General features: G+C 71.6%; 58 protein-coding genes, 1 tRNA gene and 1 pseudogene (1 of these 60 running past the window's edge). 32 read left to right on the forward strand and 28 right to left on the reverse strand.

The features are described from left to right. Both C1J01_RS08415 and C1J01_RS08420 read right to left on the reverse strand, forming a co-directional pair. Positions 1 to 466: MFS transporter (locus C1J01_RS08415; RefSeq protein WP_146615499.1), on the reverse strand; the 466-nt coding region annotated here is incomplete at its 3' end. 274 nt (positions 467 to 740) lie between these two features. Further along, complete coding sequence (locus C1J01_RS08420; RefSeq protein ID WP_111177794.1) at positions 741 to 1397, reverse strand: class I SAM-dependent methyltransferase; 657 nt, start codon at positions 1395 to 1397, stop codon at positions 741 to 743. Positions 1398 to 1505: 108 nt separating this feature from the next. Here C1J01_RS08420 and C1J01_RS08425 point away from each other — a divergent pair, with 108 nt between their 5' ends. Beyond that, the gene (locus tag C1J01_RS08425; protein WP_111177796.1) at positions 1506 to 1931 is read left to right on the forward strand and encodes a VOC family protein; all 426 of its coding nucleotides are present in this window, start codon (positions 1506 to 1508) and stop codon (positions 1929 to 1931) included. Here C1J01_RS08425 and C1J01_RS08430 read toward each other — a convergent pair. Further along, positions 1928 to 2764: an SDR family oxidoreductase gene (locus tag C1J01_RS08430; protein WP_111177798.1), complete on the reverse strand. Its 837-nt coding sequence runs from the start codon at positions 2762 to 2764 to the stop codon at positions 1928 to 1930. The two genes, C1J01_RS08425 and C1J01_RS08430, sit on opposite strands and share 4 nt — an antisense overlap. Before the next feature lie 377 nt (positions 2765 to 3141). On the opposite strand from C1J01_RS08430, the gene C1J01_RS08435 reads away from it, so the two are divergent. After that, positions 3142 to 3777: an HAD family hydrolase gene (locus C1J01_RS08435; protein WP_181448632.1), complete on the forward strand. Its 636-nt coding sequence runs from the start codon at positions 3142 to 3144 to the stop codon at positions 3775 to 3777. 64 nt (positions 3778 to 3841) lie between these two features. Here the strand turns inward: C1J01_RS08435 and C1J01_RS08440 are convergent. Next, positions 3842 to 4039: pseudogene (locus tag C1J01_RS08440) on the reverse strand (RidA family protein); the annotation flags it as partial. An 89-nt stretch (positions 4040 to 4128) separates the two neighbouring features. Here C1J01_RS08440 and C1J01_RS49650 point away from each other — a divergent pair. Beyond that, the gene (locus C1J01_RS49650; RefSeq protein WP_181448633.1) at positions 4129 to 4944 is read left to right on the forward strand and encodes a hypothetical protein; all 816 of its coding nucleotides are present in this window, start codon (positions 4129 to 4131) and stop codon (positions 4942 to 4944) included. On the opposite strand, the gene C1J01_RS08450 is transcribed toward C1J01_RS49650, so the two are convergent. Further along, positions 4941 to 5357 carry a YbaB/EbfC family nucleoid-associated protein gene (locus C1J01_RS08450; RefSeq protein WP_111177804.1) on the reverse strand — a complete coding sequence of 139 codons (417 nt, stop codon included), beginning with the start codon at positions 5355 to 5357 and terminating at the stop codon, positions 4941 to 4943. The two genes, C1J01_RS49650 and C1J01_RS08450, sit on opposite strands and share 4 nt — an antisense overlap. A gap of 105 nt (positions 5358 to 5462) precedes the next feature. Between C1J01_RS08450 and C1J01_RS08455 the strand changes: the two genes are divergently transcribed. Then, positions 5463 to 5762, forward strand: a complete 300-nt coding sequence (locus tag C1J01_RS08455; RefSeq protein ID WP_111177806.1) for a hypothetical protein — start codon at positions 5463 to 5465, stop codon at positions 5760 to 5762. A 24-nt stretch (positions 5763 to 5786) separates the two neighbouring features. Continuing rightward, complete coding sequence (locus C1J01_RS08460; RefSeq protein WP_111177808.1) at positions 5787 to 6500, forward strand: hypothetical protein; 714 nt, start codon at positions 5787 to 5789, stop codon at positions 6498 to 6500. Positions 6501 to 6506: 6 nt separating this feature from the next. Here the strand turns inward: C1J01_RS08460 and C1J01_RS08465 are convergent, their stop codons facing one another. The 6 genes from C1J01_RS08465 to C1J01_RS08490 form a co-directional block, all read right to left on the reverse strand. Beyond that, the gene (locus tag C1J01_RS08465; RefSeq protein ID WP_111177810.1) at positions 6507 to 7841 is read right to left on the reverse strand and encodes a DUF4132 domain-containing protein; all 1335 of its coding nucleotides are present in this window, start codon (positions 7839 to 7841) and stop codon (positions 6507 to 6509) included. A 393-nt stretch (positions 7842 to 8234) separates the two neighbouring features. Next, entirely contained in the window at positions 8235 to 8627 is a 393-nt protein-coding gene (locus C1J01_RS08470; protein WP_111177812.1) for a hypothetical protein, read from the reverse strand. A gap of 326 nt (positions 8628 to 8953) precedes the next feature. Then, positions 8954 to 9307, reverse strand: a complete 354-nt coding sequence (locus tag C1J01_RS08475) for a PIN-like domain-containing protein (RefSeq protein ID WP_235854332.1) — start codon at positions 9305 to 9307, stop codon at positions 8954 to 8956. Next, entirely contained in the window at positions 9288 to 9938 is a 651-nt protein-coding gene (locus C1J01_RS08480; protein WP_111177814.1) for a DUF433 domain-containing protein, read from the reverse strand. Before C1J01_RS08480 ends, C1J01_RS08475 begins: the two co-directional genes overlap by 20 nt. Positions 9939 to 10257: 319 nt before the next feature. Next, the gene (locus C1J01_RS08485; protein ID WP_181448634.1) at positions 10258 to 12570 is read right to left on the reverse strand and encodes a polysaccharide deacetylase family protein; all 2313 of its coding nucleotides are present in this window, start codon (positions 12568 to 12570) and stop codon (positions 10258 to 10260) included. 167 nt (positions 12571 to 12737) lie between these two features. After that, positions 12738 to 13742: an ROK family protein gene (locus C1J01_RS08490; RefSeq protein WP_146615501.1), complete on the reverse strand. Its 1005-nt coding sequence runs from the start codon at positions 13740 to 13742 to the stop codon at positions 12738 to 12740. Between the two features lie 96 nt (positions 13743 to 13838). Between C1J01_RS08490 and C1J01_RS08495 the strand changes: the two genes are divergently transcribed. The 7 genes from C1J01_RS08495 to C1J01_RS08525 all read left to right on the forward strand — a co-directional run bounded on the left by C1J01_RS08495 (position 13839) and on the right by C1J01_RS08525 (position 22163). Beyond that, entirely contained in the window at positions 13839 to 15047 is a 1209-nt protein-coding gene (locus C1J01_RS08495) for an ROK family transcriptional regulator (RefSeq protein ID WP_111177820.1), read from the forward strand. Between the two features lie 221 nt (positions 15048 to 15268). Continuing rightward, positions 15269 to 16291: an ABC transporter substrate-binding protein gene (locus tag C1J01_RS08500; protein ID WP_235854338.1), complete on the forward strand. Its 1023-nt coding sequence runs from the start codon at positions 15269 to 15271 to the stop codon at positions 16289 to 16291. Then, positions 16288 to 17877, forward strand: a complete 1590-nt coding sequence (locus C1J01_RS08505) for a sugar ABC transporter ATP-binding protein (protein WP_111177822.1) — start codon at positions 16288 to 16290, stop codon at positions 17875 to 17877. The genes C1J01_RS08500 and C1J01_RS08505 overlap by 4 nt, the downstream gene beginning before the upstream one ends. Before the next feature lie 136 nt (positions 17878 to 18013). Further along, positions 18014 to 18982, forward strand: a complete 969-nt coding sequence (locus C1J01_RS08510; RefSeq protein WP_235854333.1) for an ABC transporter permease — start codon at positions 18014 to 18016, stop codon at positions 18980 to 18982. Beyond that, positions 18979 to 19959, forward strand: coding sequence for an ABC transporter permease (locus C1J01_RS08515; protein WP_111177824.1), 981 nt, complete (start codon positions 18979 to 18981; stop codon positions 19957 to 19959). Before C1J01_RS08510 ends, C1J01_RS08515 begins: the two co-directional genes overlap by 4 nt. A gap of 9 nt (positions 19960 to 19968) precedes the next feature. Further along, complete coding sequence (locus C1J01_RS08520; protein WP_111177826.1) at positions 19969 to 21225, forward strand: Gfo/Idh/MocA family protein; 1257 nt, start codon at positions 19969 to 19971, stop codon at positions 21223 to 21225. A gap of 26 nt (positions 21226 to 21251) precedes the next feature. After that, positions 21252 to 22163 carry a CehA/McbA family metallohydrolase gene (locus tag C1J01_RS08525; protein ID WP_111177828.1) on the forward strand — a complete coding sequence of 304 codons (912 nt, stop codon included), beginning with the start codon at positions 21252 to 21254 and terminating at the stop codon, positions 22161 to 22163. Positions 22164 to 22263: 100 nt separating this feature from the next. On the opposite strand, the gene C1J01_RS08530 is transcribed toward C1J01_RS08525, so the two are convergent. Further along, entirely contained in the window at positions 22264 to 22530 is a 267-nt protein-coding gene (locus C1J01_RS08530) for a hypothetical protein (protein ID WP_111177830.1), read from the reverse strand. A gap of 60 nt (positions 22531 to 22590) precedes the next feature. Here C1J01_RS08530 and C1J01_RS49015 point away from each other — a divergent pair, with 60 nt between their 5' ends. Together C1J01_RS49015 and C1J01_RS08535 are read left to right on the forward strand one after the other, a co-directional pair. Continuing rightward, positions 22591 to 23025 (forward strand): hypothetical protein, encoded by a 435-nt coding sequence (locus C1J01_RS49015; protein ID WP_146615502.1) that lies wholly within the window; start codon positions 22591 to 22593, stop codon positions 23023 to 23025. 345 nt (positions 23026 to 23370) lie between these two features. Continuing rightward, positions 23371 to 24663 carry a hypothetical protein gene (locus C1J01_RS08535; RefSeq protein WP_111177832.1) on the forward strand — a complete coding sequence of 431 codons (1293 nt, stop codon included), beginning with the start codon at positions 23371 to 23373 and terminating at the stop codon, positions 24661 to 24663. On the opposite strand, the gene C1J01_RS08540 is transcribed toward C1J01_RS08535, so the two are convergent. Then, positions 24629 to 24702 (reverse strand) — tRNA-Lys (locus C1J01_RS08540). The two genes, C1J01_RS08535 and C1J01_RS08540, sit on opposite strands and share 35 nt — an antisense overlap. Positions 24703 to 24803: 101 nt before the next feature. Here C1J01_RS08540 and C1J01_RS08545 point away from each other — a divergent pair. Both C1J01_RS08545 and C1J01_RS08550 read left to right on the forward strand, forming a co-directional pair. Beyond that, positions 24804 to 25643: an AAA family ATPase gene (locus tag C1J01_RS08545; RefSeq protein ID WP_111177834.1), complete on the forward strand. Its 840-nt coding sequence runs from the start codon at positions 24804 to 24806 to the stop codon at positions 25641 to 25643. Beyond that, complete coding sequence (locus C1J01_RS08550; protein ID WP_111177836.1) at positions 25636 to 27009, forward strand: vWA domain-containing protein; 1374 nt, start codon at positions 25636 to 25638, stop codon at positions 27007 to 27009. The genes C1J01_RS08545 and C1J01_RS08550 overlap by 8 nt, the downstream gene beginning before the upstream one ends. A gap of 3 nt (positions 27010 to 27012) precedes the next feature. Here the strand turns inward: C1J01_RS08550 and C1J01_RS08555 are convergent, their stop codons facing one another. After that, complete coding sequence (locus C1J01_RS08555; protein ID WP_111177838.1) at positions 27013 to 27783, reverse strand: nuclease-related domain-containing protein; 771 nt, start codon at positions 27781 to 27783, stop codon at positions 27013 to 27015. Positions 27784 to 27955: 172 nt separating this feature from the next. Between C1J01_RS08555 and C1J01_RS08560 the strand changes: the two genes are divergently transcribed. Continuing rightward, entirely contained in the window at positions 27956 to 28546 is a 591-nt protein-coding gene (locus C1J01_RS08560; RefSeq protein WP_111177840.1) for a TetR/AcrR family transcriptional regulator, read from the forward strand. Here C1J01_RS08560 and C1J01_RS08565 read toward each other — a convergent pair. The 3 genes from C1J01_RS08565 to C1J01_RS08575 are packed head-to-tail and all read right to left on the reverse strand — an operon-like array spanning position 28517 to position 31922. Next, entirely contained in the window at positions 28517 to 29560 is a 1044-nt protein-coding gene (locus tag C1J01_RS08565) for an acyl-CoA dehydrogenase family protein (RefSeq protein WP_111177842.1), read from the reverse strand. The two genes, C1J01_RS08560 and C1J01_RS08565, sit on opposite strands and share 30 nt — an antisense overlap. Continuing rightward, the gene (locus C1J01_RS08570; protein ID WP_111177844.1) at positions 29557 to 30723 is read right to left on the reverse strand and encodes an acyl-CoA dehydrogenase family protein; all 1167 of its coding nucleotides are present in this window, start codon (positions 30721 to 30723) and stop codon (positions 29557 to 29559) included. Before C1J01_RS08570 ends, C1J01_RS08565 begins: the two co-directional genes overlap by 4 nt. Next, complete coding sequence (locus C1J01_RS08575) at positions 30720 to 31922, reverse strand: acyl-CoA dehydrogenase family protein (protein ID WP_111177846.1); 1203 nt, start codon at positions 31920 to 31922, stop codon at positions 30720 to 30722. The genes C1J01_RS08570 and C1J01_RS08575 overlap by 4 nt, the downstream gene beginning before the upstream one ends. Positions 31923 to 32038: 116 nt before the next feature. On the opposite strand from C1J01_RS08575, the gene C1J01_RS08580 reads away from it, so the two are divergent. Then, positions 32039 to 32620 (forward strand): GNAT family N-acetyltransferase, encoded by a 582-nt coding sequence (locus tag C1J01_RS08580; protein WP_111177892.1) that lies wholly within the window; start codon positions 32039 to 32041, stop codon positions 32618 to 32620. 20 nt (positions 32621 to 32640) lie between these two features. Next, the gene (locus tag C1J01_RS08585) at positions 32641 to 33261 is read left to right on the forward strand and encodes a VOC family protein (protein ID WP_111177848.1); all 621 of its coding nucleotides are present in this window, start codon (positions 32641 to 32643) and stop codon (positions 33259 to 33261) included. 6 nt (positions 33262 to 33267) lie between these two features. On the opposite strand, the gene C1J01_RS08590 is transcribed toward C1J01_RS08585, so the two are convergent. After that, positions 33268 to 33825, reverse strand: coding sequence for a TetR/AcrR family transcriptional regulator (locus C1J01_RS08590; RefSeq protein ID WP_235854334.1), 558 nt, complete (start codon positions 33823 to 33825; stop codon positions 33268 to 33270). Between the two features lie 81 nt (positions 33826 to 33906). Between C1J01_RS08590 and C1J01_RS08595 the strand changes: the two genes are divergently transcribed. Continuing rightward, positions 33907 to 35037, forward strand: a complete 1131-nt coding sequence (locus tag C1J01_RS08595) for an FAD-dependent monooxygenase (protein WP_111177850.1) — start codon at positions 33907 to 33909, stop codon at positions 35035 to 35037. Here the strand turns inward: C1J01_RS08595 and C1J01_RS08600 are convergent. The 3 genes from C1J01_RS08600 to C1J01_RS08610 form a co-directional block, all read right to left on the reverse strand. After that, the gene (locus C1J01_RS08600) at positions 34970 to 35884 is read right to left on the reverse strand and encodes a DMT family transporter (RefSeq protein WP_235854335.1); all 915 of its coding nucleotides are present in this window, start codon (positions 35882 to 35884) and stop codon (positions 34970 to 34972) included. The two genes, C1J01_RS08595 and C1J01_RS08600, sit on opposite strands and share 68 nt — an antisense overlap. Positions 35885 to 36061: 177 nt before the next feature. Continuing rightward, entirely contained in the window at positions 36062 to 36436 is a 375-nt protein-coding gene (locus tag C1J01_RS08605) for a VOC family protein (protein WP_111177896.1), read from the reverse strand. Between the two features lie 93 nt (positions 36437 to 36529). After that, the gene (locus C1J01_RS08610) at positions 36530 to 36874 is read right to left on the reverse strand and encodes a PRC-barrel domain-containing protein (protein WP_111177852.1); all 345 of its coding nucleotides are present in this window, start codon (positions 36872 to 36874) and stop codon (positions 36530 to 36532) included. Positions 36875 to 36999: 125 nt separating this feature from the next. On the opposite strand from C1J01_RS08610, the gene C1J01_RS08615 reads away from it, so the two are divergent. The 3 genes from C1J01_RS08615 to secA2 all read left to right on the forward strand — a co-directional run bounded on the left by C1J01_RS08615 (position 37000) and on the right by secA2 (position 41480). Next, positions 37000 to 38076, forward strand: coding sequence for an acyltransferase family protein (locus tag C1J01_RS08615; protein ID WP_111177854.1), 1077 nt, complete (start codon positions 37000 to 37002; stop codon positions 38074 to 38076). Positions 38077 to 38264: 188 nt separating this feature from the next. Further along, a complete protein-coding gene (locus C1J01_RS08620) occupies positions 38265 to 39128 on the forward strand; it encodes a DMT family transporter (RefSeq protein ID WP_111177856.1) in 864 nt (287 codons plus the stop codon). Positions 39129 to 39299: 171 nt separating this feature from the next. Further along, positions 39300 to 41480 (forward strand): accessory Sec system translocase SecA2, encoded by a 2181-nt coding sequence (secA2, locus tag C1J01_RS08625; protein WP_235854336.1) that lies wholly within the window; start codon positions 39300 to 39302, stop codon positions 41478 to 41480. 12 nt (positions 41481 to 41492) lie between these two features. Here the strand turns inward: secA2 and C1J01_RS08630 are convergent, their stop codons facing one another. After that, on the reverse strand, positions 41493 to 42089 hold the full coding sequence (locus C1J01_RS08630) for a nucleotidyltransferase (RefSeq protein WP_111177860.1): 597 nt from the start codon (positions 42087 to 42089) through the stop codon (positions 41493 to 41495). 70 nt (positions 42090 to 42159) lie between these two features. Here C1J01_RS08630 and C1J01_RS08635 point away from each other — a divergent pair, with 70 nt between their 5' ends. After that, positions 42160 to 42648, forward strand: coding sequence for a DUF1360 domain-containing protein (locus C1J01_RS08635; protein WP_111177862.1), 489 nt, complete (start codon positions 42160 to 42162; stop codon positions 42646 to 42648). Between the two features lie 102 nt (positions 42649 to 42750). On the opposite strand, the gene C1J01_RS08640 is transcribed toward C1J01_RS08635, so the two are convergent. Continuing rightward, on the reverse strand, positions 42751 to 43704 hold the full coding sequence (locus C1J01_RS08640; RefSeq protein WP_111177864.1) for a TIGR03557 family F420-dependent LLM class oxidoreductase: 954 nt from the start codon (positions 43702 to 43704) through the stop codon (positions 42751 to 42753). A 70-nt stretch (positions 43705 to 43774) separates the two neighbouring features. On the opposite strand from C1J01_RS08640, the gene C1J01_RS49655 reads away from it, so the two are divergent. Together C1J01_RS49655 and C1J01_RS08645 are read left to right on the forward strand one after the other, a co-directional pair. Next, positions 43775 to 43924: a GPGG-motif small membrane protein gene (locus C1J01_RS49655; RefSeq protein ID WP_164903902.1), complete on the forward strand. Its 150-nt coding sequence runs from the start codon at positions 43775 to 43777 to the stop codon at positions 43922 to 43924. A 145-nt stretch (positions 43925 to 44069) separates the two neighbouring features. Continuing rightward, entirely contained in the window at positions 44070 to 45857 is a 1788-nt protein-coding gene (locus tag C1J01_RS08645) for a SpoIIE family protein phosphatase (protein WP_111177866.1), read from the forward strand. On the opposite strand, the gene C1J01_RS08650 is transcribed toward C1J01_RS08645, so the two are convergent. The 3 genes from C1J01_RS08650 to C1J01_RS08660 are packed head-to-tail and all read right to left on the reverse strand — an operon-like array spanning position 45854 to position 47934. After that, on the reverse strand, positions 45854 to 46615 hold the full coding sequence (locus tag C1J01_RS08650) for a metallophosphoesterase family protein (protein ID WP_181448636.1): 762 nt from the start codon (positions 46613 to 46615) through the stop codon (positions 45854 to 45856). The two genes, C1J01_RS08645 and C1J01_RS08650, sit on opposite strands and share 4 nt — an antisense overlap. Then, entirely contained in the window at positions 46599 to 46847 is a 249-nt protein-coding gene (locus tag C1J01_RS08655) for a BON domain-containing protein (protein ID WP_111177870.1), read from the reverse strand. The genes C1J01_RS08650 and C1J01_RS08655 overlap by 17 nt, the downstream gene beginning before the upstream one ends. A 55-nt stretch (positions 46848 to 46902) precedes the next feature. Beyond that, positions 46903 to 47934: a DNA topoisomerase IB gene (locus C1J01_RS08660; protein WP_235854337.1), complete on the reverse strand. Its 1032-nt coding sequence runs from the start codon at positions 47932 to 47934 to the stop codon at positions 46903 to 46905. A 55-nt stretch (positions 47935 to 47989) separates the two neighbouring features. Here C1J01_RS08660 and C1J01_RS08665 point away from each other — a divergent pair, with 55 nt between their 5' ends. The 3 genes from C1J01_RS08665 to C1J01_RS08675 all read left to right on the forward strand — a co-directional run bounded on the left by C1J01_RS08665 (position 47990) and on the right by C1J01_RS08675 (position 51184). Beyond that, positions 47990 to 48247 (forward strand): hypothetical protein, encoded by a 258-nt coding sequence (locus C1J01_RS08665; protein ID WP_146615503.1) that lies wholly within the window; start codon positions 47990 to 47992, stop codon positions 48245 to 48247. 6 nt (positions 48248 to 48253) lie between these two features. Continuing rightward, a complete protein-coding gene (locus tag C1J01_RS08670; protein ID WP_111177874.1) occupies positions 48254 to 49264 on the forward strand; it encodes an SDR family oxidoreductase in 1011 nt (336 codons plus the stop codon). Positions 49265 to 49357: 93 nt separating this feature from the next. Then, positions 49358 to 51184 carry a transketolase gene (locus tag C1J01_RS08675; RefSeq protein ID WP_111177876.1) on the forward strand — a complete coding sequence of 609 codons (1827 nt, stop codon included), beginning with the start codon at positions 49358 to 49360 and terminating at the stop codon, positions 51182 to 51184. 123 nt (positions 51185 to 51307) lie between these two features. On the opposite strand, the gene C1J01_RS08680 is transcribed toward C1J01_RS08675, so the two are convergent. Both C1J01_RS08680 and C1J01_RS08685 read right to left on the reverse strand, forming a co-directional pair. Beyond that, a complete protein-coding gene (locus tag C1J01_RS08680) occupies positions 51308 to 51691 on the reverse strand; it encodes a ChaB family protein (protein ID WP_111177878.1) in 384 nt (127 codons plus the stop codon). 13 nt (positions 51692 to 51704) lie between these two features. Beyond that, positions 51705 to 51986 carry a hypothetical protein gene (locus tag C1J01_RS08685; RefSeq protein ID WP_111177880.1) on the reverse strand — a complete coding sequence of 94 codons (282 nt, stop codon included), beginning with the start codon at positions 51984 to 51986 and terminating at the stop codon, positions 51705 to 51707. A 59-nt stretch (positions 51987 to 52045) separates the two neighbouring features. On the opposite strand from C1J01_RS08685, the gene C1J01_RS08690 reads away from it, so the two are divergent. From C1J01_RS08690 to C1J01_RS08700, 3 genes are all read left to right on the forward strand, one after another. Continuing rightward, positions 52046 to 52534 (forward strand): shikimate kinase, encoded by a 489-nt coding sequence (locus C1J01_RS08690; RefSeq protein WP_111177882.1) that lies wholly within the window; start codon positions 52046 to 52048, stop codon positions 52532 to 52534. A gap of 13 nt (positions 52535 to 52547) precedes the next feature. Beyond that, the gene (locus tag C1J01_RS08695) at positions 52548 to 53102 is read left to right on the forward strand and encodes a GNAT family N-acetyltransferase (protein ID WP_111177884.1); all 555 of its coding nucleotides are present in this window, start codon (positions 52548 to 52550) and stop codon (positions 53100 to 53102) included. Between the two features lie 106 nt (positions 53103 to 53208). Beyond that, the coding region annotated (locus C1J01_RS08700) for a protein kinase domain-containing protein (RefSeq protein ID WP_181448637.1) crosses the window boundary (this coding region is incomplete at its 3' end): on the forward strand, positions 53209 to 54455 show 1247 of its 2099 nt. The annotated region continues 852 nt past the right edge of the window.

Genomic DNA, 54455 nt, shown 5'->3' on the forward strand with positions numbered 1-54455 from the left:
AGATGTGCATAAGAGACAGCGCCATGATCGAGGCCGCGCTGCGGGAGATCGAGATGAGGGAGTTGGCCGCCTGCAGCTGCTCCTTGCCGGCCAGCGAGCCGACGAGCCCCACGGCAGCCGGGTTGAAGAACGCCGACCCCGCCCCCGCGACGAGCTGCAGCGCCACCAGCATCCAGATTTCGGCCGCACCGGCCAGCAACAACACCGCCGTGCCACCGTGCGCGACGAAGCGGACCAGATCGGCCACCAGCATCACCGTACGGCGCTGAAAACGGTCACCGGCCGCCCCGCCCAGCAACGTCAGCACGATGACCGGCAGCCGCGTGCTGAGCACCACCACGCCGAGATCCACCGCCGACCCGGTGAGGTGCAGCACCGCGAACGCCATCGCGAACGGCGTCAGCGAATCCCCGAACGCCGAAGCCGTCTGGCCGATGTAGTAGCGGCGAAAGTCACGGATCGCCAACGGCGCGAGAATGATGGTGCCCTTCCCCCGAACGCCCCCGCGGCAGGGGGATCGCAGGCCACCTTGCCACCCGTCACTGACAATCTCGCCGGGACATCCCTATGGACGCGGCAGCCCGGCCGAGTCTTGCTGATCGCTCCGCCGGGGTCGGACGGGCTGACGTCCCACAGCCGTACGGTCTCGTCGCGTCCGTCTGGAGGGGCCGGCCGGTGACGTGGTTGTCGTGAGGGCTGAACCGGATCATGGACAACCTCGAAGAAGGTCGCCGGCCGGTTCACGCGAGGGTGTAGTAGGAGTCGACGGCGGGCTGGCCGGTGTAGTCGGGGCCGGCCTGGTCGTCGGCGCCGAGGTAGCGATAGGGGAGGTCGAGCGTGCGGCGGCCCTCGCAGCGGATGCGCCTGGTGCGGGTGTCGTACTCCAGGCCCTGGGAGCGGAGCGCGGAGGTGAGGCGGCGGCCCGCCGGGGAGCCGTCCCGCAGGCGGACGCCGCGCACGTCGAAGTTCGCGGCGAACAGACCGTCGTCGGCCAGCCACCCGGCGGCCCGGGTCAGCAGGCGGAGTTTGTCGCCCACGTAGTGCAGGCCGTGAACGCACGTGATGAGGTCGAACGGCGCGTCCGGCCGCCAGGTGGACACCGAGGCGGTGACGAGGCTCAACCGGGGCGGATCGGGCGGGCAGGCGAAGAAATCGACCAGGTCCACGCCGACGATCTCGGCCTCGTCGCCCAGCAGGCCCGCCGCCTCGCCCAGGGCGTACGCCGCCCCGCAGCACAGGTCGAGCCAGCGCACCGGCCGGGCGGTCGCCGCCCGCAGCAGGCCCAGGATGTCGAGGCCGAGCTCGTGGTCGTACCCGCGCAGGCGGCGCTCACGGTTCATCCGGTTGTTGGCCACCACCGTGGACTGTTCCAGCTCGGCGTCCGCGCTCAGAGGCATGATCCCGCCACTCTACGGGCGCCGGGGTTCATCCGTGGATGAGGCGAGCACACTGATCTGGGACCCTCTGGCGGGTTCCGTGGCCTCTATCCGGAAAGGACCCCCCTCATGACCGAGTCGCCGCTTCCCCGCTTCCACCTCGCCGTCCCCGTCGACGATCTGGACGCCGCCCGCCACTTCTACGGCGAGCTGATCGGCTGCGCCCAGGGCCGCAGCTCCGACCGGTGGATCGACTGGAATCTGCACGGGCACCAGTTCGTCACCCATCTGGCGCCCGGGCGCAGGGAGCGGGTGCACAACCCGGTGGACGGTCACGACGTGCCGGTCCCGCATTTCGGCCTGATCCTGACAATTCCGGAATTTCACAAGCTGGCCGATCGGTTCCGCGAGGCCGGCACCGCCTTCGTCATCGAGCCGTACCTGAGGTTCGAGGGACAGCCCGGTGAGCAGTGGACGATGTTCCTGCTGGACCCCGCGGGCAACGCGCTGGAGTTCAAGGCGTTCGCGGACGACTCGCAGGTGTTCGCCGTCTAACCCGTACGGCGCGGGAACAGCCCTTCCAGGCTCGTGGCGGGGTGGCCGGTGAGAGCGGGAACGCCGTCGCCCACCTCTTCGAGCTCCCCCGCCGCGATCGCCAGATACGTCGACACCCACGCCTCGACCTGCCAGCCGGGGGCGCCGCTTCGGGACGCGTACGCCTCCTCGACCGTCTCCTCGTGGTAGGAGAAGACGCGTCCCGTCGCGCGGGTCAGCACGGCCGCGACCTCGTCGAGCGTCACCGCGCGCGGCCCGGTCAGGTCGTACGTCGCGCCCTCGTGATCCTCCGGCCGCAGCAGCACGGCGGCGGCGCCCTCCGCGATGTCGTCCTGGGCCACGACGGAGACCCGGCCCCGCCCGGCCGGTCCGCGGATGACGCCGTCGTCGCCGGCGAGGTACGGCAGGAAGTCGGCGTACAGGTTGTCGCGCAGGAACGTGAAGGGGATGCCGCTGTCGCGGATGTACTGCTCGGTCGCCCAGTGGTCGCGCGCCAGCGTGAACGTGGCGTCCGGCGCGGCGCCGTAGAAGGAGACGTAGACGAGGTGGGTCACTCCGGCGTCGCGGGCCGCGTCCACGAACGCGCGGTGCCGGTCGAGCCGTTCGGGCCCCTCCTTCGCCGACACGAACAACACGGTCGTGGCCCCGTCGAGCGCCCGCCGCACGGCCACGGGGTCGCCGTAGTCGGCGCTGACCGCGGTGGCGCCCTCCAGCGAGGCGGCCCGGTCGGCGTGGCGGGAGACGAGCCGCTGCTCGACGCCGGCGCCGGCGAGCCGCGCGGCCACCCGTGAGCCCAGCCGCCCGGTGGCGCCCGTGGTGACGATGAACGACATACCGGCACCCTAATCCGGCCCCGCCCCCTGCCCCGGGACGAACCACCGCCTCCGGAGGGACCAACACGATGGACCGACCCCACCGGGAGGAACCGAGAGAAAACCGTCGCCGCGCCCTACGGCAACCGCGTCGATCAGCCCGTCCCACCTGAAGGAACCGCCACGAACAGCAATCCGTCCCGCCCTTGAGGGACCGCCGCCGTCAACGCCCCAGCTCAAGGCCCCTGCCGCGATCACCGGTGTCCGGGCCTCAGGGTGCCGTTCGTGATCGGCTCGCGGCTGGGGCGTGTACAGGAAGTACGTGCGAGGGCCCGAACAGGGAGTCCGCATGGTGGTGACATCCTTGGCCGGTGTTCTCATCTGATCATGTGGGCGCTGTGTTCTTCGATGTCGATGGCACTCTCGTCCCAGGGACGAGTTCGTCGGTCTTCCTGGCCGGCTTCCTCGGCCATCGGGACGCGCTGACCAAGGCCGAGGACGATTACGCCGCCGGCGTCCTGGACAATCGGCAGGTCTGCGAGCTGGATGCGGCGGCCTGGGAAGGCGTACCCGAAGACCGGGTCTCCCGCTGGCTCGACGGGCTGCCCTTGGTCGCGGGCATCACGGAGACGGTGGCCTGGTGCCGGCAGAACGGGCTGGTGCCCGTGCTGGCCACGCTGGCCTGGTCGCCGGTCGGCAGCTACCTGGCCGACCGCTTCGGCTTCCACACGTTCAGCGGGCCTCGGCTGGAGAGCGCCGGCGGCCGGTTCACGGGCCGTGTCGCCCGCCACTTCGACGAGTACGACAAACGAGACTTCGCCCTCGCGCTGGCCCGGGAGCTGGGGGTGGCCCCCCACTCGTGCGGAGCCGTTGGAGACAGCCGCTCGGATCTGCCACTGTTCGCGTCCGTCGAGTTGAGCGTGGCGTTCAACGCCTCGGCAGGAGCCCGGGCGGCCGCGACCGTCACGGTGGACGACGACGACCTGCGCGGCGTGCTTCCCGCGTTGACCCGCTTGGTCACGGCCGCCCGTTGACGGCCGCGACGACGACGTGGCGGACGCGACTTCACAAGGGTGGCGACCGCCCGATGCCTCACTCGAGCGCGGTGACGAGGTTGCGCATCACCTGCTCGGCCTGACCGGCGTAGTCGCCCACGGCCACGGTCCTGCCGGCGGCGTCCAAGGGGCACGCGCCCGCGACCCAGATCGACCGCAGCGGCGCGTCGGCGGAGGCCGCGTACACGTACTCCACCGGCGCCAGCCGATCGTTGCGGATGAGCCGAACGCCTGTACTCATGGACGCCCCTCGTAGACATTTAGCTGGATGCAAACCGATCGTCCCGGATCGCCGTCTTGTCTTGTGCCACACCAGCCCAAGGAGCCTCAGTGCGCGTCCTCCCCCTCGCCACCGCCGCGATCTTCCTGTACGCCTCCGCCCCGGCGGCTCACGGGGCCGTCAGCGTCGTGGCGTACGAGTGCACCGTCACCGCCACCGGAGAGACCCAGGAGGTGAGCATCGACGTCGAGCTCACCGTGCCCGAGCAGGCTCCCGTGGACGAGCAGATGACGATCGGCTGGCAGGGCACCTACGTCCCGGGGGCCGAGCTGGTCGCCCCTGACACGGGACTGGAGGGCGAGATCAGCATGTACGCCTATGCGGGGATCAGCGGCATCGACGGCCTGACCTCGGCCACCGGCGTCGCCCGGCTCGGCACGATCGTCGCCGGAGATCCCGTTCCACTCCCGGAGACGGCGGTGAACCTGCTGACGACACCGGGCACGCCGGGCTCCGGCACGGTGCACGCGGCCTCCGTCAACTTCGGCACGAGCCCTCAGGAGCGGCTGATCGAGTGCGAGATCGCGGACACGGCCTCCCGGACGGAGTATCCGCTCACCGTCGTCGGCGCCGACGGCTCCCCCACTCCGGACACCTCGGACTCGGAGACGCCGGAGACCGACGACACGGAGGACACAGAGGACACAGGGGACACGGACGCCACCGACACCCCGGAGCCCGAGGATACCGAGGAGACGGAGGACACCGAGAGCCCGGAGCGCTCCGAGACCCCATCGGGCGGCGCCGCCACGGGAGCCGGCGGCAGCGCGGGACCCGACGGCCGGGTGCTCCTCGCCACCGGCCTCCTGATCACCACCGCCGCCGTCACCGGCCTGGCCCTGCGCCGGCCGCGCCCGCGTTCCTAGCCGTTCCGCCCGTACCTCTCCATCTCCTTGACGAACGAGGTGTGCGCCTCCTCCAGCCGGCGTTCCATCGCCGCGAAGGCGGCCTCGTCCACGACCTCGTCCACCCCCGCGCCCGCCAGCAGCTCACCGGCCTGCCGCGCGCAGTCGTCCTGGGCGGCGTTGACGGCGCGCAGCAGCTCGTCTGCCAGGTCCTGGCTGGCCAGGCGCATCACGCGCGGGTTCAGCTCGATCTTGTCGATGCGGCCGGAGCTGTCGGCGGTCACCACGATGTGGCCGTCGGCGGCCGTGCCGCTGCCCCGCACGGCGGCGAGCCGCTCCTGGACGTCGGCGAGCCGGGCCAGCGTCCGCTCGGCCTCCCGGCCGACGCGTTCGAGGTCGTCCGGGCCGATGGAGCCGGGATCGAGCAACATCATTCACCTCAAGCGTTCACTCTGGACTCGGACAAAATACGGGATACTCTCATCTCACGTTTATCACCAGTTTCACCGCTCGCCATCGGGTGGCCAAGGGGAGGGGCCATGGCCCAGGACATTCACGTCACTTCCAAAACCATCGCCGACATCCAGCGCAACCTCCGCGAGTACGTCATCCCGGGCCTCGAACGGCTCAAGACCTCCGTGGACAGCACCGCCGTCCCCTTTCCCGGGTTCGGCACCCTGGGCGTCGTCCTGATCGGCAAGTACGACGGCATCCGCGACGACGTGCGCGCCCACGCCACCGAGGCCATCGACACCATCGAGAAGTGGATCGACGCCCTCGAGACCATCAAGAAGAACTGGCGGGCCGCCGAGGACGCCAGCACCGTCGTCTACCAGTGACCGGCGACAGGAGGACCTGACCCGATGCCGTACGCCATGCTCCACGCCAAGGCCGCCCTCGACGAGCTCAAACTGGCCGCGAGGTCGGCCCCCGGCATCATGGTCGGCGTGACCATCGCGACGACCGCGCTGGCGAACGTCCAGGGCATGGGCGAGGCCAAGTCGAACTGGAACTCCCTGGCCAAGGCCCTGGAGGTGGAGTATCCCGGGCTCGTCGGCAACGCCGTCTTCCTGTCGCGGTCCGGCTGGATCGCCGACGACCGGGAGGCGTTCCTCGACGCCGCGTCGGTCTTCTCCGGCGACCTGCAGAAGCTCAGCGGCCTCTGCTACACCATGGAGGGCCAGGTCGACCAGGTGCGCGACGCCTACGCCGTCTACTGGATGGAGATCGGCGTGCTGGCCGCGACCGTGGTCGGCTACGTCGTGGCCTGCCAGGCGATGAGGATGACCCCCCACCTGCGGGCGCCCGGCGAGGTGCTGCTGCAGCGCCTCACCATGCTGACCAACGCGATGATCGCCAAGAAGACCCAGTTCCTGTACGGGTTCCTCGCGGTCGCGGGCGGCACGCTGGCGACCAGCGCCCAGTCGATGGGCCAGCTCTTCAGCGTCCAGCCCACGGGGAGCGCCGCCATCGATTTCGAACGCGCCGTCATCAACACCGCCCCGCCCTCCCTCTACATCGCTCCGAAGCGGGAGGAGCCGGCCACCCCCGCGCCCGAGGGTGCCTCCGCCGAGTGAGCCGGGTCACACGAGCTGCCGGGTGATCGACGGGTCGGTGATGGCGGTGTCGGCGGCCAGCAGGAACGCCTTCGACAGGATGACCGACAACATGCCGCCGCCCTCCTCGAAGGGCAGGAACACCTCCCCCGCCGCGTGGTCGCGGCCGGGCACGACGCACAGGTACGCGTCGTTCGGCTCCATGAGGATGTTGCCCGACCCCAGGTGGATCTTGTACGTGCGCAGCTCGCCGCACACACGCAGGAACCGCTCGGTCAGCGGCGCGCCCTCCCCGCCACGGAAGCCCGGCGTGTCCACCGGGTGGAAGCGGAGCTCCTCGGCGGCGCAGAACGAGGCCGTGCCCCAGCCGTCGGCGTGCGGGTCGGCGACGACGTACATGCCCCATCGGGCCCGCCAGCCGGACAACTCCTTGACCGCCTCGCCCTGGTCGCCGCCGCACTCGTAGTCCCAGTGGCCGATGGACAGGTCGGTCCAGCCGCGCTGGTTGAGCAGCGCCTTGGCCTGGCCGTAGCGCAGGACGTGACCGGCGAAGCGACGGGAGTGCGTACGCGTGCGCTCCTCGGCGGGCGTGAGCAGGTAGATCTCCCGGAAGGCCTGTTTGAACGGCTGCCGCACCCCCCGTTCGAGCAGGAAGTCGCGCCAGGCCCGCACGTCGCCGGCCGCCTCCCTGATCGGGTGCCACAGCCGCACGGGTGTGTCGGGGTGGGGCTGGATGCGCCGGCCGAGCGGATCGGTCAGCTCCCAGCCGGTCTCGGCCCTGACCGGCAGCCCGGCGGCCCCTTGCAGGATCTGCCAGACGAGGTCGCGTGCGTACAGCCCGGTGACCGGGTGGTCGAGGAAGAACTCGGTGACGTCGCGCCAGCGCCACAGGCGTTCCTCGATCAGCGCCCGCTCCAGCCGGAACCGCTCGGCGGGCAGCGCCTGGCGCAGCTCCTTGCGCGTGGCCTTCAGCCCGGCGAGGAAGACGGTCTTCGACCACTCCTGCCCGTCGTCGGTGACCTGCGCGACCGGGCCCTCCCGGTGGGCGGCCACCATGGCGAGCAGCTCGCGGACGAGCGCGGCGGCCTCGCCGGTGAGCAGCGCACGGGCGGTCTTGAGCCACCTCTCGCTGGGCTTGCTGGAGCGGGCGGTCGTCCAGTGGCGCAGCAGCGGCAGCACTTCGGGGGCGGCCAGCCGCACGGCGTGGTCGCCCGCCATGGCCCGCGCGACGGCGTCGCCCTCCCAGACGGCGGTGCGCACGACTCCGGCCGGTCCGTGCTCGGGCGGCTCGGTCAGCACCTGGTCGAGCTGCCCGTGCAGCGCGTCCCACACCGGCCGGTGGTAGGTCCTGTACCACCACATCCTGCTGTCGAGGAGGCGGCGGCGCTCGGAATGGCCGAGCCGCCGGATGGCCGCCAGCGGGATGCGGTAGAGCTCCTCGTGGTCGGACTGCTTCCAGCAGCATCAGGGAGTCGGCGACCGACCACAGGAAACGCACGTCCTCGATCGTCCACGGCGTGTCGTCCTCCGCGACCGCCCGCACGGTCGCGAGAAAGGTCTCGTCGTAGCGGTGGGCCCTGTCGGCCGGCTGGCCGAGCCGCATCTGCACCCACCGGCCGTAGACCCGCCGCTCCTGCGGATCCACGGCCGGCCGCCGCCCGGCGTCGAACCCGGCGAACAGCTCGCGGGCCGCTTCGTCCAGTTTGTGAACCGGGCTGTCGTACGTCTGCGGGAAGTCCTCGATGACGCCCATCGTCAGCCGCCGACCAGGGGCACGAGCTTGACGAACGACACGACCGGATCGACGGTGAGGTCGATCGTCTCCGACAGGTCGTCGATCTGCCGGTCGCCCACCAGCAGCAGAAACCCGTTGCGCCGGAACGCCGCCTCGGCCAGGTCGGCCTGCCGCTCCCAGTCGATCCGCCGCGCGGCCTTCATCCGGTAGCCGTTCAGCTCCACCTCGGCGTCGACCGGCCGCACCAGCCCACGGAACCGCGCGGCCGGCGCGGCGTTGTAGCGCGCCACCTCCTCCCGCACCCGCAGCCGCACGAGCTCCCGCGCCGAGATGCGCTCGGGTAACCCGGGCAGCGTGAACTCGTCGAGCGGCTTGCCGGTGGCGCTCTCATCCCTGAAGGTGACCGTGGTCATGGGGCTCCTACGTCCGTGGATCAACGTGTCGAGCCATGGATAACAGCCCGCGCCGACAGATTCACAGATCGCCGATCAGCGACGCGGAGCGTCCGGCGCAACCGGCCGTCGTCGATCATCACTGGCCGTCCTCGGGCCCTTCCTGTACGGCGGGGGCACGGCCGGTGTTCTCACGTCCGACCCGTTTCGCCCTGTGCGCCGTCCCATTCCAGGTGGTGACATGAGACACCGCTCCCGTCACCTCGGCCAGAATTTCGGCGGCGACACGGCGGGATCGACCACTTTCAATCGGCTGCTCATCATCGGATCCACCCCCCGCAATGCGATCAGCCGCTGGCCACTGCCTTCTCCAGCAACCCCAGCGCGCCCGGAAGCCCCGCAGCCACCGTCGCGATCATGATTCCCATGCCGGCCAACCCGGAATGCTTGTGCGGGTACTCGATCCGATGCAGACCGGATTCGGCGATCGCGGCGACCTCTCTGGGACGTTGCATCTGCCGACCATCGTTGGTGAGCATGGCGTCGAATCCCTTATCGGCGGCTCGCGGATAGAGCGACTCATCGCGGGTGCCGGACCACCCAGGAAGATCCAAGAGATGGACGATCTCGTGACATAACACGAAGCTTGTCAGGACCTGCTGCAGAGGGCGTGGGACGTTCTCATCCAGCAACAGTCGCACGCTGTTCCCTGGACGGTTCGTAGCTGTCAACGTAGTCGGCGAAATCCGCCGCATCGAGCGCAGCCGTGACGCTCACGCTCGGGTAATAGTCACCGATCCGCTCTGGCGGCACACCATCGCGCAGCAACGCGGCCACCTCGTCGTAGGGCACGCGGGTCCCGTCGATCACGGGAACACCGCCCCGCACCGCCGGATCGACCATCACGTGCTCACGAGGCTTGAGGAGATCCGGAATGTGCCTGCCATCCCGATAGAACGGACGTAGCACGTCCACCAGATCGTGGATGACCACATTGGCCCGTCGATGCACCAGGTCGGTCGCCTGACCGGGCTCCACCAGATAAATGGTCGAGCCATCGGCCACCAGCCGGTAGGCCGACAGGTGCGCACGTTCCTCCAGATCGTCGCGGAGAGTGTCGAGGGCGCGACGGATCCTCTGCAGCGAGGCGTCGTTACGGAGCTTCACGCACGTACGTAGCGCGATCAGGTCGCGAAAGGAGTAGAGCACCGGCCGGGTCACGGAGATTTCCGGAACCAGCACGGCACCGCGTTCAGTGGCCTTACGCCAATGGGCCAGCTGACGAAGCGTGGCTCCCGACAACGCCGCCGCCAGTTTGGGCGTGTAGGACACCCCGCTTCACCTCCTCTCATGCACCGAGAAGCTTCATCATCGCAAACGTCTCCGTCTTCCACTGGTCTTTCCCACGACGACCATGTCACTGGCACGTGCCCGCCACGGCGGCTACGGCGTTGTCAGCAGCGATCAGCGTGGTCATCGTGCCCCGCAGAGAACCTTCGGTCATGAGAGGAACAGAGCCGAAGATCGATCGTCGCTCGATGCCGGCGCCTCGTCACCGACTCCCCTCCGTACCGTCAATTGCCGGACCTGTGCGGCCCCGAGCACCTACTGGGCCGACGTAGACCGCCCCGGCGACCGGCGCGCGCCTGCCTCAGTCGAGGATCACGTACGGCTCCGGCGGCTCGCCCGGGAAGACCAGGGGTGCGTAGGGGACCGGGTTCTCGACCACCGGGATCGGCAGGTTCGACGGGATCAGGCGGTCCGCCACCACGTCGCCGTGGCGGTCGACGGTGCCGAAGCAGTAGCCCAGCTCGCGGGCGGCGTCGATGAGCAGGGCGAGGGCACCGTTCGTGCCGGGGCCGGCCGGGGTGTCGTACGGGCCGTCGTGCAGCGAGATGATCGCGCCCGGCCGCAGTTGCGCGACGAGCGCGTCGCTGATCTGCTGCGGCGTGCGCTCCGGCACCCAGTCGTCGGTGCCGATGCGGGTCATGTAGGCGGTGTAGCCCATGTCCGCGATGATCTGCAGGACCTGCGCGTTCGCGGCGCCGAACGGCGGGCGGATGCCCTGGAACGAGATCGGCGCTCCCGCGGCGGCGAACGCCGCCTCAGCGGCCAGGATCTCCCGGCGGACGCCGTCGGGGCCTTCGGCGGCCAGCACCTGGTTGAGGTTCGCGTGGCTGTGGGTGTGGTTGAGCAGTTCGTGCCCTTCGGCCAGCTGGAACCTGGCGAACTGCGGGTTGGCCGCGACCCTGGTGCCGGTGTCCATGAACACGCCGGTCACCTGCTTGTCGCGCAGGATCCGCAGCGTCTCCGTCCGGTAGTGCGACGGCCCGTCGTCGAACTGTATGGCCAGCCGGCGGTCGCAGGTGTTGGGGACGGACGTGTCGCGCGGGCCGCCGACGTGGGTGCGGGCGGCGGCCGCGACGACGCGGTCCCGGTCCGGGCCGCTGAGCAGGCCGGCCTCGGCGAACGCGTCGGCGGCGGCGCGGGCGGCCGACACGAAGGCGCCGTGGGTGGCGAACGGCTCCCGTTCCCAGATCCGGTCCAGCAGCGTGCAGCCGTCGGGGCCCTGCGGGTTGCGGATGCCGGTGTCCACGCGCGGCGGCCCGAACCAGACCGTCTCCTCAGGCGACCACCCGTTCGGGCAGGCGTCGGAGGCGGCTCCCGTGCCGAGGGACCTTGAGCTCACGCCCGTGGCTGCGGGGCTGTCGGACGCGGCATTGACGGCGGTCGCTGCTGTCGTGGTCGCGGCCGGGGTGACCGGCGTGGGGGTGATGATCCGGTACGGCTCCGGCGGTGTCCCGCCGCCGAACAGCAAAGGCAGGTACGGCACCGCGTTGACGACCGACGGGATCGGCTCACCGCTGGAGACGTACCGGTCGGCGACGATCGCGCCGGTGCTGTCGAACGTGCCGAAGCACAGCCCGGCCGCCCGGATGTCGTCGATGATCAGCGGCAGCGCCTTCATCAGCTCCGGACCGGCCACGGTGTCGATGGGGCCGTCGTGCAGGAAGATGTTCCGCCGCCCGTCGGCGATGCCCGCGGCCACGTCGGCCCGCAACTGCTCGGCCGGCCGGTCCGGCAGCCAGTCCGCCGCGTCGATGTCACCGCTGACGACCGTGAACCCCAGCCGCTCCAGCTCGGCCCTGACCTGCGCGTTCGCCGCCAGGAACGGCGGCCGCATGCCGGCGAACGGCCGTTCGACGCCCGCCCGGTCCAGCGCCTCCTCCGTGGTGCGCATCTCGGTCCGGAGCCTCGGCACGGTGACCTGGTTGAGGTTGGGATGCTCGTAGGTGTGGTTGAGCACGAGGTGCCCCTCGCGCCGCTCGAACGCCGGCAGTCGCGGGTTGGCGTCGATGCGCATGCCCACGTCGAAGAACGTCGCGGTGACCTGCTTCTCGCGCAGGATCTCCAGGGTCCGCGAACGGTAGAACGACGGCCCGTCGTCGAACGTCAGGGCCACCCGATCGGTGCAGGTGTTGGGGACCGAGTCGTCGGCCGGCCCGCCGACGTCCGACCGCGCCGCGGCCGATCGGATGGCAGCCGCCTCGCGCGCGTCGAGCAGGCCGAGGTCGCCGAACTCGCGCGTGGCACGGGCGACGGTGGCGACGAACTCGCCATGGGTGGCGAACGGCTCCTCCTGCCAGACGACGTCGAGCAGCGTGCAACCGTCGTCCCGCCCGGGGTTGGGGATGCCGGTGTCGATGCGCGGCGGCCCGAACCAGACCGTGGCCTCGGTGGACCACCCACCCGGACAGGCGTCCGCCGAGGCGCCCGCCGAATCCGAGCCACCTAAGGTGCCTGGCGACTCCGCTCCCGGTAAGCCACTCAACGGTCCCGCGCCGGACGCCACCGTGGGCGGGCCCGCGGCGGCGCCGGGTGCGGCCACCACGGTCCCGAGCAGCGCGGTCACCAGCGCCAGCGCTCCCGCCGTCACCGATCGTCCTGTCACCGTCCTGGCCATGGCCCCTCCTTCGGGGGTCGAGGGCATGCCGAACGAGAGATCCACTCACGGCGACGCGAAACGCCGAGCAGATCGCTGATCTCTGTGAACGTACCTGCGACCGGTGGTCACCGGAACCCTTGGGTGACAGACTTTTTCATCAAGGTGATTGAAAACTTCCCGATGGGTCACCCCGCGACGGCGGCGGCCAGCGCTCCGGCGACCGCCGCGCGTGGCCCGAACGTACTGGCCCTGACCTGCAGCGACTCCCCCTCGGTGACGGCCAGCCAGCGCCGGGTGGCGGCCAGCGTCTCCGGCCGCGACCCGATCCCCCCGCCCAGCACGAACGTCGCCGGATCGACGATCGCCCGCACCGCCCGCAGCGCCAGCGCCAGCATCCGGCCCAGCTCGTCCAGCACCTGCGCCGCCGCCCCGTCACCACTCGCCGCGGCCGCGAAGACCTCCGGCGCGGGGCGCCCGCTCCCGGCCAGCTGCTGGTAGCGGCGCTCGATGCCACGCCCGCTGACCTGCTGCTCCAGCGGCCCGTGCACGAGGTTGGCCGGGTCGAACGGGTCCGCGCCGAACGGCAGGTCGGCCACCTCGCCCGCCAGCCCGCGACTGCCCGCGTACATCCGGCCGCCGAGCACCAGGCCGAGCCCGACCCCCGTGCCGACCGCGACGAACGCGAGGTCGCCCTCCCCCGGCCGCCAGACGTGCTCGCCCCAGGCGGCGAGGTTGGCGTCGTTGTGCACGAGCGGCCGGACGCCGAGGCGGGCCTCGAGGTCGGCGAGCACGTTCATCCGGTCCCAACCCGGGATGTTGGGCGCGTGACCCACGGCGCCGCTGACCGGATCGGGGGCGCCGGGACAGCCGACGGCCACCCGCGGCGGCCGCTTCCCGCCGCCCGCGTCCGCCGTCAGCGACGTCACCAGGCGGGCGATCTGGCCGGTCACGGCGGTGCCGCCGCGCGGATCCGTGCGTTCGGCGCGATCCAGCAGCCGGTGCCCGGCGGGATCGTAGAGCACGGCGTGCAGCTTGGTCCCGCCCAGATCGACCCCGACGACCGGCTCGGCCGCGCCTGCCGCGACCGCCTCGCCGGCGGCCGTGCCGACGCCGCCCGACGGCAGCCAGCCGGCCTCGGCCAGCGCCCGGCGCAGGGGTCCGGCCGTGCCGGTACGGTCGGTTCCTGGCATCACCACGGGCTGCGTCTCCAGTCTTGAGCGGGATCCCGTTCGAGCGGGCCGGGACGAGTACAGTATCAGCCTGATAGAAAACTCCAGGGAGCACCAATGTCCGGTCCGACCTCCTCGACGGCCAACGCCGGCACCGTCTCGCGGGTGAACCAGACCGCGATCCTCGACGTGCTGCGCCGTCACGGGCCGCTGTCGCGGCAGGAGATCGGCGCCCGTACGGGGCTCAGCGCCGCGACCGTGAACCGGCTGGCCGGCCAGCTGCTGCGCAAGGGCCTGGTCGTGACCGACGGGCACCAGCCGTCCACCGGCGGGCGGCCCTCGATCCTGCTGCGCTACAGCGGCCGGGCGCACCTGGTGTCCGTCGTCCACGTGGGCGCCACCCGCACCGAGGGCGCGCTGGTCGACTTCGACGGCACCATCGTCCACCGCGTCCGGCCGCCGATGGTCCCCGGAGTGCTGCACGCCGCCGACCGCGCGACCATCCGCCTGGAGGAGGCGCTCTCCGTCGTCACCGAGCTGGGCGCCGCCGCCGCCGAGCGGGGCCAGCCCAGCCAGGCCGTCGGGGTCGCCGTCCCCGGCGTCGTCGACGGCGCCGAGGGCCGCGTGACCTGGGCGCCCGCGCTCGACTGGCGCGAGGTGCCGGTCGGCTCGGTGCTGCACGACCGCACCGGCCTGCCCGTCGTGGTCGAGAACGACGCCAACCTGCTGGCCGTCGGCGAGCACCGCCGGGGCGCCGGCCAGGGTGTGCAGGACCTCGTCGCCGTGGTGCTCGGCACCGGCATCGGCGTCGGCATCGTCACCGGCGGCCGGCTGCACCGCGGCTCGCGCGCGGCGGCCGGCGAGATCGGCTACATGCTGATGGAGCGCTCGTCGCTGACCCGGTTCTTCCCCGGCTTCGGCGACCTGGAGAGCCGCGTCGGCTCCGCCGGGCTGACCCGGCAGGCCCGCGAGCGCGGCATCGTCGCGCCGGCCGACCGGCCGCTCACCGCCGCCGACGTGTTCGACCTGGTCAGGAACGGCAGCGCCGAGGCGCGGGCGCTGCTGGAGGAGACGCTCGACCACGTCGCGCTGGCCGTCGCCAACCTGTGCACCGTGCTGGACCCGGAGCTGGTCATCGTCGGCGGCGAGATGGGCGGCGCGGCCGACCTCATCACGCCCGGCCTGCGCGACCGGCTCGTCGGCCGGATCCCGCACGTGCCGCGGATGGCCGCCTCCGCGCTGGGCGACGACGCCGCGATCGTCGGCGCCGCGGAGCTGGCCGCGCGCCTGGTGAGCGACTTCGCCTACGTCCAGGCCACCCCCTGACACGACCGCTCGCCCGGCGGGAAAGCCGGTGGAAGGCCGACGGGAAAGCCGGAAGGCGCCGAAAAGGACGCCGCCAACGGTAGACGGCAGCCCCGGCCGTGGGGCACCATTGGGCCACTTATTGCTCGTGCTGGATGAAAAGTTCGCCGAGAAAGGGTGTGGTCCCGATGCCGAGACCGAGTCGAAGGTGGCGTGCGGGTGCCGCGGCCGGCGCCTTGGCGGTGCTCCTGGCGGCCTGCAGCTCGGGCGACGGCGGCACCGGCGGGGGTGGTGGCGGCGAGGGCGCGTCGAGGCCGTTCACCATCGGGCTGAGCAACGGCTTCGTCGGCAGCGAGTGGCGCACCCAGATGGTCGACGGCGTGGAGGCCGCGTTCGCCGAGTACAAGAACGAGAGCGTCGTGGACGAGCTGGTCGTCGAGAGCGCCGACACCGACGTCAACGGCCAGATCCAGCAGATCCGCAACCTCATCAACCGCGACGTCGACGCGATCATCGTGAACCCGAACTCCGAGACCGCCCTCGACGCCGTCTTCCGCGAGGCGTCCCAGCAGGGCATCGAGGTGTTCGCCATCGACCAGGCGGTCACCTCCCAGGACGTCACGAACGTCGTCATCGACCAGGCCGAATGGGCCCGCATCTCCGCCGAGTGGCTGGCCGGGCAGGTCGGCAGGGGCGGCGACATCGTCGTCGTCAACGGCATCGCCGGCCACCCGGCCAACGAGATGCGCTGGGAGGCCGCCCAGAAGGTCTTCACCGACGCGGGCGTCAACGTGCTCAGCGTCGCCGACGGGAACTGGGACCAGGCCACCGGTCAGCAGGTCATGACGAACCTGCTGGCCACCTACCCCGACGTCGACGGCGTCTGGACGCAGGACGGCATGGCGCAGGGCGTGTTCCGCGCCGTCCAGGCGGCCGGCCGGCTGGACCAGATCAAGATCTCCGGCGAGGCCCGGGTCGGCTTCATGCGGCTGTGGAACGAGGCCCGCGCCGACGGCTTCGAGAGCATCGGCGTGGTGAACCCGCCCGGCGGCGCCGTCTCCGCGCTGCACATGGCCGTCAACGTGCTCGACGGCCGGCAGTTCGCCTCCGGGCGCATGAACGGCAACACCGTCCACGTCCCGATCCCGTACACCGTGGACGAGAGCAACTTCGAGGAGCACTGGGGCAGGGTCAGCGGCGAGAACGACGCCTACAGCCTGGACGGCTCGCTGACCCGCGACGAGGCCGCGGCCTTCTTCCAATGAGCGCGCTGCTGGAGATGACCGGCGTCCGCAAGCGGTACGGCGGCGTCCAGGCGCTCGACGGGGCGAGCCTCACCGCGCTGCGCGGTGAGGTGCACGCCCTGCTCGGCCCGAACGGCTCCGGCAAGAGCACCCTGGACAAGACACTGGCCGGCACGGTCGTCCCCGACTCCGGCGAGATCCGGATCGACGGCGCCCAGGCCCGCATCGGCGGCCCGCGTGACGCGCACGCGCTCGGCGTCGCCGCCGTCTACCAGCAGCTGAGCATCGTCGGCGACCTGACGGTGACCCAGAATGTGGTGCTCGGGCTGGAGCCGGCGCGCCGGTCGGGGTTCCTCGACCACCGCGCCGCCCGCGACCGCGCCGCAACGGCCCTGGAACGGTTCGCCGCCGCCTTCTCCGGCCGCCTGCCCCTGGACCGCCCGGCCGCCTCCCTCCGCCCCGGCGAACAGCAGATCGTCGAGGTCGCGAAGGCCCTGGCCCGCGACCCCCGGATCCTCGTGCTGGACGAGGCCACCGCGTCCCTGCACAAGGAGCAGGTCGAGGTGCTGTTCGAGGTGGTCCGCGAGTTGCGCGCGGCCGGTGTGCTGGTGGTCTTCACCTCACACCGGCTGGACGAGGTCTTCGCCCTCTGCGACCGCGCCACCGTCCTGCGCAACGGCCGCACCGTCGCCACCGTCGACCTCTCCTCCACCAGCGAGGACGCCCTGGTCCGCCTGATGGTCGCCGCCCCTCGTCCCGAGCCCGCGAGCCCGCCCGAGGCGCCGCACCGAGCATCCGCCGGAACGAGTGCCGCCGCGCACGGAGCCCGGGAAGCGCCGGTCCGCGGCGGCACGGCGGAGCCGGGGGCGGTGGCCCTGGAGGTGCGTGGGCTCACCACCGACCGGCTGCGCGACGTCGACTTCACCGTCCGCGCCGGTGAGGTGCTGGGACTCGGCGGGCTGCAGGGGCAGGGCCAGTCCGAGCTGCTGCTGGCGCTGTTCGGCGCCGCCCGGATCACCGCCGGGGACGTGCTGCTGGACGGCGAGGCGCTGCCGCTGACCTCCCCGGCCAGGGCGGCCCGCGCGGGGGTCGCCCTGGTGCCCGGCGACCGGGCGCGGCAGGGCATGTTCGCCTCCCGTCCGATCCAGGAGAACCTCTCACTGGCCAGCATGCGCCGCCGAGCCCGGATGAAGCTCGCGCTCAGCGCGCCGGCCGAGCGGCGCGCCGCCCGATCGATGGTCGAACGGCTCGGCATCAAGATCGGCTCGCTGAACGATCCGGTGGCCACCCTGTCGGGCGGCAACCAGCAGAAGGTCGTCATCGGCAAGTGGCTGCTCGACCGGCCACGGGTCGTCCTGCTCGACGACCCCGCCAAGGGCGTCGACGTGGCCGCGAAGGAGGAGATCTACGCGATCATCCGCGGCCTCGCCGCCGAGGGCGCCGTCGTCATCCTCAACTCCAGCGACAACCGTGAGCTGACCGAACTGAGCGACCGCGTCCTGGTGCTGTTCGAGGGGGCCGTCGCCGAGGAGCTGACCGCGGCGGCGATCACCGAGAACCGGCTGGTGTCCAGCGCGCTGCGCCTCGCCCCAGGAGAAACCCTGTGAACACCCCGACCCTGCCGCCGAAGCCCGGCCCGCGCAGCGCCCGGCCGCCTGGCATACGACCGGTCGGCACACGACCGACCGGCACACGACCGATCGGCACCGAACCGCCCGCCACCCCCGCGGTGGGAGGAGCCCTGTGAGGGGGCTCTTCCCCGGGGTGCGGTTGCCGGGGGTGCAGTTGTCGGGGGCCGCGACGGTGGCGATGTTGGTCGTCGCGGTGGTCGTCAACTCGGCGTTGCAGCCCAACTTCTGGAGCGGCTACGCGCTGACGTCGAACTTCGCGACGTTCGTGCCGCTGGTCGCGATCGCCGTCGGCCAGACGGTCGTCGTGTTGAGCGGCGGCATCGACCTCTCGCTCGGCGCGCAGGTCACGCTGGCGAGCGTCGTCGCCGTCCGGATCGTCGACGGGCAGCTCGACCGGCTCCCGCAGGCCGTGGCCGCCGCGCTCGGCGTCGGGCTGGTCTGCGGCGCGCTGAACGGGCTGGTGGTCGCCCTCGTACGGCTGCAGCCGATCGTCGCGACGTTCGCGACCAGCTTCGTCTTCTCGGGGCTGGCGCTGGTGGTGCTGCCGACGCCGGGCGGCTCGGTGCCGCTCGAGGTGACGACCGCCTACCGTGCCGCCGTGCTCGGGGTGCCGGTCGCGCTGCTGGCGATCCTCGGCCTCGCGCTGCTGTGGTGGGTGCTGCGCCGGCACCGCGTGCTGCGGCACGTCTACGCCGTCGGCGGCGACCCCGAGGCCGCGTACGCCTCGCTGGTGCCGGTCGCGCGGACGCGGATCTCCGCGTACGTGCTGGGCGGGTTGTTCGCGGCGCTGGCGGCGCTGGCGGTGCTGGCCAACACCGGCTCCGGCGACCCGTTCGTCGGCAACGAGTTGACCCTCGCGTCGGTCGCAGCGGTGGTGATCGGCGGGACGTCGCTGGCCGGCGGGCGCGGCGGCGCGGGCGGGTCGATCCTCGGCGCCATCGTGCTGGCGCTGGTCACGAACATCGTGTTCTTCGCCGACGTGCCGACGACGTACCGGCAGCTCGTCAACGGCGCCGTGATCATCCTGGCGCTGGCCCTGGCCGGCATCCCGGCGTTGCAGAAGAGGAGGCCGGCGGCATGAGCGCACCGACCGTGGAGACACCGCGCCGCGCCCTCGCCTGGCGGCCGGGGCCGGTGGCGCTGGCCGGCGCGGTCGCCGTCGTCCTGGTGATCGCCGGCGAGCTCGTCTCGCCCGGGTTCGCCGGGTACGGCCAGCTGGTCAACCTCATGCGGGTGGCGGCGTTCCTCGGCGTCATCGCGATCGGCCAGACCATCGTGATCATCGCGGGCGGCGGCGGCGTCGACCTGTCGGTGGGCAAGGTGGCGACGTTCGCGGCCATCATCGGGTCGCGGGTGATGGCGGGCGACGACGCGAACATCGTGCCGGCCGTGGCCCTGGCGCTGCTGGTCTCGGCCGGGATCGGGCTGGTCAACGGCCTCGGCGTCACGCTGCTGCGCATCCCGCCGTTCGTCATGACGCTGGGCATGATCGGCGTGGTGCAGGGGCTGATCCTCGCCTACACCGGCGGCCAGGCCAGCGGCCGGGCCGCGCCGGCGCTGACGTCGCTGGTCAACGGCCGGATCGTGTTCGACCTGCCCGGGCTGCTGTTCCTGTGGCTGCTGCTCGGCCTGCTCGCCGTCTGGCTGCTGCGCCGCACCACGTTCGGCTGGAACCTGTACGCCGTCGGCGCCAACCGCACCGCCGCCGAGCTGACCGGCGTCCGGCCCGGCCGCACGCTGGTCCTGGCGTACGTGCTGTCCGCGACGTTCGCCGGGCTGGCCGGCATCCTGCTGCTCGGCTACACCGAGTCGGTCTTCCTCGACCTCGCCGACCAGTACATGCTGCCGTCGGTGGCGGCCGTCGTCATCGGCGGGACGCTGCTGGCCGGCGGCATCGGCGGCTACGCCGGCACCGCGGTCGGCGCGATCGTGCTGACCGTCCTTCAGGGTCTGCTCACCACGCTGGACATCGGCGGCGCCTGGCGCACCGTCGTCAACGGCGTCGTCCTGCTCGTCCTGCTGTCGCTCTACGGGCGGCAGCGACGCCTTCGGAGTTAGGGGTTGCGCATGGAGAACAGCGAGCGGCTCGGCGTCGGCATCGTCGGCGCCGGATTCATGGCGAACTTCCACGTCACCTCGTGGACCGGCGTCCGCGACGCCGACGTCGTCGCCGTCCAGAGCCCGCGGGCGGAGAGCGCGCAGGCGCTGGCCGACCACTGCCGCGAGCTGCGGGTCGGCGACGCGCGCGCCTACACCGACCTGCGCGAGCTGGTCCGCGACCCGCGGGTCGACGCCGTGTGGGTGGTGGCGCCGAACCACGCCCGGCTGGCCGTCATCGAGACGATCGCCCAGGAGGTCATGTCCGGGCGCGCGTCGCTCGTCGGCGTCGCCGTCGAGAAGCCGCTCGGCCGCACCCTCGCCGAGGCCCGCCGGCTGCTGGAGCTGGTCGAGCGCGCGGGGCTGCGGCACGCTTACCTGGAGAACCAGGTGTACGCGCCCGCCGTCACCCGCGGCCACGAGCTGGTCTGGGCCCGGGGCGCCGCGGCGGCCGGCTCGCCGTACCTGGCCCGCTGCGCCGAGGAGCACAGCGGCCCGCACGCCGCCTGGTTCTGGGACGGCACGCGGCAGGGCGGCGGCGTGCTCAGCGACATGATGTGCCACTCGATCGAGGCCGGCCGCTACCTGCTGACGCCGCCCGGCGCGGACCAGTCGGACTGGCTCACCCCGGTGGCGGTGAGCGCGCAGATCGCCTCGCTGAAGTGGTCGCGCAAGCGGCACGCCGCGCAGCTGGCCGAGCGGTTCGGCGGCGCCGTCGACTACACCCGGCGGCCGGCCGAGGACTACGCCCACGCGACCATCACGTTCCGCAACGGCGACGGCGACGAGGCGGTCATCGAGGCGACCACGTCGTGGAGCTACGTCGGCCCGGGGCTGCGGCTGACGTTCGAGCTGCTCGGGCCGGAGTACTCGATGAGCGCGAGCACGCTGAGCACGGAGGCGCAGCTGTTCCTCAGCCGGGAGATCCGCTCGCCCGAGGGCGAGGACCTGGTCGAGAAGCAGGGCGCGGAGCAGGGGCTGCTCCCGGTCGTCTCCGACGAGGCCATGACGTACGGCTACACGACGGAGAACCGGGTGGTGACCGCGGACTTCCTGGCCGGGCGGCAGCCGCGGGAGAGCCTGAAGCACGGGGTCGAGGTGACCGAGCTGATGATGGCCGCGTACCTCTCGGCCGAGACGGGCCAGACAGTACGCTTCCCGATGACCGGTCTGGATGGGTTCGTGCCGCAGGTGGCGCAGGGGACCTGGCGGCCCGGCCAGGCGTGAGCCGGCGCGCGCGGGAGGAGGGGCCGGTGGAGTACCGCGCGGGGTTCCCGTGCCGGTGGAGCGTCACCGGCGCGGACGGGCAGGGCTGGTATCCGGCGGGGGCCGTCCGCGCGCTCGACGCCCACCTGCGGCCGTACTTCCACGGCGACGACGTGGAGGTCGTCGTGCCGGCCGAGCCTCTGACGGTGTCTGTGACGCGCGGCATGGAGTACGGCACGGCCACCGTGCAGGTCACGCCCGCGCCCGGAGAGGTCCAGACGGTCGAGCTGACGCCCGAGCGGATCTACGACGCGGCCGCCCGCGGCTGGTACGGCGGCGACCTGCACGTCCACCTCAACTGGATGGGCGACGCGCCCGCCACCCCCGACCGTGCCGCCGCCGCCCAGCTCGGCGAGGACCTGCACGTCCTCAACCTGGTCGCGGGCAACGTGGCGGGCGAACGCGTCTACGACCGGGAACTCCTCGAAGAGTGGGCAGGGCGGGACCTGCCGTGGTCGGACGGACGCCACGTCGCCCGGGTCGGCGTCGAATACCGCAACGACCTGCTCGGACACGTCACCGCCTTCGGCCTCGCCGGCACGCCCACGCACTTCCACAGCGGTTTCGGCCTCAGCGCCGACGCCCACCCCGACAGCACCCCGCTGACGGAGCTGCGCGGGCTCGGCGGGATCACGGGGTACGGCCATCCGTTCCACACCGACCTGAGCGACACCGACCCGCCCGAGCGGACCGTCGCGGCCGGCCGCAACTGCTCGGCCAGGGAGATCGTGGTGGACGCCGCGCTGGGCCTCATCGACGGCCTGGACGTGCTCGACGAGCAGACGGCGGGCATGAACGGTCAGCCGGGCGTTACGGTGGGACATGAAGCCTCCGTGCGGTGCAGATTCGACACCTTCACCACATCGGAGGCTTCTCCATTGATCAAGTCCCTCTGTTAACAACGCTCGTGGTCACTACACCCAGACGTGTCAGGGCCGGCCTCCGTCATGGAGGCCGGCCCTGGTCGGACGGGCTGTGCCCGCGGGTCAGGTCATCCGGTTAGTCGTCCGCGCAGTTGACCCACGGCCTGAAGGTGGCGGTCCCCGGTCCCGTGGCCGGCACGTTGACGGCCACCAGCCACTCCCCCGAGCTCAGCTGATCGGCGCGGGTGACGGCGATGTTGCCGTGATCGGCGGCGGCGCCCCGGATGGTGTAGCCGAAGCCTCTCGCGCCCGCCGGGCAGCTGATCCGGTAGGTCGACTCACCGGGAGGCGGGGCGACCGCGGCGCCGGTGGACGGGAGCTTCTGGACGGACGAACGAACCATCGGCGCCTGCTGAGCCGCGGGGTCTTGCGGAGCGGCGGACCCGGTGGCGTCCGGGGCTTCTTGCGCCGGTCCGGTAACGCCTTCAGGACCGGTCGGCCCTTCGGACCCGGTCGTTCCGGGCTGAGGCTGAGCGGGCTCACCGGGCTGAGCAGGCTGACCGGGCTGACCGGGCTGTCCGGGTTCGCCGGGCTGGACGAGCTTGCCCGGCTCAGCAGGCTGGCCGGGCTGAGCGGGCTCGCCGGGCTGGCCAGGCTGGACGGGCTTGCCGGGCTGGGTGGACTGGTCGGGCTGCACCGGTGGTGGTGCGCAGGACACGGCCGCGGAGAGCCCGGCGTGCCGGCCTTCGACATTGTGGTGATTCGCGCATTGCGCGGAGCTGGACAGGGCGCTGGAGAACGGCGTGGCGGGCGCGAAGGTCAACAGCGCCGCCAGCGCGTGAGCGACTACTTCCATGAAGCCAGCCTGCGCGCCGACCCGCGAAACGATCTTGGATGACGCGCAACCAGACGGTAATCAGCGTTCTAAGAACATATAACCCGTTGTGCGCACGCACGCCCGATTACACACACCGGCTGAATGCGGCGACAAGAAGAATGCGACAAGGGCCCGGCAATCACCCCACCAAGCCCCGACAATGCCGGCCCCGCCGCTCACCAACGACACGTACGGCGCGATATACGGTATCGCCCGATCGCTCGGCCGGCAGACGGGGGTCCGATGAGCGCGAACACCACCTTGCGTTCTCACACGCGAATTCCGCGAGAAAGAGAGCTCGAGAAGGCAGGGATATTCGGCAGGCATCGCCGGGCATGGCTGCTGGCCGCCGGTTGGCTCGCCCAGGTGGCCTTCCGCCTGCTGCTGTCGGCGCACTCGACCACCCCGCTCCTCGTCCCCCCGGCCTTCTGGCTGAGCGACGATCCGGCGACGAGTCACCGCATCGCGCTCGCCGTCAACGCGGTGATCAGTTCGGCCCTGCTGATCCTCGCTTACGCCGCGCTGCGCCGGCTGGGCCTGTCGAACGGCCCGGCCCATCTGGCCGGGCACCTCATCGCCCTGCTCCCCCTGATCGTGTATTACTCGGGTTTCGCGCTCACCGACGCGGTGCTCCCGGTCGTCGTCCTGGCCTGGTTGTTCGCGATCCACGAATCGCTTTCTCGGAAAAACAGCCGCGCGTACGAAACAGCCTCCAGCGGCATCGCCGTCATCGCTTTCTCCATGGATTCACGGGGTTATCTCATCGCCCTCGTCCAGGCGGCCTTTCTGTGCGTGTTGGCGGTGCGGCGCTCACGCGTGCCGATATTCGCGGGAGGAACGCTGCTCGCCGGCGTGTTCGCCGCCTGGACGACGAACGGCCTGCCGGCCGCCCGCCGAGACACGCTCCCCCTCGGCGATCAGTTGCTCACCCGCCTGACGACGCTCGACGGGCTGGCCTGGACGTTCGGCCTGAGCGCCGGGAAGCTCTGGTATCTGTCCGTCGCCACCTGGGGGCTGGGCGGCGTGGGGCTGATCGTGCTCGCCGCCCTGGCGTTCCGGCGCGGCGGGGCGGAGCCGCTGCGCACGCTCGCCGTGATCGTCCTGGTCACCGTGGCGGGCATCGCCCTGGCCACCTCCGCCGCCGCGCCGGACGACGGCACCGTGGCCGGCTTCGCCTACGGCCGCCCGCTGGCGTGCATGGCGGCGCCGCTGATGATCGCCGCCCTGGTGTTCGCCGTGCGGGCCCGCCCGGACCCGCAACTCCGGACGGTGCTCGGGGCGGTGCTGCTGACCTGTCTCGCCGCCGCCGGGACGCAGCTCTACGCGGGCGAGCGCCTGTGGACGGCCTCCTACACACCGTTCGACTTCCCCGAGATCGGCTTCCTCGTCGCGGACCGGAGCAACCTGCGGCTGTGGTCCGCGACGTACGCGGCGCTCCTGCTGCTCGCGCTCGCGGCGCTGCTGGTCAGGCTGGGCGGGAAGCTCAGGGTGATCGCCGCCGCCGGGCTCATGACGGTCGAGGCGGCCGCGTCGCTGACGGCGGCCACACAGATCGTCCCGCCGGTCGTGGAAACGACTGAGGGCTCCCCCGCGGTGAGCGGGAAAGCCCTGATCGAAGATCGGGTGCGCCGCCAGGGACTCGAACCCCGGACCCGCTGATTAAGAGTCAGCTGCTCTGACCAACTGAGCTAGCGGCGCTGGCAGGAAGGAATATACCGGTGATCCGCATCCTGGTCGAATCGGAATCCGGCGGACATCACCCGCTAGAATAAAGTTCGGCCCGAACGACAGGAGCATTGATGTTCGACTCCCCCGCCGACGTGACGGAGCGGCTCGCCGCCGTCGACTACCTCTCCGACGACGCCATCTCCACCTCCGTGTTCCTGGCCGCGGCGCTGGGCAAGCCGCTGCTGGTGGAAGGGCCGGCGGGAGTCGGCAAGACCCAGCTCGCCAAGGCCGTGGCACAGGCCACCGGCTCCGACCTCGTCCGCCTGCAGTGCTACGAGGGTCTCGACGAGGCCAGGGCGCTGTACGAGTGGAACTACAAGAAGCAGCTGCTGCGCATCCAGGCCACCAGCGCCGACGACGACATCTTCGGCGAGGAGTTCCTGCTGGAACGGCCCCTGCTCAAGGCCATCAGGGCCGAGAGCCCGACCGTGCTGCTCATCGACGAGATGGACAAGGCCGACATCGAGGTCGAGGGCCTGCTGCTGGAGCTGCTGTCGGACTTCCAGGTGACCATCCCCGAGCTCGGCACCATCGTCGCCAGGCGCCGCCCGTACGTCGTGCTGACCTCCAACGCCACCCGCGAGTTGTCGGAGGCGCTCAAGCGGCGCTGCCTCTACCTGCACATCGAGTACCCGACGCCGGAGCGGGAGCGCGACATCGTGCTCGCCCAGGTGCCGACCATCCGCGCCGACCTCGCCGAGCAACTCGCCCGCACCGTCGCCACGCTGCGCTCGCTGGAGCTGAAGAAGGCCCCGTCGGTGGCCGAGACCGTCGACTGGGCCAACACGCTGCTGGCGCTCGGGCGCGACGACCTCGACGAGGCGACGGTGGCGGGCACGCTCGGCGTCGTGCTCAAGCACTCGTCCGACCAGGAGCGGGCGGTCAAGCAGCTGGGGCTCCCCAGTGCCTGAGACCGGTTCGCTGGTCGACCGGCACGTCGGCTTCGTGCACGCGCTGCGCGAGGCCGGGGTGCCCGTGTCGCTGGCCGAGGGGCTGGACGCCGCGCACGCCCTGCGCGTGATCGAGCTGGCCGACCGCGAGTCGCTGCGGGCCGCCTACGCGGCCACGCTGGTCAAGAAGCCGGCCTACCGGCCGGGCTTCGACGTGCTGTTCGACCTGTGGTTCCCGGCCTCCACGACGGGCCTGGCCACCGCGCGCCCCGACCAAGACCTTGATCCGCGTACGGCGTCCGTCAGCGAGCTGCGCGCCCACCTGGCGGGGCTGCTGACCGAGTCCACCGACCAGGAGCTGCGCGAGTTCGCCCAGGACATGGTGGAGCGCTTCGGCCGCCAGCAGGCGGGCCCCGGGCGGCAGAACTGGTTCTCCTACAGCGTCATGCGCGCCCTGTCGCCGGAGACGCTGATGGCGACCATCCTGCGCGAGGTGCTGCAGGGCCGCGAGCGCGGTGGGCTGGCCGAGAAGACCGTGCGCCAGAGGGTCGAGACCAACCTGCGGCGCTTCGAGGACGCCGTCGCCACCGACGTGCGCCGCCGCATCGCCGAGGACTCCGGGATCGAGCGCATCGCCCGCTCGGCCGTGCGCCCGCCACTCGACCAGATCGACTTCCTCCGCGTCACCAAGGCCGACCTGGCCCGGCTGCGCAAGGAGGTGCATCCGCTGGCCCGGCGGCTGGCCGCCCGCCTGACGATCAAGCACCGCAAGGGCAAGCGCGGGCGGCTCGACTTCCGCAAGACCGTGCGCGCCTCGTTGCAGAGCGGCGGCGTGCCGCTGACCACCCACTTCAGGCCGCCGCGCCCGCACAAGCCGGAGCTGGTGATCCTCTGCGACACCAGCGACTCGGTCTCGTCGTTCGCCCACTTCACGCTGCTCCTCACGTACGCGCTGCGCGAGCAGTTCACGAAGGTGCGGGCGTTCGGCTTCGTCGACACCGTGGACGAGATCACCCGGTTCTTCCAGCCGGGGGCCGACGTCGTGGAGGCCATGACCCGGCTGGTGAACGAGGCCGACATGGTGCGCTTCGGGCGGACGAACTACGGGCACGCGCTGGAGCGCTTCGCCGAGCGCTACGGCGACGCGATCGGCCCGAAGACGTCGCTGCTGATCCTCGGCGACGCCCGCTCCAACTACCAGCCGCCCGCCCTCGACGTGCTCAGGTCGCTGGCGAAGGGCTGCCGGCACACGTACTGGCTCAATCCCGAGCCCCGTCAGCAGTGGGACACCGGCGACTCGGTCGCGAGCGACTACGGGACGGTCGTCCCGATGTACGAGTGCCGCAACGTCGCCCAGCTGAGCGCGTTCATCGAGACCCTCGCCTGAGCCTCAGACGCGCTGCAGCTCCCTCGCGGCGGTGCGGGCGAGCAGCTCGATCTGCTCGGCGGTGAGCACGTCGCGGTCGGCGGCCTTGATCAGCCTGGCCGCCGACCGGGGCCGCAGCAGAGTCAGGCCCTCGGCCCGGACGATCCCGCCGCGCCTCGGCAGCACCCCGCAGTGCACCGCCAGCAGGGGCGTGATCGACACCGCGACGCCGGCCTCCCGCGTCAGCAGCTCGGAGAACGCCTCGGCCTGCTCGACCAGGGGCTTGGCGACCTTGGTGCCGTACTTCTCGCCCAGGAACAGCCGCCCGGCGTAACAGGCGATCTCGGTGTCGGGACTCCACGACTCGTTGTCGACGATCCAGACGCCGCCGGGGCCGATCACGAGATGGTCGATGGACGCCTGGCCGCGGATCGCGCGCCCGTCGAGGACGCGGTAGCCCAGCCGGCCGAGCGACCGGCGCAGCAGGCGGCCCGTGATCGCCTCACCGCTGCGCGCGCCCCGCCACACCGCGGTCGCGTGGAAGGAGCGCCAGTCGAGATACCAGTCCACCGCCGCCACGATCGCCGCGAGCACCAGGCCGACCAGGGCCGACTCGCCCGTGAGACCGAACCTCAGCCCCAACGCGACACCGACCACGAACCCCACGGCGGCCTTGGCGATCCGGTATTTACGCCGGTTCGAGGCGTCCTCGCGCCAGAACTTCTCGTACCACCACTGCGGGGAAGACCCTGTGTACTTCTCGTTGGGCTGCACGTAGATAGAGCCACCGGGCACCGCAAACTCCCCGAAAGAGTAGAAGAGTGCGGGATCTGCCACGCCGAAGATCCCTCGCCGGTCAAGTGATACCCGCTCACCAACCAAGGCGAGCCTAAGGTGACGGAATTAGAACCCGCAAGGCCATCAACCGACTAGTCGGTATGCTAAGGCCGGTGACTAGGGGGACGATGTGAAAGACGAACCGGTACGGCAGCGGATTCTCGCCGAAGCGACCCGGTTGTTCGCCGATCGCGGGTTCGAGGCCACCTCGGTGCAGGAGATCGTGGTGTCGGCGGGCGTCACCAAGGGCGCCATGTACCACTACTTCGACTCCAAGGACGACCTGCTGCACGAGATCTACGCCCGCGTCCTGCGCATGCAGATGGAACGGCTGACCCGCATCGCCGACGGCCCCGGCAGCCTCAAGCAGCGCCTGCACCGGGCCGCGGCCGACGTCGTGGAGACGACGGCCGCCAACCTCGACGACTCCAAGATCTTCTTCCGGTCGATCCACCTGCTCGCCCCCGAGACGCAGAAGAGCGTGCGCGCCGAACGCCGCCGCTACCACGAACGCTTCCGCGACCTCGTCGCGGAAGGCCAGCGCGCCCGCATCTTCAGCGACCGCGTCCCGGCCGACCTCGTCGTCGACTACTTCTTCGGCTCGGTGCACCACCTGGGCACCTGGTTCCACGCCGACGGCCCGCTCACCGGCGCCCAGGTGGGCAAACACTTCGCCGACCTGCTGCTCACCTCACTCGGGGCCGGGGACGTCGACGAGTGAGGCCAGCGCCTCCCGATGGTCGCCGGGCGTGCCCAGCGCGATCTCGGTGGCCTTCGCGCGCTTGAGATACAGATGCACGGGATGCTCCCACGTCATCCCGATCCCGCCATGGAGCTGCAGCGCCTCCTCGGCCGCGTGCAGCGCCACACCGGCGTTCCACGACTGGGCCACCGCCACCGAGATCGACGACGGGTCGGAGGCCGCGTTCCTGGCGGCCGCCCTGGCGCGTACGACGTCGAGCCAGAGGTCGGCCAGCCGGTGCTTGATCGCCTGGAACGACCCGATCGGCCGGGCGAACTGGTGCCGCTCCTTGACGTAGGCCAGCGTCGTGTCGAGGCACCACTCGGCCACCCCCAGCTGCTCCGAGGCCAGCAGCCCCGCCCCGAACCGCAGCACCGCCGCCACGTCACAGGCGCCCACCCGCCGGGCCTGCGCCCGGTCGAACGTGACCGTCGCGATCGGCCTGGTCAGGTCGAGCGAGGGCACCACCCGCACCGACGCGCCCTCGACCGCGTACAGGTCGCCGTCCACCGGCACCAGCAGCACGTCGGCCACGTCCGCCCCGGCCACGCCGGTGACCGTGCCCGACAGCCGGCCGTCGTCGACGGACACCGACGCGCCACGCGACGGCGCGTACGGCGAGGCCGTGAACGACACGACCAGCGCGGCGGTCCTGCGCCCCTCGGCCAGCTCGCCCAGCAGCGCGTCACGGGTCGGCAGCAGCGCCCGCGTGGCCAGCACCGAGCTGGTGAAGAACGGCACCGGCGCGACCGCCCGGCCCAGCTCCTCCAGCACCACGGCCACCTCGCTCGCCGTGGCCCCGGCGCCGCCCAGTTCCTCGGGCACCAGCAGCCCCGCCACGCCGATCTCCCCGGCCAGCGTCTTCCACAGATCGAGGTCGTGCGGATCGGACTCGACGCGCTTCAGCACCGCGGCGGGCGGGCAGCGGTCGGCGAGCAGGTCACGCACGGAGGACCTGAGCTCCTCCTCGATCTCCGAATACAGGAGGGTCATCGCGGCAGGTCCTTCCAGGGCACGTCCTTGTCGACGCGGGGCTCCGAGGGCAGGCCGAGCACCCGCTCGGCGACGATGTTGCGCAGGATCTCCGACGTGCCGCCCTCGATGGAGTTGCCCTTGGCCCGCAGGTAGCGGTAGCCGGGGCCACGGCCGTAGAAGTCGACGTTCTCCGAACGGCGGAACGCCCAGTCGTCGTAACCCAGGTCGCGCCGGAACTCCAGGTCGAACCCGGTCACCGCCTGGTTCAGCCGGGCGAAGGACAGCTTCATCCCCGACCCCTCCGGGCCCGGCTGACCGGCCGCCAGCTGCTCACGCAGCCGCGCGCCCGACAGGCGGGTGACCTCGGTCTCCACCCACAGCTCCAGCAGCCGCTGGTGCAGATCGTGGGTGCGCAGCTCGGGGTGCTCCCGCCACGCCTCGACCACCGGAGCCACCATGCCGCCGCCGCGCCGCGCCGGGCCGCCGCCGATGGCGACGCGCTCGTTCATCAGCGTGGTCTGCGCGACCCGCCAGCCGTCGCCGACCGCGCCCAGCCGCAGCTCGTCGGGGAGCCGTACGCCGGTCAGGAACACCTCGTTGAACTCGGCCTCGCCGGTGATCTGCCGCAGCGGCCGCACCTCCACGCCGGGCGCCTGCATGTCACAGACGAAGTACGTCAGCCCGCGGTGCTTGGGCACGTCCGGATCGGTGCGGGCCACCAGGATGGCCCAGCGGGAGTGGTGGGCGCCGGACGTCCACACCTTCTGCCCGTCGACCACCCACTCGTCGCCGTCCCTGACCGCCCTGGTGGCCAGCGTCGCCAGGTCGGAGCCGGCGCCGGGCTCGCTGAACAGCTGGCACCAGATCTCCTCGCCGGTCCACAGCGGGCGCAGGAACCGGCGCTTCTGCTCCTCCGTGCCGAACGTCAGGATCGTCGGCGCCGCCATCCCGAGCCCGATGGCCAGCATCCCGGCGTGCAGCTGACGCGGGGTGTCGGCCAGCTCCCGCTCCACGACCTGCTGCAGCTCCCGCGGCGCGCCGAGCCCGCCCTGCCCCTCGGGGAACCACACCCAGGCCAGCCCGGCGTCGAACCGCGCCCGCAGGAACTCCAGCCGGTCCCCGGCCGGATCATGCTCCGCCAGGAACGCCGCCACCCGCTCCTTGATCTCCGCTTCGTTCACATGTACCTCTTCAGCTCGCGATAGGCCAGGGATCGTTTGTGCACCTCGTCGGGGCCGTCGGCCAGGCGGAGGGAGCGGGCGCCGGCCCAGAGGGCCGCCAGGGGGAAGTCCTGGGAGACGCCGCCCGCGCCGTGCACCTGGACGGCCTTGTCCAGGATCCACTCGACGGTGATGGGAGTGGAGATCTTGATGGCCTGGATCTCGGTGTGGGCGCCCTGGTTGCCCACCGTGTCCATGAGCCAGGCGGTCTTGAGGACGAGCAGCCGGGACTGCTCGATCCTGATGCGGGACTCGGCGATCCAGTCCTGGACGACGCCCTGCTCGGCCACCGGCCGGCCGAACGTCGTGCGGGCCAGGGCCCGCCGGCACATGAGCTCGACGGCGCGCTCGGCCATGCCGATCAGGCGCATGCAGTGGTGGATGCGGCCGGGGCCGAGCCGGGCCTGGGCGATGGCGAAGCCGCCGCCCTCCTCGCCGATGAGGTTCTCCGCCGGCACGCGGACGTCCTCGAAGAGGATCTCGGCGTGGCCGCCGTGGTCGGCGTCGGTGTAGCCGAAGACGTGCATGCCGCGCTTGATGTGCACGCCCGGGGTGTCGCGGGGCACCAGGATCATGCTCTGCTGCCGGTGTTTGGGCGCGTCGGGGTTGGTCTTGCCCATGACGATGAGGATCTTGCAGTTGGGGTTCATCGCCCCGGAGATGAACCACTTGCGGCCGTTGATGACGTACTCGTCGCCGTCGCGGACGATGGAGGTCGCGATGTTGGTGGCGTCCGAGGAGGCCACGTCGGGCTCGGTCATCGCGAACGCCGAGCGGATCTCCCCGTCGAGCAGCGGCTGCAGCCATTCCTTGCGCTGCCACTCGCTGCCGAACATGGCCAGCAGTTCCATGTTGCCGGTGTCGGGGGCGGCGCAGTTGGTGGCGACGGGGGCGATGGAGGGGCTTCGGCCCATGATCTCGGCCAGTGGGGCGTACTGGAGATTGGTCAGGCCGGCGCCGTGGTCCCCGGGCAGGAACAGGTTCCACAGGCCGCGCTTCCTGGCCTCGTCCTTGAGGTCGTCGAGCAGCGGGGGCGGGCTCCAGCCACTGGTGGCGGCCTGTTCCTCGAAGGCGGCCTCGGCGGGATAGACGCATTCGTCCATGAAGCGGAGCAGTCGCTCGCGCAGGTCCTCGGTGACGCTGTCAAAGGCGAAGTCCATGCGGTGAGCCTACCGACCGGCCGGTATGAGTGTCGACCATGAAGTCAGGTGGTTCCCCGTAAAAAGGTGCAGGTGGCCATCAACGGCACACCATGCGGCTCCCTAGGGTGGCCGTCATGACCGAGAAGCTGCCCGCGCCCGTGGTGCTCCAGGACGACGTCGTACGTCTGGAGCCGCTGTCCCTCGACCATGTTCCCGACCTGTTCGCGGCCGGGGGCGGGGACGAGGAGGTCTGGCGCTGGCTGCCGGCGGCGGCGCCGGCCACGGAGGCCGAGCTGGCGAAGATCGCGCGGGGCCTGATGGACGACGACCGGCACGTCCCGTTCGCGGTGGTGCCGAAGGAGAGCGGCCGGGCGGTGGGCTGGACGACGTACGGCGACGTGCCCGGATTCGAGGCGAGCGTCGAGATCGGCTGGACGTGGTACGGCCGGGCGGTGTGGCGCACGGCGGTGAACACCGCCTGCAAGGTGCTGCTCGTCGACCACGCCTTCGCCTGCGGCTACAACCGCGTGCTGCTCAAGACGGACGTGCGCAACGTCCGGTCGCAGAACGCCATCAAGCGCATCGGCGGCGTGCACGAGGGCACGCTGCGCCGCCACCGCCGGCGGCCGGACGGCACGTGGCGCGACACGGTCTGCTTCGGCATCCTCGACGACGAGTGGCCGGCGCACCGGGCCCGGCTGCGGGAAGGGCGCTGACCGCCGGGCACAATGCAGAGATGAGCCTGGATCATCTCGTCTACGCCACCCCTGACCTGGAGGCGACCGCGGCCGAGCTGGAACGGCTGCTGGGCGTGCGGGCCGCGCCGGGCGGGCGGCACCCGGGCTTCGGGACCCGCAACCGGCTGATCGGGCTGGGCGGCCGGAGTTACCTGGAGATCGTGGGGCCCGATCCCGAGCAGGAGGCGCCGGCCGGGCCGCGGCCGTTCGGGATCGACACGCTGACGGCGCCGCATCTGACGGGCTGGGCGGTGGCGGTGCGGGACATCGACGCGGTGACCGCTCGCGCGCGGGAGCGCGGCTACGACCCGGGCGAGCCGGAGGAGATGTCGCGCCGTACGCCGGAGGGCGAGCTGCTGAGGTGGCGGCTGACGCCGCCGCAGCGGGCGGGGCACTCCGGGCTGGTGCCGTTCCTCATCGACTGGGGCGGGGCGCGGCATCCGGCGGACGCCGGGCTGGCGGTGGTCGACCTGATGTCGCTGCGCGCCGGCCACCCCGACCCCGAGGCCGTGCGGCGGGACCTGGCGGCCCTGGACGTCCGGCTCGACCTGGAGGAGGGCCCGAACGCGGGGCTGACGGCCGTGTTGTCCGGGAAGAACGGCCCCGTCACCCTGGCCTGACGCGGGCTACGCGAGCGGGCCGAGCATGCCGGCGAGGAGGTCGTCGATGGCGGCGCGGATCTCCTCCAGGGTCGGCACCGCGCCGGCGCCGCAGACGGCGTCGAACATGAGCCCCTCGGCGTACACGACGAGCTGGCGACTGTGGCGTACGGGGTCGCGGGAGCCCAGGGCGGCCAGCATGGCCACGGCCGGGTCGCGGAAGCGGCGGCCCGCGCGGTCGTAGATCTCGCGCAGCTCGGGGCGGCGGGTCGCCTCCAGCGCCAGCTCGTAGCGGGCGAGCGTGCGCCTGCGGTCGCGTACCTGGATATGCACCGCCTCGGCGATGCGGGCGGGCAGCGAGGTCAGGTCGCGCGTCTCGTACGCCACCGCCAGGGCCGCCTCCTCCAGCTCGGTCAGCCGCGACAGGGTGAGCTCCAGGAGGGCGGCGCGGGTACGGGCCAGGTTGGAGGTGGAGCCGGGCGGCAGGCCCGCGGCCTCGTCGACGGCCCGGTGCGTGAGGCCGCGCATGCCTCTCTCCGCCAGCAGGGTGATGGCGGTGTCGGCGACGAGGTCGGAGCGTTTCACGGGAGCCGATACTACAGGGGTAGTCAGACCGCACTACAGCCGCAGTATCGTTGAACTACAGACGTAGTAAGGAGGGGCGCGATGGCCAGGGCTGTGGTGATCGGCGGAGGGGTCGGCGGGCTGGCCGCCGGGGTGGCGCTGCGGCGCAAGGGGTGGGAGGTGACCGTGCTGGAGCGCGCCCCGGCGATCGAGCCGGTCGGGTCGGGCCTGGCGGTCGCGGCCAACGCGCTCAAGGCGCTCGACGTCCTGGGTCTCGGCGACGACATCCGCGCCCTGGCCACGGCGGACGGCCCCATGGCGCTGCGCCGCTCCGACGGCCGCCCGCTGGTGCAGACCACCGAGGAGCAGGCCGACGCCCAGTACGGCGACTCGGTGGTGATCCTGCTGCGGGCCGCGCTGCTGGAGGTGCTGGCCGGCGCGCTCGGCGGCGACCGCCTGCGCCTCGGCGTCACCGTGACCGGTGTGGACGCCGAGCGGGGCGTGGTGCGGACCGACGCGGGCGAGCTCGACGCCGACCTGGTCGTGGCGGCCGACGGCATCCACTCGGCCACCCGGCGGGCGCTCTTCCCCTGCCATCCCGGGCCCGTGTACTCGGGCGTGACCGCGTGGCGCGCGCTCATCCCCCGCGGCGGGCTGAGCGTCCCGAGGTCGGAGAGCTGGGGCAGGGGCACGGTCTTCGGCATCCACCAGCTGGCCGGCGACGTCGTCTACGTGTACGCGACCGACGTGCTGCCCGCCGGGACCGTACTCCGGGACGAGCGGGAGGAGCTGCTGCGCCGGTTCGGCGACTGGCACGATCCGATCCCGGCGCTGCTGGAGGCGGCCGACCCGGCGCGGATCATCCGCGGCGACATCTACTCCTTCGCCGAGCCGCTGCCGGCCTACCACCGGGGCCGGGTGGCGCTGGTGGGCGACGCCGCCCACGCCATGGCGCCCAACCTCGGGCAGGGCGCCTGCCAGGCGATCGAGGACGCGGTCGTGCTGGCGCACCACGCGGGCGGCGACCTGACCGCCTACACCGCGGACCGCCTGGAGCGGACGATGAAGGTCGTCCAGCGGTCGATGACGTTGTGCCGGTTCTCCAAGCTGCGCAACCCGCTGGCCGTGTGGCTGCGCGACACCGGCATCGCGACGGCCGCCCGGGTCAGGCCAGATCTGATGCTGCGGTCGATGGACGAGGTGCTGCGCTGGCGTCCACCGGCGGCAGCGTGACCGTGCGCTCCAGCGGCGGCGCGACCGGCCGGGCGTCGGGGGCGCCGTGGTCGGGGGCGAGGCGGCCCAGGGTGATCGTGCCGGCCACGGTCAGGGCGGCGGCCATCAGGGCGGGCACGGCGGTGGACGGGCTGGTGGGCAGCGGCTCGCCGAGCAGGATCGCCCCGGCGAGCACGGAGGTGATGGGGTCGATGACCTGGACGCCGGCGTAGGCGATGCCGAAGTAGCCCACGGCGTACGAGCGTTGCAGCAGCACCACCGCGCAGACCAGGAGCACGGGGACGGCGAGGGTGAACCAGTGCAGCAGCCGTCCCCAGTCGCCCTGCATCCCGCCCCCGACCACCCGGACGAACGTGGACACGCTCGCGGTCATGACGCCCGCCCCCACCGCCAGCAGCATGGCCTTGGCCGAGCCGTGGACGCGGCGCGCGAGCAGCTGCGTGACCAGCGCGATCACGACGATCACGGCCACGAACCCGAGCGCCGCGCCGTCGCCCAGGTGGGGCGGGACGTTGTGCGAGGGCACCAGCAGCATGAGCCAGAGCAGGCCCACGGCCACGGCGACGGACCCGAGGATCTCCGCCCGGTAGGGCTTTCGCCCGTACATGAACGCGGCCAGCGGCACGGCGAACACCAGCGTCGCCACGCTGATCGGCTGGACGACCACCAGCGGGGCGAGGCTCAGCGCCACGGCGTGCAGGCAGGCGCCGCTGAAGCTGATGACGCCGCCCACCCACCAGCGCGGGCGCCGGACCAGCCGGAGCGACGCGCCCTCGGCCACGGCCTCGTACTGCTGCAGTGCCGCGCCGAGCGCGTATCCCAGTGCCCCGACGAGGGCGATCAGCATGCCGGCCCAGGTCATCGCGGCCCGCGCAGGTGCAGGGATCCTTCCAGGAGCATTGCCTCAGCTTATGAGGTCAATGAGCTTCCAGAATCATTCTTTAGATTGATAAATCGGGCTAAGTCGGTCACGACCTGCACGGACACGTGGCACATCTTTGGCGTCCGGCAGAGGCCGGCGCGGCTACGACGTCTCCGGGCAGACACAGAAGACGTGGCCCTGCGGATCGCGCAGCACGACCCACCGCGTGCCCTCCTCGGTGACCCCCGGCTGGAACTCCGGCCTGGTGGCCCCGAGCGCCAGATAGTCGGCCACCGCCCGCTCCACGTCGGGCACCCGGAAGTCGAGATGGAACTGCTTGGCGGGGCTCGGCCACTCGACCGGCTCGCGACCGGCGATGCGGCCGAAGTAGATGCTGGTGGTGCCGTCGGTGATGGCGGCGTACTCGTCCTCGGCGTACGTGATCTCCATGCCGGTCACTTCGTGGTAGAAGGCGGCCAGGCCCTTGGGGTCGGCGCAGTCGATGGTGAAGGCCAGCAGGCGTGCTTTCGTCGTCATGCCGCCCACACTCCCAGCCTTACCTGACATCTACTGTCACGTACGCGGAAGGGCCGCGCCCGATGCGGGCGCGGCCCTCCTCACCGGACGGGATCACCCGGGAAGGCGGCCGTAGTAGTCGCCGACCCGCGTGCGGTACTCGGGCTCCTTGAAGCGCGCCGTGTCGAACTCCGGCGCCTCCTTGATCTCGGCCTTCGTACGCGACACGAACACGTTGCGTTCCTGCGGATCGATGCTCGTGATCAGCCGGGCCGGAAGCAGGACCTTCTTGCCGAAGATCCACGGACCGGTGTCGACGATCACGTAGCTCTCGCCGACCTCGTACGTCGCCTCATCGACGGATCCGATCTTCCCGTCGGTGGCCTGGACGTGGTAGCCGACCAGGTCCAGTGCCTGCCCGCGGTCATAGACGTCAGGACGGTAATCCCAGAGCTCCATAGGGCTCTTCCTCTCTGTTCCGTCTTGCTCGGGCAAAGACTCCGCTACCCTGGTCAATCGTTGTAAACCGGGCACCCTGATCACAGTCATCTTGATGCAGTCCGCATGGCGGACCCGGAAAGAGCATGCGAAACCGGACTGAGCGTCTCTACGAAATCGACGGGCTGCGCCTGCTCGCGGCACTCGCCGTCGTCCTCTTCCACTACCTGTTCTCGGGATGGGCGGGTGGCAAGACCACCGTGGCCTTCCCCGCAGAGAGCGCCTGGGCCAAGTACGGCTACCTCGGCGTCGACCTGTTCTTCCTGATCAGTGGCTTCGTGGTGCTCATGAGCGCGTGGGGCAGAACCCCGCGGCAGTTCGTGGTCTCGCGGGTCGTGCGGCTCTACCCCGCCTACTGGCTGGGCATCGCGGTCACCTCGATCGTCACCGTGGCGCTCGGGCACGGCCTGTTCCAGGTGTCGTTACCCCAGGTGCTGGCGAACCTGACGATGTTCCAGGCGCTGCCGAACATCGAGAACGTGGACGTCGTCTACTGGACGCTCTGGGCCGAGATGCGCTTCTACGTGATCGTCTTCGCGCTCGTCCTGATCGGGATGACACGGGGCCGGATCATGGCGGCGCTGTGGGGCTGGCTCGGGCTGACGTTCCTGGTCGAGGCGGGCGTGCTGCCGCAGATCGCGGACCTGGTGGTGCAGTCGGAGTTCTCGCACTACTTCATCGCGGGCATGGCGCTGTTCATGCTCTACCGGTTCGGACTGAACGTGCAGATCGCCCTGATCGTGCCGATCTGCCTGGGCAACGCGGTCTACCGGGCCATCGGGTACGCCGAGGCGGTCGGCGAGCGTTACTCCGTGACGTACTCGCCCGTCGTGATCACCGCCGTGGTCGTGCTCATCTTCCTCGTCATGACCTTCATCGCGCTGCGGGTGACGCGCGTGCTGGCCAGGCCGTGGCTGGTGACGGCGGGCGCGCTGACGTACCCGCTGTATCTCCTGCACGCGCACATCGGGTTCATCCTGTTCGCCCGGCTGGGCGAGACGGTCCCCAAGTACGTGCTGCTGGTCGCGATGATCGCGGTCATGCTCGGCGCGGCGTACCTGGTGCACCGGTTCGTGGAGCGGCCGCTCGCGCCCCGGCTCAAGCGCCTGCTGTCCGGACGTCAGCCCGCGAACCACCGGAAGGTCGCCGCTCCGGTCGGCTGAGAAATCCCGAGGCGGCCGCCGGCGCGCGGCCGCTAGGGTGTGGGACATGCCGCGCCGGTTGATCTGCTCCCCGCCGCCCGCCCTCTAGCGGGCGGCCTTTCCTGAAATTTCCGGGTCTGACAGATCCGGGGGTGGTTGCTGCCCGCATACGGGCCCATTCCGACCACTCCTTCCGGAGAACCCCTGTCATGACCCATGTCTCCGCCCGGCGGGGCGCCGTCTACATGTCCGTGTCCGCCGCCGCCTGGGGCACCGGCGGCGCCGCCGGCTCGCTGCTGTTCGAGACCGCGGGCCTCGGCCCGATCGCCGTCTCCCTGTGGCGTTACCTCCTCGCCGCCGCGTTCCTGCTCGTCTGCGTCCCGCTCCCCCGCCGGTTCGGCGCCCGTACGCTGCTGGTCGGGCTCGGGATGGCCGTCTACCAGACGGCCTACTTCGCGGCCATCGCCCACTCCGGGGTGGCGCTGGCCACCGTGGTGACGATGGGCGCCACCCCCGTCCTCACCGCGCTCGGCAGCCGGTTCCTGCTGCGTGAGCGGCTCGGCGGGGTGGCGCTCGGCGCGCTGGCCGTCGCCCTGGCGGGGCTGCTCCTGCTCACCGGCGAGCAGGCCCTGCAGTCCCGTACGACCTCGCTCGCCGGCCTGGGGTACGCGCTGGCCTCGGCCGCCGGGTACGCCGGGGTGACGTTGTACTCGCGCCGCCGCAAGGACGACGACCCGGGCGCGGCGGCGGTCGGCGGGTTCGTCGTCGGGGCGGCCTGCCTGGCGCCGTTCGCGCTCGCCGAAGGGGCGCTGCCCGAGGTCAGCTGGGAGTCGCTGGCGCTGCTGGCGTATCTGGGCGCGGTGCCGACCGCGCTGGCGTACGCGCTGTTCTTCCGCGCGCTGACCGCCCTGCGGGCCACCACGGCGTCGGTGATCTCACTCGGGGAGGCGGTGGGCGCGGCGTTGCTCGGCGTCGCGCTGTTCGGTGAGCGGCTCACGCCGGTGGCCTGGGGCGGCTGCGTGCTGCTGCTGGCCGCCGTGGCGGTGCTCGCGACCCGCTCCGACGCGGGATGATGTGACGGCGCGGACGGCGGGCCGGGCGACGGGATGAGTTAAGGTCCCGTACGGCGGCGCCCGCCGTATCGTCGCTTCGTTCCCCTGACGCGGGGCCTCGCCGAGGCACCAGGTGGGAACGGTGGCAGCGAAAGGTGCGTTGGAGGGACTGTGGCCTCAATCAAGGGAATAGTGCGGAACCTCCTGGACCGGCCGGGAGGCGTCCCCCTGGCGCCGTACCAGAAGATCGTCAAGGCGGCGGGCGGCCAGGCCGAGCGGGTGCGCGCGCTCGACAAGCTCCCGGCGCCCGACATGACGGACCTGGCGGAGTTCTGCGCGGTCGTACGCGAGGCCGCCGACCGAACCCTCGGGCTGCGCCCCTACGACGCACAGCTGCTGGGCACGCTCGCCCTGCTCGACGGCAAGGTCGCCGAGATGGCCACCGGCGAGGGCAAGACCCTCTCCGGAGCCATGGCGGCGGCCGGCTACGCGCTGCAGGGCAAGCGGGTCCACGTGATCTCGGTCAACGACTACCTGGCCCGGCGCGACGCCGAATGGATGGCCCCCCTCTACGAGGCGCTCGGCGTGAGCGTGGGCTGGATCGACCAGAACTCCTCGCCCGCGGAGCGCCGCGAGGCGTACGCGAAGAACGTCACGTACGGGCCGGTGAGCGAGATCGGGTTCGACGTGCTGCGCGACCGGCTGCGCACCGACCCGGAGGAGATCATCGTCCCGGCGCCCGAGGTGGCGCTCGTCGACGAGGCCGACTCGGTGCTCGTCGACGAGGCCCGCGTGCCGCTGGTGATGGCCGGCTCGACCGACCCGGGCAACGCGGTGCCGGAGATGGCGGCGCTGGTCAGGCAGCTCGTCCGCGGCTACCACTACGAGATCGACGAGCAGTCCCGCAACGTCTACCTCACCCCCAAGGGCGCCGACAGCGTCGAGAACATCCTCGGCGTCGAGCTCTACGACGAGCACGAGCCCGGCACCCTGATCGAGCTCAACCTCGCCCTGCACGCCCACGCCCTGCTCGCCCGCGACGTCGACTACATCGTGCGCGACGGCAAGGTGCAGCTGATCAACCCCTCGCGCGGCCGGGTGGCGCTGCTGCAGCGCTGGCCCGACGGCCTGCAGGCGGCGGTGGAGGCCAAGGAGGCGCTGCCGCCGAGCGAGAAGGGCGAGATCCTCGACTCCATCACCATCCAGGGCCTCATCCGGCGCTACCCGCAGATCTGCGGCATGACGGGCACGGCGGTCGCGGTCAGCGAGCAGCTCGGCGAGTTCTACGGGCTCAAGGTCGCCGTGATCCCGCCCAACCGGCCGTGCGTGCGGGTCGACGAGCCCGACCGCATCTACCCGACCGTGCCCGACAAGGACGCGGCGCTGGTGGAGGAGATCCAGGCGGTCCACGAGACGGGCCGGCCGATCCTCATCGGCACGCTCGACGTGGCCGAGTCGGAGAACCTCGCGCAGCTGCTGCAGAGGCGCGGCATGGAGCCGGTCGTGCTCAACGCGAAGAACGACGCCGAAGAGGCCGCGATCATCTCCCGGGCGGGCGAGCGCGGCGCCATCACGGTCTCCACCCAGATGGCCGGTCGCGGCACCGACATCCGCCTCGGCGACGGGGTGGCCGAGCTCGGCGGCCTCTACGTGATCGGCTCCGGCCGCCACCCCAGCAGCCGCCTCGACGACCAGCTGCGCGGGCGGGCCGGCCGCCAGGGCGACCCCGGCGGCTCGGTGTTCTTCGTCAGCATGGAGGACGCGCTGATCACCCAGTTCGTCCCCGACGAGCGGCCGCCCGCCGCCGACCCCGACGGCGTCGTACGCCACCGGCGCGGCGCCTACATCGTCGGTCACGCCCAGCGCGTGGCCGAGGGCGTCAACCTGGAGATCCACCGCAACACATGGCGCTACACCCGGCTGCTGGAGCAGCAGCGCGAGCTCATCCTCGAGTGGCGCGACAAGGTGCTGCGCGGCGACGCCGCCTCCAATGCGCTGGAGACGGCCGACCCCGAGCGCTGGGCGGCCATGCCGGAGGAGACGCGCGACGAGACGGCCCGTCAGATCGTGCTGCACGCGATCGACCGCTGCTGGACCGAGCACCTGGCGTTCCTGACCGACCTGCGCGAAGGCATCCACCTGCGGGCGCTGGGCCGGATGAGCCCGGTCGACGAGTTCCAGCGGGAGGCGGTGGCGGAGTACAAATCGTTGCTGGCCGAGGTGGAGCGGCGCTCGCTGGAGGCGTTCGAGGCGCCGGAGCCCGACCTGCGGCGGCCGGCGGCGACGTGGACCTACCTCGTGCAGGACAACCCGTTCGGCACGGAGTGGGACCGCATCCTCAAGCGGGTCTCCTCCGCGACCCGGCGCGGCTGACCCGGCCGCCGGTCAGGGCCACTTGGGGTCGCCCGACGGCACCACGGGCTCGTTGAGCACGCCGAGCCGCTCCAGCAGCGTGATAAACGTGGTCGCGTACGGCGAGTCGGCCGTCACCGCGGCCACCCGCGGCCAGTCGACCTGCTCGCGCAGCGCGCGCACCTGCGCGAGCAGCGCGCCGTAGTCGCAGGCGTGCTCCGACAGCGGCAGCAGCCACGTGATCACCAGGTCGGTGGCCTGCAGCACAGGGACGATCACCGCCGACGCCTTCAGCGGCTCGGCCCGGTCGAGCAGCTCGTCGGTGATCGGCAGGTCGGACACCCGGAAGATCAGGTCCACCAGCCGCCCCTCGTCGTACGCCTTGACCAGCCAGTCCTCGGGCGGCTTGGCCGTCTGGAAGCCGAGCGCGCGCAGCGCCTCCAGCGCGGCCGGCACGTCGTGCTCGGTGACCACGAAGTCCACGTCGTGCAGCGAGGGAGCGGCGCCCCGGGCGTACGCGGCGCAGCCACCGGCCAGCGCGAACTTCACCCCGGCGTCCTTCAGCCCGGAGCTGGCGCGCTTGAGGGTGTCCAGGATCGCGTCCGTGACAGCGTGCCCATGGCTGCTCATGTGGACGGGCTACCCAAACGATGGTCAAGTAGACGTTGGAACCAGGTGCTTCCGGGTAGCGCCCCGAGTTATGACCGAAATTCTAGACAAGACGGAACAGGAGTACTCCAACGGCCATGATCGGCCGCTGCGGAGCTACACCGGAATCCTCAGCGCCTACGGCGGTACGGTCGCCGTGGCCACCGCGGCGGCGGTGCTCGCGGGCCGGCGGGCGCCCGATCACGTCGGATTGATGGACCTGCTGCTCATGGCCGCCTGCACGCACAAGGTCTCGCGGCGGATGGCGAAGGACCCCGTCACCAGCCCGCTGCGCGCCCCGTTCACCCGGTACGAGGGCCAGGGCGGCCCGTCCGAGGTGCAGGAGGAGCCGCGCGGCGCGCTGGGCGAACTGCTGGCCTGCCCGTTCTGCCTGGCGCAGTGGGTGGCCACCGGGTACGCCGCCGGCCTCGTGCTGGCCCCCCGCGTGACCCGGCTGGTGGGCGCGACGATGACGGCGGTGGCGATCTCCGACTGGCTGCAACTGGCCTACGCGAAGATGATGAAGTCGGCCGAGAGCTAGCCCGCCTATGGCTCGCCGATCGTGCTCGAAGGCCCTCATCCATTCTCGGGCCCGAACAGGGTCACCCGCCGGCCGCGTGCCCAACCTCTGTGGTCAGTACAGCTAGCGGAGGCGGGGCAGGACCTCGCGGGCGTAGAAGTCGAAGAACGCGTCCTGTTCGGGCCCGATCTGGTTGACGTAGACCTCGTCGAACCCGGCGTCCACGTACTGGCGGATGGCCTGGGCGTGGACCTCTGGGTCGGGGCCGATCGGGCTGCCGGCCACCGCCTCCTCCTCGGTGACCGACTCGGCGAGCTGGGCGAAGTGGCGCGGCAGCGGCAGGATCTGCGAGGCCTCCCCCTTGATGCCCTGCGTGGGCCACAGGCGGTGCATGGTCTTGCGGGCCGTCGCCTCGTCGGCCGCGTGACACGCCTTGAGCCCGCCGAGGGTGGGCTTGCCCGCGCCACCGGACTCGCGGAAGGAGCGTACGGAGTCGGCGTTCGGCGCCGTGGAGATGTAGCCGTCGGCGATCCGGCCGGCCAGCTCGGTCGACTTCTGCCCCAGGCCCGACATGAGGATGGGCGCGGGCTCGTCCGGCAGGGTGTAAAGGCGCGCGGTGTCCACGGCGTAGTGACGGCCCCGGTGCGTCACCAGCTTGCCCGTGAAGAGTTTGCGCATGATCTCGACGGCCTCTTCGAGCATCTCCAGCCGTTCGCTGAGCGGCGGCCAGCGGGAGTCGACGATGTGCTCGTTCAGCGCCTCGCCGGTGCCGACGCCGAGCCGGAAGCGGCCGCCGGTGAGCGCGGCCGTGGTGGCGGTGGCGTGGGCGATGACGGCGGGGTGGGTGCGGACGAGCGGGCACGTGACGGCCGTGGCGATGGGCAGCGACGTGGCCTCGGCCAGGGCGCCGATGACGGACCAGACGAACGGCGACTGCCCCTGCTCGTCGAGCCACGGGTGGAAGTGGTCGGAGATCCACAGCGCCTCGAACCCGGCGCGTTCGGCGGCTTTGGCCTGCCGTACCAGCTCTTTCGGGCCGTGTTCCTCGCACGACAGGAAATAACCGAATGTCGTCATAAAAGCCCACTGCCCGTTAGTACCGAGGAAAACATGTTAAGCGCCGGTTGCCTAGGGCAGGAGGTGACGCATGGCTACTTTGCTCTGGATCATCGCCGTCATTCTCGTCATCGCCGGGATCTACGTCATCCTGGCCAGGCGCGACATCCTCTGGGGGATCGTGCTGATCGTCCTCGGGTTCCTGGTGGGGCCCGGTGGTGTCAGCATCTTCAATGTCTAGAGGCGTCGCGGCAGTCGTTCATCGTCCGACACGACAGGCACTACCGCTGGGCCGATCTCCGAGAACGGCCCAGCGGCATTGCTCCTTTTGCTGAAATATCAGCATTTATTCTCCTTATTGCCCCCATCAAGGGCATGAGTGGCGTGTGACCGAATACGCGCCGCTCAGCCGCTACGAAACGGGCGCCGCCTCGGCGAGAATCCGCGAACAGCTCGCACGTTTGCGGCAGCACATGCGCGGCGAGGCCATCGTCGCGGAGGCCACCGCCAGGCTGGCGATCCGGCGGAACATCCGTCCCGCCGAGGCGGCACAGGAGCTGGCGAGGACGGCGCAGCACAGCGGACTCGCCCTGGTCGACGTGGCCAGGGTCGTGGAGCCGCCGCAGGAGGAGGCCGAGACGCCGCCCGAGCCGCCCGGCTGGTTGCGCGGCGTGCTCGACACCGCCCACGTGTCCATGGCGTACCTCACCCCCGTCCGCGATGCCACCGCCCGCATCGTGGACTTCCGGGTCCTCGCCGCCAACGAGAACGCCACCACCGTCGCCGGCATGAAGGGGTCGGACGTGGCCGGGCGGCGCCTGCTCGCGATCAGTCCGGGAGCCGCCGCGGGCCTGCTGGACGCCTGCATCCGCGTCTACGAGACCGGCGAGCCCTTCTCCCGGGAGCCGCTGGAGTACGTCGAGGTGATGGACTCCGTGCTCTGGCCGGCCACGATGAGCCTGCGCGTGGCCAAGATCGACGACGGCGTCCTGACGACCTGGCGGCTGCTGGACGAGGAGGAACTGCTCGTCTCGGGCTGGGAACGCGCCCAGCGCCTGGCCGAGTTCGGCTGGGCCGAGTGGAACCTGGCCTCGGACCACACGTGGTGGACGCCCCAGATGTACGAGATGTTCGGGCGCGACCGTTCCGAGGGCCCGATGGCGCTGGAGGACCTGCCCGCCGCGGTGATCCCGGACGACGTGCCCCTCGTCGAGGAGCAGCTGCGCTCGTTGCTGGAGTTCCGCGAGGCGGTCGAGACCGAGTACCGCGTCCTGCACCGGCACGGGGTGCGGCATCTCAGCATGTTCAGCGAGCCGATCCTCGACACGAACGGCGTGCCGATCAAGGTGCGCTGCCTGGCCCAGGACGTGACGCGCAACCGGCGCAAGGAGCGCGCCCTGGCCGTGGCGCACCAGCAGGCGCACCGGCAGCGCGAGCGGGCCGAGGAGGAGCACCGGGTCACCGTCCAGCTGCAGAACACGATCCTGCCGGTACGGCACGGCATCGTGCACCTGCCTGGACTGACCGCCGCGGTGCGCTACCTGCCCGGCGAGGACCTCTGGCGGCTGGGCGGCGACTGGTTCAAGCTGCGCCAGATCCCCGACGGCAGGGTGCTCGTCGCCATCGGCGACGCCATGGGGCACGGGCTGACCGCGGCGAGCGTCATGCTCCAGACGCGCGCGGGCCTGGCCGGGCTGGCGTACACGGGCGCGCCGCCCAGCCGCCTGGCCACCTGGCTGAACGACCTCGTCGTGAACTCCGCCGAGAGCGTCACGGTGACCAGCACGGCCGTCATCGGCCACTTCGACCCGGAGAGCCGCACCCTGTGCTGGACGAACGCCGGCCACCCCGCACCGATCCTCCTCAGGGACGGCCGGGCCGAGCTGGTGGAGGGCAGGTCGGGGATCATGCTGGGCGCGTTCGACGCCACCGAGTACGGCATGTCCACCCTGCAGCTGCGGCCCTGCGACACCCTGCTGCTCTACACCGACGGCATCGTCGAGCGGCGCGGCGCGGACTACGGGGCCGGCCTGGACGCCCTGCTCGAGGCCATTCGCTCGTGCGACCACGGCGAGCACGAGGACCCCGAGGAGCTGATCGACTGCCTGCTACGACTGCTGGACGTCGAGACGGCCGAGGACGACATCTGCCTCGTCGCCCTGCGTGTGCTCTAGTGCTGGTGCCAGTCGGCGGGTGGGGCCTCCGCGCAGGTCAGGCAGTAGACCGCGTAAGCCCGGCCGAGCACCGGCAGGGCCACGTTGCGGACCCGGATGCCGCCCGGCGTCATGCCCTTCTCGCTGCCCTTGTGCGCGTGGCCGTGCAGGATGAGGTCTGCGCCCGCCGTGTCGACCGCCTCGGCCAGCAGGTAGCTGCCGAGGAAGGGGTAGATCTCGTGCGGCTCGCCCTCCAGCGTCTCCTTGATCGGGGAGTAGTGGGAGAGCACCACGCGCTCGTCGGCCACGATCTCCTTGAGCGCCACCTTCCAGGACTCGGCGATGCTGCGCGTGTGGGAGACGAAGTTCTTGATCTCACGCTCGCCGAACTCGCTGGCGCACTTGCCCGCGAAGCCGCCGCCGAAGCCCTTGCCGCCGACGACGCCGAGCTTGCGCTCCCCGCACTGGATCACCACGCCGTCGTCGTCGAGCACGATGACGCCCGCCTCACGCAGCTCGTCGGCGATCTCGCGCTCCATGTCGGAGTGGTAGTCGTGGTTGCCGAGCACCGCGACGACGGGGATGGGCAGGCCGCGCAGCTCGTCGGCCACGAGTTTGCCCTCCTCGAGAGTGCCGTGCCGGGTCAGGTCGCCCGCGACCATGAACACGTCCGCGCGCTCCTCGATGCCGGCGAGCTTCTTGCGGTACTGGCCTCTGACGTCCTCTCCCAGGTGGATGTCGCCCACGGCCGCTATGCGCAGGTCAGTCAAGGTGCTCATCCTCCCCCGGCTCGGTGGCCTCGACGACGTTGATCTCGTTGTGCACGTGGAGCTCGGGCGCGGCCTCGTGCGCGACCTGCCCGAGCCTTTCGCGCTGCTCGGGTCCGCTGACCTGGCCGCGCAGGAACAGCTGGTCGCCTCTGATGTCGACGCGAATTCCCAGCTCGTGCGTGCGTCCGTCCTCGGCCAGCGCCTGCTGGACACGGGCCGCGACGTACTGCGGGGCTTCCATCGCTCGCCTCCTTCCTCATGTCGCCGTTGCCCGGGGACCAACAGCTCAAACGACTTCAAATACCGCGTATCAGTTCTATGACCGCCCGTTCGACGGGGCCCGCCGTGGCGAGCTGCCCGACGTCCACGTCCGCCCCGAGCTCGGTCAGCGCCGCCGCGATCGTGCGGTCCCGTTCGTACGCCTCCACCACGCGCGGGTCCACGTACGACGCCCTGGCCACGGTCGGCGTGTTGCCCAGGTACTCGGAGACCTCGCGCATCACGCGGGTGATCGCCCGTTTCTTGCTGCCCGGCCCCTTCCTGCCCGCCGGGCGCGACACCGCGAGGCCGACCGCCGCGAGCACCGTGGCGTGCCAGGTGCGGAAGTCCTTCGCGGTGACCTCGTAGCCGATGATCTCGCGCAGGTACTCGTTGATGTCCTCGCTGCGCACGTCGTTCCAGCCGCCGGCGTGCCGGTAGCGCAGCAGCTCGCCCTCCACGCCCAGCGCCTTCAGCGAGCGCAGCACCTTGCACGCGCCCGGGTCGGCCACCTCGACCTCGCGCGGGACATCGCCCTTGGCCTGGTAGGAGCAGACGACGATGCCGTTCACGCAGGTGACGTGCTCCATCCTGAGCGTGGCCAGACCGTAGGTGTCGTAGCTCTCGCCGCCGATGCGGAAGAAGCCGATGTCGAGCAGGCGCGCGGCGGCGGCCAGCACCCGCTGCCGGGTCAGCCCGCGCCCCGTGAGCTGGTCGTCCACGGTCTTCCTGAACGCGGGCAGCCGCTCGGCGACCTCCAGCACCCGGTCGAACTTCATCCTGTCCTGCTGCTCGCGCCAGGCGTCGTGGTAGCGGTACTGCCGCCGCCCGGCGGAGTCGGTGCCGACGGCCTGCAGATGACCGTCGGGCGAGGCGCAGATCCAGACGTCCTCCCAGGCCGGGGGGATGGCCAGGGACCTGATGCGCTCCAGCGTCTCGCGGTCGCGCACCGGCCGCCCGTCGGGGCCGACGTAGGCGAACCCGCGCCCCCGCCGACGCCGGACGAAGCCCGGCTCACTCTGTTCACTGAGGTGCAGGTCGACGTCGTTTCGGACAGCTTGCTCGGGCACCCTGCGCGGCTACCCACGACGTTAGGCCGCAAACGGCACGGGCAGGTGAGGCGTCATGCATGACAACGGAAAGTGGCACGAGGAGCGGGATTCCCGCGGGCACGCCATGGTGCCCGCCACCCCGCGCGACGTGATGCACATCAGGGTGGGCTCGTTCCTGCTGGTGTTCCTGTTCGCGTTCGCGGTGCTCGGGCTGATCACCGGGGCGTCGGTGATGACCGGCATCGCGATCGTGCTGGGGGTCCTGATCGTGATCGACATCACCCTGGCCGTACGGCGGCAGAAGAGACGGAGCGACGGAGAGGCGGGCTGACCCGGCATGGCACCACTTCGAGGGCGGGTGGCGGTGGTGACGGGCGCGAGCGGCGGTGTCGGGCGTGCCGTCGCCAGGGAGCTGGGCGCGCGCGGGGCCAGGGTGGCCCTGATCGCCCGGGGCACGGCCGGGCTCGGGGCCGCGGCGGTGGACGTCGGGGCCGAGGGCGGCACGGGCCTCAGCTTCGAGGCCGACATGGCCGACTACGAGCAGGTACGCAACGCGGCCGAGCGCGTCGAGGCGGAGATGGGACCGATCTCCGTATGGATCAACACCGCTTTTTCATCGGTTTTCGCGAAATTCTCTGACATTTCCCCAGAGGAGTATGAACGTACGACCGCCGTGACCTACCTGGGCTACGTCTGGGGCACCAAGGTGGCCCTCGACCTGATGCGCCCGCGCAACGCCGGCACGATCGTCCAGACCGGCTCGGCCCTGTCGTACCGCGGCATCCCCCTGCAGTCGGCGTACTGCGGCGCCAAGCACGCCATCAAGGGCTTCACCGAGTCGGTCCGCACGGAGCTGCTGGCCGACGGCAGCGGCATCGACATCACGCTCGTCCAGCTGCCCGCGGTGAACACGCCCCAGTTCGAGTGGGTGCTGTCCAAGCTGCGCCGCCATCCCCAGCCCGTTCCCCCCATCTACCAGCCGGAGGTCGCGGCCCGCGCGATCGTGCACGCGGCCGAGCACCCCGAGCGCAAGGAGTACTGGGTCGGCGCCAGCACCGCCGCCACCCTCATGGCCCAGCGCGTGGCCCCCGCACTGGTCGACCGGTACCTGGCCAGGACCGGCATGAAGTCGCAGCAGACCGACGAGAAGGAGCCGACCGGCGTGGCCAACCTGTGGCAGCCGGCCGACGAGTCGGCCGACTACGGCGCCCACGGCGCTTTCGACGACCGCTCGCACGGGCGCAGCGTGCAGTTCTGGTTGTCCAAGAACCGCCGCCCGGTGCTCGTGACGCTGGCCGGGGGCGCGGCCGCGGCCGCCCTGGCCGCGCTGCGCTCCAGGCGTCCCTAGAGCTTTCCGGACCTCCTCGGGCATCGGGACAGCCGCGTTAAGCCCGCCGGGCGCGGGTAGGCGTGGCTGGAACCCGTATCGAGGAGGTCCCTGATGCCCGACCGCGATCTGCAGTATCTGGCCGATCTGGCGGCGCAACTACGCGTCGACTCCGTGCGGGCCGCGGACGAGGCGGGCTCCGGCCACCCGACCTCGTCCATGTCGGCGGCCGACCTGATGGCCGTGCTGTTCGCGCGGCACCTGCGCTACGACTTCGCCGAGCCGGGCGACCCGGCCAACGACCACCTGATCTTCTCCAAGGGGCACGCCTCTCCCCTGCTGTACGCCCTCTACAAGGCGGCGGGGGCGATCTCCGACGAGGAGCTGCTGTCGTTCCGGCGCCGGGGCAGCCGGCTGGAAGGACACCCCACGCCCCGGCTGCCCTGGGTGGACGTCGCCACCGGCTCCCTCGGCCAGGGGCTGCCCGTGGGCGTGGGCGTCGCCATGGCCGGCCGGCTGGAACGCATGCCGTACCGGGTCTGGGTGCTGTGCGGTGACAGCGAGCTGGCGGAGGGCTCCGTCTGGGAGGCCGCCGAGCACGCGGGCACCGAGGGGCTGGACAACCTGACGGCGATCGTGGACGTCAACCGGCTCGGCCAGCGCGGCCCCACCCGCCACGGCTGGGACACCGGCGCCTACGCGCGCAGGTTCGCCGCGTTCGGCTGGCACACGATCGAGGTCGACGGGCACGACCCCGCGCAGATCGACTACGCCCTGGAGGACGCCTGCGGCACCCGCCGCCGGCCCACCGTCATCCTGGCCAAGACCCGCAAGGGCGAGGGCGCGCAGGAGGTCGCCAACCGCGAGGGCGCCCACGGCAAGCCGCTCAAGGACGCCGCCCGCGCGATCGAGGAGCTCGGCGGCGTCCGCGACGTCCGGGTCCAGGTGCGGGCGCCGGAGGCCAACGGCTCGCCGTTCCGGTTCGAGGACGGGAAGCTGGAGCTGCCCGCGTACGACGTGGGCGACACGGTCGCCACCCGGACGGCGTACGGGCAGGCGCTGGAGGCGCTCGGCGCGGCCCGCGGCGACGTGGTGGCGCTGGACGGCGAGGTGGCCGACTCCACCAAGGCCGAGGCGTTCGCCAAGGCGTTCCCGGAGCGGTTCTTCGAGATGTTCATCGCCGAGCAGCAGCTCGTGGCGGCCGCCGTCGGGCTGCAGGTGCGCGGCTGGAAGCCGTACGCGGCAACGTTCGCGGCGTTCCTCACCCGGGCGTACGACTTCATCAGGATGGCCGCGGTGAGCCGGGCGTCCGTCAAGCTGGTCGGCTCGCACGCGGGCGTCGCGATCGGCGAGGACGGGCCGTCCCAGATGGGGCTGGAGGACCTGGCCATGCTGCGGGCCGTACACGGCAGCACCGTCCTCTACCCGTGCGACGCCAACCAGACGGCCACCCTGACGGCCGAGATGGCGGACCTGGAGGGCGTCTCCTACCTGCGGACCACCCGCGGCGACACGCCGGTCATCTACCCGCCGGGTGAGCGGTTCCCGGTGGGCGGCTCACGGGTGCTGCGTCACTCCCCCGGTGACCGGGCCACGATCGTGGCCGCCGGGGTCACCGTGCACGAGGCACTGGCGGCGGCCGACGAGCTGCGCGCGTCCGGGGTGCCGGTCGGGGTCATCGACCTGTACTCGGTCAAGCCCGTGGACACGGCGGCGCTGGCCGAGGCGGCCACCACCACCGGCAACCTGATCACGGTGGAGGACCACCGGATCGAGGGCGGGCTGGGCGACGCCGTCATGGACGCGGTGAGCGAGCTCGGTCCGCGGGTGGTGAAGCTGGCGGTGACCGACCTGCCCGGCTCGGCGACCCCGCAGGAACAGCTCGCCGACGCCCGCATCGACCGCAACGCCATTTCCGAGGCCGTCAAGCGGCTGCTGTGACGAGCACGAAGACGAGCACGAACCGGCCGGCGGCGCCTCTCCCGAACAACAAGGAGCCGGCGAGCGGGGCGGGCGGTGGTTCACCGCCGCCCCCTCGCCGGCTCCTATCGGCCGGGGGCCCGGTCAGCGGGACTTGGCCGTGGCCTTGCGGTTCGCCTTCTTGATGGCGTCGACCAGTTCCTGCTTCTTCATCTTCGAGCGGCCCTTGACGCCCAGCTTGGCGGCCACGTTCTGCAGGTGTTCCTTGCTGGCGTTGGCGTCGACGCCCTCGGCGGTCCGGCCCGACCGGTCCGTAGCACCCTTGTCCGAGGGACCCTTCTTGGACTTCGGCTCCCAGTGGTCTCCCACCTTCTCGAAGGAGTGCTTGAGCGCCGCGAAGGCCGTCATGTGGGCGCGCCGCCCCTCTCCGTACTCCTTGACGGCGGAGTCGTGCGCCTTGATCCACGTGTTCTGCGCCTTCTTCGGCGAGCGCTTGATGGTCGACGGCAGTTCTTCGACTGCTGGCATTCCGTTTCACCTCCTACAGCGGCGGTTCGTCGTAGTGCCTCCGCTCCTCGTACACGGTGGTGCGGCGCGCCTCGGGCTCCTCGTAGATCTCGTGGCGGTGCACCGGTTCGTCGATGGGGCCGACCGCCCTGCGCGTCACGCTGATCCGGTAGATGCCGAACCCGAGTCCGACCAGCCCACCGAGCATGAGGATCACGCCGACTACGTTGATGTCGAGGCCGGCGAGGTCGAACTCGACGGCCCAGGTGAGGATCGCCCCGAGCATGATGAGGATGATGCTTCCGGCGATGGTCATCAGATTTACCTCCTTGACACGAAGGAACCCCTATCCACATGTCGAAAAACAAACCAGTCGTGGTGATCGGACTGATGGGCTCCGGCAAGACGACCGCGGGCCGGCTGATCGGCGAGGCGCTCGGCCTGCCGTTAAGCGACAGCGACCCGTATCTGGTGGCCAGGCACGGAGGCACGGCCGCGCAGATCGCCGCCCGCGAGGGCGCCGAGGCGTTGCACCGGTACGAGGCCGAGCACGTGCTGCACGAGCTCGAGGGCGAGCCGAAGGTGATCGCCGCGGCGGCCAGCACGGTGGAGGATCCCCAGGTGCGCACGGCGCTGAAGCAGGCGTTCGTGGTCTGGCTGGACGCGGCCGACGAGGTGCTGGCCGAGCGGATGCGCTCCAGCGACCACCGGCCCGCCTTCGGCCCGGCGGAGATGCGGGCGCGGCGCGAGCCGTACTTCCGTGAGGTGGCGGACGCCGTCTACGACGTCGGAGAGCTCCGTCCGGAGCAGGTTCGCGACGCGGTGCTGCGGGACCTCGGTTCGCCCGCCGCCGATCAGGCGTGATAGACCACGGGAGATGTTCGCCGACAAGCCCACGCTCTCCGGAGAGCGCGTCACCCTGGTCCCGGTCGGTCCCGAGCACGTCGAGGGCCTGGTCGAGCTGATCTCCGACCCCGAGGTGCGCAGGCTGACCGGCTCGCACGCCGGGGTCGACGCCGGCCTGGCCCGCCACTGGTACGCCACCCGCGCCGGCCACGCCGACCGCCTCGACCTCGCGATCACGGCCGGCGGCGCGTACGTCGGCGAGATCGTGCTCAACGAGGTCGACACCGCCAACCTGTCATGCAATATGCGCATCGCCCTGATCGGCCCGCGGGTGTTCGGCAAGGGCTACGGCAGCGAGGCCATCGAGCTGGTGCTCTCCCACGCCTTCCGCACCACGCCGCTGCACCGGATCAGGCTCGGCGTCTACGCCTTCAACGACCGCGCCCGGCACGTCTACGAGAAGGCCGGCTTCGTCGCGGAAGGCGTCGAACGCGACGCCCTGCTGTGGGACGGCGCCTGGCACGACTGCGTGCTCATGGCCGTCCTGCGACCGGAGTGGCAGGCAAGATCCGGAAGGCTGGCATAATGATCATGACGCCGGGGTCCCCCGAGGCGCGCGGGGGACCTGTGGCGTCGTTTTTGCCAACCATTGGGTGGTGTCGTGCATCTAAGCTGCAGTGACGATGCGCTTGGTGCCTGGTGACCCGGAAAGGCTTGGCGGCTTCTGGCTGGCCGCCAGGCTGGGCGCGGGCGGGCGCGGCGTGGTCTACGACGCCTACGACGACGAGGGCCGCAGGTTCGCCGTCACCGTCCCGCGGGGTGAGGCGAGCGCGCAGGAGTTCTCCGGGGTGGCCTGCCGCCATTTGGCGGAGGTGGTCGCGGTCGGCGCCGACGGCGGCGTCCCGTACGTCGTCAGCGAGTTCGTCGACGGCCCCGATCTGCGGCGGGCCGTCGAGCTGCACGGCCCGTACACCGGTGACGAGCTGGTCGCGCTGGCCGGCGCGCTCGCGTCCGCGCTGGACGCGCTGCACGCGGCCGGGCTGGCGCATCGCGGGCTGAACCCGGGCAACGTGCTGCTGGCCCCCGGCGGGCCCAAGGTGATCGAGCTGGGGCTGTCCGCCGGGGAGACGGTCGGCGGGGCGTACACGTACCTGGCGCCCGAGGTGGTGACCGGGCAGGAGGCCGAGGCGGCGGCCGACGTGTTCGCGTGGGGCGCGGTGGTGTTGTTCGCGGCCACCGGGCGCGACCCGTTCGGCGGCGACAGCCTCGGCGGCGTGATGAGACGGCTGCTCACCGCCGACCCCGACCTGAGCTGCCTGCCCGCGCCGCTGGGCGAGCTGGTCGGGCGGGCGCTGGCGAAGGACCCGGCCGAGCGGCCCGCGGCGGCCGAGCTGCTCGTCGAGGGCGCCGTCGAGCTGAGCCCGCCCGAAGGTCACGTACGCCCGCCGTCGCTGGGCGAGACGGCCGAGCGGGTCTACCTGTCGCTCACGCCCGCCCAGCAGCAGGAGGTGCCGGGGCTGCTGCTGCGCCTGCTCGACGGCGACAGCCCCCACGACGAGGGCGACGTGCTGGCCCCGCTCATGGAGGCCGGCCTCGTCGTCCGCCGCAGCGTGCGCGTGCCGCCCGCCGAGACCGCCGTCGGCAAGCTGGTGGCCGTCAGCGACGACCGGGTGGCCCCCGCCAGCGCCGCGCTCTACCGGGCCTGGCCGCGGCTGCGCGGCTGGGTCGCCGAGGAGCGCGACGGTCTGCCGGTGCACCGCCGCATCCGCGAGGCGGCCCGCCACTGGTCGGAGCACCGCCGCGGGCGCGGCCACCTGCTGCGCGGCGCCGAGCTCGACACGGCGCTCGGCTGGGCCGCGACCAAGCGCCGCCACCTGCGGCTCAACCAGCTCGAACGCGACTTCATCGCCGACAGCGTGGCGCTGTCCAAGCAGCGCAG

The sequence above is a fragment of the Nonomuraea aridisoli genome (assembly GCF_003236395.1).
Lineage (GTDB): Bacteria > Actinomycetota > Actinomycetes > Streptosporangiales > Streptosporangiaceae > Nonomuraea > Nonomuraea aridisoli.

Excerpts from the sequence above, each read along its gene's own strand:
- C1J01_RS08420 (WP_111177794.1), bottom strand. The coding sequence starts at position 1,397 with ATGCCTCTGAGCGCGGACGCCGAGCTGGAACAGTCCACGGTGGTGGCC.
- C1J01_RS08425 (WP_111177796.1), top strand. The coding sequence starts at position 1,506 with ATGACCGAGTCGCCGCTTCCCCGCTTCCACCTCGCCGTCCCCGTCGAC.
- C1J01_RS08430 (WP_111177798.1), bottom strand. The coding sequence starts at position 2,764 with ATGTCGTTCATCGTCACCACGGGCGCCACCGGGCGGCTGGGCTCACGG.
- C1J01_RS08450 (WP_111177804.1), bottom strand. The coding sequence starts at position 5,357 with ATGATGTTGCTCGATCCCGGCTCCATCGGCCCGGACGACCTCGAACGC.
- C1J01_RS08455 (WP_111177806.1), top strand. The coding sequence starts at position 5,463 with ATGGCCCAGGACATTCACGTCACTTCCAAAACCATCGCCGACATCCAG.
- C1J01_RS08460 (WP_111177808.1), top strand. The coding sequence starts at position 5,787 with ATGCCGTACGCCATGCTCCACGCCAAGGCCGCCCTCGACGAGCTCAAA.
- C1J01_RS08465 (WP_111177810.1), bottom strand. The coding sequence starts at position 7,841 with ATGTGGTGGTACAGGACCTACCACCGGCCGGTGTGGGACGCGCTGCAC.
- C1J01_RS08470 (WP_111177812.1), bottom strand. The coding sequence starts at position 8,627 with ATGACCACGGTCACCTTCAGGGATGAGAGCGCCACCGGCAAGCCGCTC.
- C1J01_RS08485 (WP_181448634.1), bottom strand. The coding sequence starts at position 12,570 with ATGGCCAGGACGGTGACAGGACGATCGGTGACGGCGGGAGCGCTGGCG.
- C1J01_RS08490 (WP_146615501.1), bottom strand. The coding sequence starts at position 13,742 with ATGCCAGGAACCGACCGTACCGGCACGGCCGGACCCCTGCGCCGGGCG.
- C1J01_RS08495 (WP_111177820.1), top strand. The coding sequence starts at position 13,839 with ATGTCCGGTCCGACCTCCTCGACGGCCAACGCCGGCACCGTCTCGCGG.
- C1J01_RS08505 (WP_111177822.1), top strand. The coding sequence starts at position 16,288 with ATGAGCGCGCTGCTGGAGATGACCGGCGTCCGCAAGCGGTACGGCGGC.
- C1J01_RS08515 (WP_111177824.1), top strand. The coding sequence starts at position 18,979 with ATGAGCGCACCGACCGTGGAGACACCGCGCCGCGCCCTCGCCTGGCGG.
- C1J01_RS08520 (WP_111177826.1), top strand. The coding sequence starts at position 19,969 with ATGGAGAACAGCGAGCGGCTCGGCGTCGGCATCGTCGGCGCCGGATTC.
- C1J01_RS08530 (WP_111177830.1), bottom strand. The coding sequence starts at position 22,530 with ATGGTTCGTTCGTCCGTCCAGAAGCTCCCGTCCACCGGCGCCGCGGTC.
- C1J01_RS08545 (WP_111177834.1), top strand. The coding sequence starts at position 24,804 with ATGTTCGACTCCCCCGCCGACGTGACGGAGCGGCTCGCCGCCGTCGAC.
- C1J01_RS08565 (WP_111177842.1), bottom strand. The coding sequence starts at position 29,560 with ATGACCCTCCTGTATTCGGAGATCGAGGAGGAGCTCAGGTCCTCCGTG.
- C1J01_RS08575 (WP_111177846.1), bottom strand. The coding sequence starts at position 31,922 with ATGGACTTCGCCTTTGACAGCGTCACCGAGGACCTGCGCGAGCGACTG.
- C1J01_RS08580 (WP_111177892.1), top strand. The coding sequence starts at position 32,039 with ATGACCGAGAAGCTGCCCGCGCCCGTGGTGCTCCAGGACGACGTCGTA.
- C1J01_RS08585 (WP_111177848.1), top strand. The coding sequence starts at position 32,641 with ATGAGCCTGGATCATCTCGTCTACGCCACCCCTGACCTGGAGGCGACC.
- C1J01_RS08595 (WP_111177850.1), top strand. The coding sequence starts at position 33,907 with ATGGCCAGGGCTGTGGTGATCGGCGGAGGGGTCGGCGGGCTGGCCGCC.
- C1J01_RS08600 (WP_235854335.1), bottom strand. The coding sequence starts at position 35,884 with ATGCTGATCGCCCTCGTCGGGGCACTGGGATACGCGCTCGGCGCGGCA.
- C1J01_RS08605 (WP_111177896.1), bottom strand. The coding sequence starts at position 36,436 with ATGACGACGAAAGCACGCCTGCTGGCCTTCACCATCGACTGCGCCGAC.
- C1J01_RS08610 (WP_111177852.1), bottom strand. The coding sequence starts at position 36,874 with ATGGAGCTCTGGGATTACCGTCCTGACGTCTATGACCGCGGGCAGGCA.
- C1J01_RS08615 (WP_111177854.1), top strand. The coding sequence starts at position 37,000 with ATGCGAAACCGGACTGAGCGTCTCTACGAAATCGACGGGCTGCGCCTG.
- C1J01_RS08620 (WP_111177856.1), top strand. The coding sequence starts at position 38,265 with ATGACCCATGTCTCCGCCCGGCGGGGCGCCGTCTACATGTCCGTGTCC.
- C1J01_RS08630 (WP_111177860.1), bottom strand. The coding sequence starts at position 42,089 with ATGAGCAGCCATGGGCACGCTGTCACGGACGCGATCCTGGACACCCTC.
- C1J01_RS08635 (WP_111177862.1), top strand. The coding sequence starts at position 42,160 with ATGACCGAAATTCTAGACAAGACGGAACAGGAGTACTCCAACGGCCAT.
- C1J01_RS08640 (WP_111177864.1), bottom strand. The coding sequence starts at position 43,704 with ATGACGACATTCGGTTATTTCCTGTCGTGCGAGGAACACGGCCCGAAA.
- C1J01_RS49655 (WP_164903902.1), top strand. The coding sequence starts at position 43,775 with ATGGCTACTTTGCTCTGGATCATCGCCGTCATTCTCGTCATCGCCGGG.
- C1J01_RS08650 (WP_181448636.1), bottom strand. The coding sequence starts at position 46,615 with ATGAGCACCTTGACTGACCTGCGCATAGCGGCCGTGGGCGACATCCAC.
- C1J01_RS08655 (WP_111177870.1), bottom strand. The coding sequence starts at position 46,847 with ATGGAAGCCCCGCAGTACGTCGCGGCCCGTGTCCAGCAGGCGCTGGCC.
- C1J01_RS08665 (WP_146615503.1), top strand. The coding sequence starts at position 47,990 with ATGCATGACAACGGAAAGTGGCACGAGGAGCGGGATTCCCGCGGGCAC.
- C1J01_RS08670 (WP_111177874.1), top strand. The coding sequence starts at position 48,254 with ATGGCACCACTTCGAGGGCGGGTGGCGGTGGTGACGGGCGCGAGCGGC.
- C1J01_RS08675 (WP_111177876.1), top strand. The coding sequence starts at position 49,358 with ATGCCCGACCGCGATCTGCAGTATCTGGCCGATCTGGCGGCGCAACTA.
- C1J01_RS08680 (WP_111177878.1), bottom strand. The coding sequence starts at position 51,691 with ATGCCAGCAGTCGAAGAACTGCCGTCGACCATCAAGCGCTCGCCGAAG.
- C1J01_RS08685 (WP_111177880.1), bottom strand. The coding sequence starts at position 51,986 with ATGACCATCGCCGGAAGCATCATCCTCATCATGCTCGGGGCGATCCTC.
- C1J01_RS08695 (WP_111177884.1), top strand. The coding sequence starts at position 52,548 with ATGTTCGCCGACAAGCCCACGCTCTCCGGAGAGCGCGTCACCCTGGTC.